Source organism: Vibrio sp. MarTm2, assembly GCF_027587055.1.
GTDB lineage: Bacteria > Pseudomonadota > Gammaproteobacteria > Enterobacterales > Vibrionaceae > Vibrio > Vibrio sinaloensis_D.
The window spans coordinates 1-57,671 of sequence record NZ_JAPPTK010000013.1 but is presented as its reverse complement, the minus strand read 5'-3'; the positions used below and the strand labels follow the sequence as shown (position 1 = coordinate 57,671).

The 57,671-nt window shown below is 46.3% G+C and carries 51 protein-coding genes, 6 tRNA genes and 1 riboswitch (1 of these 58 running past the window's edge); of the genes, 15 read left to right on the top strand and 42 right to left on the bottom strand.

The features are described from left to right. From OH458_RS18995 to OH458_RS18965, 7 genes are all read right to left on the bottom strand, one after another. On the bottom strand, window positions 1-1,525 hold the 5' portion of the coding sequence (locus tag OH458_RS18995) for an ABC transporter substrate-binding protein (protein WP_269979468.1). It extends 29 nt beyond the left edge of the window; only the first 1,525 of its 1,554 coding nucleotides appear in the window; its start codon is at window positions 1,523-1,525; its stop codon lies off the left edge, out of view. A gap of 90 nt (window positions 1,526-1,615) precedes the next feature. Further along, on the bottom strand, window positions 1,616-3,331 hold the full coding sequence (locus OH458_RS18990) for a dipeptide ABC transporter ATP-binding protein (RefSeq protein ID WP_269979467.1): 1,716 nt from the start codon (window positions 3,329-3,331) through the stop codon (window positions 1,616-1,618). Window positions 3,332-4,198: 867 nt separating this feature from the next. Next, window positions 4,199-4,275 (bottom strand) — tRNA-Pro (locus OH458_RS18985). A 53-nt stretch (window positions 4,276-4,328) separates the two neighbouring features. Beyond that, a tRNA-His gene (locus OH458_RS18980) sits at window positions 4,329-4,404 on the bottom strand. Between the two features lie 46 nt (window positions 4,405-4,450). Further along, window positions 4,451-4,527 (bottom strand) — tRNA-Pro (locus OH458_RS18975). Window positions 4,528-4,598: 71 nt separating this feature from the next. Then, window positions 4,599-4,674 (bottom strand) — tRNA-His (locus OH458_RS18970). 33 nt (window positions 4,675-4,707) lie between these two features. Continuing rightward, window positions 4,708-4,784, bottom strand: a tRNA-Arg gene (locus OH458_RS18965). Window positions 4,785-5,097: 313 nt separating this feature from the next. Between OH458_RS18965 and OH458_RS18960 the strand changes: the two genes are divergently transcribed. Further along, window positions 5,098-5,511 carry a c-type cytochrome gene (locus OH458_RS18960; protein ID WP_005474391.1) on the top strand — a complete coding sequence of 138 codons (414 nt, stop codon included), beginning with the start codon at window positions 5,098-5,100 and terminating at the stop codon, window positions 5,509-5,511. A gap of 69 nt (window positions 5,512-5,580) precedes the next feature. On the opposite strand, the gene rep is transcribed toward OH458_RS18960, so the two are convergent. Further along, window positions 5,581-7,599, bottom strand: coding sequence for a DNA helicase Rep (rep, locus tag OH458_RS18955; RefSeq protein ID WP_038139802.1), 2,019 nt, complete (start codon window positions 7,597-7,599; stop codon window positions 5,581-5,583). Window positions 7,600-7,798: 199 nt separating this feature from the next. Between rep and OH458_RS18950 the strand changes: the two genes are divergently transcribed. The 4 genes from OH458_RS18950 to ubiK all read left to right on the top strand — a co-directional run bounded on the left by OH458_RS18950 (window position 7,799) and on the right by ubiK (window position 13,037). Then, a complete protein-coding gene (locus OH458_RS18950; protein WP_269979466.1) occupies window positions 7,799-8,380 on the top strand; it encodes a TetR/AcrR family transcriptional regulator in 582 nt (193 codons plus the stop codon). 18 nt (window positions 8,381-8,398) lie between these two features. Further along, window positions 8,399-9,505, top strand: a complete 1,107-nt coding sequence (locus OH458_RS18945) for an efflux RND transporter periplasmic adaptor subunit (protein ID WP_005474359.1) — start codon at window positions 8,399-8,401, stop codon at window positions 9,503-9,505. Between the two features lie 11 nt (window positions 9,506-9,516). After that, the gene (locus tag OH458_RS18940; RefSeq protein WP_039481855.1) at window positions 9,517-12,651 is read left to right on the top strand and encodes a multidrug efflux RND transporter permease subunit; all 3,135 of its coding nucleotides are present in this window, start codon (window positions 9,517-9,519) and stop codon (window positions 12,649-12,651) included. 134 nt (window positions 12,652-12,785) lie between these two features. Continuing rightward, complete coding sequence (gene ubiK / locus OH458_RS18935; protein WP_038139805.1) at window positions 12,786-13,037, top strand: ubiquinone biosynthesis accessory factor UbiK; 252 nt, start codon at window positions 12,786-12,788, stop codon at window positions 13,035-13,037. Window positions 13,038-13,373: 336 nt separating this feature from the next. Here ubiK and ilvC read toward each other — a convergent pair whose 3' ends face one another. Beyond that, window positions 13,374-14,858 (bottom strand): ketol-acid reductoisomerase, encoded by a 1,485-nt coding sequence (ilvC, locus tag OH458_RS18930; RefSeq protein ID WP_269979465.1) that lies wholly within the window; start codon window positions 14,856-14,858, stop codon window positions 13,374-13,376. Window positions 14,859-15,002: 144 nt separating this feature from the next. Here ilvC and ilvY point away from each other — a divergent pair, with 144 nt between their 5' ends. Then, window positions 15,003-15,893, top strand: coding sequence for an HTH-type transcriptional activator IlvY (gene ilvY / locus OH458_RS18925; protein WP_269979464.1), 891 nt, complete (start codon window positions 15,003-15,005; stop codon window positions 15,891-15,893). A 91-nt stretch (window positions 15,894-15,984) separates the two neighbouring features. Here ilvY and hemN read toward each other — a convergent pair whose 3' ends face one another. The 4 genes from hemN to OH458_RS18905 form a co-directional block, all read right to left on the bottom strand. Continuing rightward, window positions 15,985-17,373 (bottom strand): oxygen-independent coproporphyrinogen III oxidase, encoded by a 1,389-nt coding sequence (gene hemN / locus OH458_RS18920; protein WP_269979463.1) that lies wholly within the window; start codon window positions 17,371-17,373, stop codon window positions 15,985-15,987. Between the two features lie 171 nt (window positions 17,374-17,544). Continuing rightward, window positions 17,545-18,033 carry a DUF2489 domain-containing protein gene (locus OH458_RS18915; RefSeq protein WP_005474481.1) on the bottom strand — a complete coding sequence of 163 codons (489 nt, stop codon included), beginning with the start codon at window positions 18,031-18,033 and terminating at the stop codon, window positions 17,545-17,547. A 7-nt stretch (window positions 18,034-18,040) separates the two neighbouring features. After that, window positions 18,041-18,583 (bottom strand): Der GTPase-activating protein YihI, encoded by a 543-nt coding sequence (gene yihI / locus OH458_RS18910; protein WP_269979462.1) that lies wholly within the window; start codon window positions 18,581-18,583, stop codon window positions 18,041-18,043. Beyond that, on the bottom strand, window positions 18,583-19,221 hold the full coding sequence (locus OH458_RS18905; RefSeq protein ID WP_269979461.1) for a class I SAM-dependent methyltransferase: 639 nt from the start codon (window positions 19,219-19,221) through the stop codon (window positions 18,583-18,585). Before OH458_RS18905 ends, yihI begins: the two co-directional genes overlap by 1 nt. Before the next feature lie 73 nt (window positions 19,222-19,294). Here OH458_RS18905 and OH458_RS18900 point away from each other — a divergent pair, with 73 nt between their 5' ends. Next, the gene (locus OH458_RS18900; protein WP_269979460.1) at window positions 19,295-19,507 is read left to right on the top strand and encodes a hypothetical protein; all 213 of its coding nucleotides are present in this window, start codon (window positions 19,295-19,297) and stop codon (window positions 19,505-19,507) included. A gap of 438 nt (window positions 19,508-19,945) precedes the next feature. Here the strand turns inward: OH458_RS18900 and OH458_RS18895 are convergent, their stop codons facing one another. Continuing rightward, window positions 19,946-20,563, bottom strand: coding sequence for a c-type cytochrome (locus OH458_RS18895; RefSeq protein WP_005474466.1), 618 nt, complete (start codon window positions 20,561-20,563; stop codon window positions 19,946-19,948). Between the two features lie 148 nt (window positions 20,564-20,711). Here OH458_RS18895 and yihA point away from each other — a divergent pair, with 148 nt between their 5' ends. Continuing rightward, window positions 20,712-21,377, top strand: a complete 666-nt coding sequence (yihA, locus tag OH458_RS18890) for a ribosome biogenesis GTP-binding protein YihA/YsxC (RefSeq protein ID WP_269979459.1) — start codon at window positions 20,712-20,714, stop codon at window positions 21,375-21,377. Between the two features lie 484 nt (window positions 21,378-21,861). Here yihA and OH458_RS22145 read toward each other — a convergent pair whose 3' ends face one another. The 4 genes from OH458_RS22145 to hemB all read right to left on the bottom strand — a co-directional run bounded on the left by OH458_RS22145 (window position 21,862) and on the right by hemB (window position 27,071). Next, entirely contained in the window at window positions 21,862-21,909 is a 48-nt protein-coding gene (locus OH458_RS22145) for a hypothetical protein (protein WP_438356636.1), read from the bottom strand. Window positions 21,910-22,102: 193 nt separating this feature from the next. Beyond that, on the bottom strand, window positions 22,103-24,898 hold the full coding sequence (gene polA / locus OH458_RS18885; protein ID WP_269979458.1) for a DNA polymerase I: 2,796 nt from the start codon (window positions 24,896-24,898) through the stop codon (window positions 22,103-22,105). 605 nt (window positions 24,899-25,503) lie between these two features. Further along, on the bottom strand, window positions 25,504-25,959 hold the full coding sequence (locus OH458_RS18880) for a GNAT family N-acetyltransferase (protein WP_038192489.1): 456 nt from the start codon (window positions 25,957-25,959) through the stop codon (window positions 25,504-25,506). Window positions 25,960-26,021: 62 nt separating this feature from the next. Next, window positions 26,022-27,071 carry a porphobilinogen synthase gene (gene hemB / locus OH458_RS18875; protein WP_269979457.1) on the bottom strand — a complete coding sequence of 350 codons (1,050 nt, stop codon included), beginning with the start codon at window positions 27,069-27,071 and terminating at the stop codon, window positions 26,022-26,024. A 147-nt stretch (window positions 27,072-27,218) separates the two neighbouring features. Between hemB and OH458_RS18870 the strand changes: the two genes are divergently transcribed. Then, entirely contained in the window at window positions 27,219-28,004 is a 786-nt protein-coding gene (locus tag OH458_RS18870) for a TatD family hydrolase (protein ID WP_269979456.1), read from the top strand. A 306-nt stretch (window positions 28,005-28,310) separates the two neighbouring features. Here OH458_RS18870 and tatC read toward each other — a convergent pair whose 3' ends face one another. From tatC to rmuC, 7 genes are all read right to left on the bottom strand, one after another. After that, on the bottom strand, window positions 28,311-29,063 hold the full coding sequence (gene tatC, locus OH458_RS18865) for a twin-arginine translocase subunit TatC (protein ID WP_269979455.1): 753 nt from the start codon (window positions 29,061-29,063) through the stop codon (window positions 28,311-28,313). A gap of 64 nt (window positions 29,064-29,127) precedes the next feature. Beyond that, entirely contained in the window at window positions 29,128-29,559 is a 432-nt protein-coding gene (gene tatB, locus OH458_RS18860; protein WP_038139819.1) for a Sec-independent protein translocase protein TatB, read from the bottom strand. A gap of 3 nt (window positions 29,560-29,562) precedes the next feature. Further along, window positions 29,563-29,817, bottom strand: coding sequence for a Sec-independent protein translocase subunit TatA (gene tatA / locus OH458_RS18855; RefSeq protein ID WP_005474461.1), 255 nt, complete (start codon window positions 29,815-29,817; stop codon window positions 29,563-29,565). Between the two features lie 48 nt (window positions 29,818-29,865). Beyond that, window positions 29,866-31,500, bottom strand: coding sequence for a ubiquinone biosynthesis regulatory protein kinase UbiB (ubiB, locus tag OH458_RS18850; RefSeq protein WP_005474418.1), 1,635 nt, complete (start codon window positions 31,498-31,500; stop codon window positions 29,866-29,868). Next, a complete protein-coding gene (locus tag OH458_RS18845; protein ID WP_269979454.1) occupies window positions 31,497-32,102 on the bottom strand; it encodes a ubiquinone biosynthesis accessory factor UbiJ in 606 nt (201 codons plus the stop codon). The genes ubiB and OH458_RS18845 overlap by 4 nt, the downstream gene beginning before the upstream one ends. An 11-nt stretch (window positions 32,103-32,113) precedes the next feature. Beyond that, window positions 32,114-32,896 (bottom strand): bifunctional demethylmenaquinone methyltransferase/2-methoxy-6-polyprenyl-1,4-benzoquinol methylase UbiE, encoded by a 783-nt coding sequence (gene ubiE / locus OH458_RS18840; RefSeq protein ID WP_005474404.1) that lies wholly within the window; start codon window positions 32,894-32,896, stop codon window positions 32,114-32,116. A 57-nt stretch (window positions 32,897-32,953) separates the two neighbouring features. Then, the gene (gene rmuC, locus OH458_RS18835; RefSeq protein WP_269979453.1) at window positions 32,954-34,504 is read right to left on the bottom strand and encodes a DNA recombination protein RmuC; all 1,551 of its coding nucleotides are present in this window, start codon (window positions 34,502-34,504) and stop codon (window positions 32,954-32,956) included. Between the two features lie 166 nt (window positions 34,505-34,670). On the opposite strand from rmuC, the gene OH458_RS18830 reads away from it, so the two are divergent. Continuing rightward, a complete protein-coding gene (locus tag OH458_RS18830; RefSeq protein ID WP_269979452.1) occupies window positions 34,671-35,588 on the top strand; it encodes a DMT family transporter in 918 nt (305 codons plus the stop codon). Here OH458_RS18830 and OH458_RS18825 read toward each other — a convergent pair whose 3' ends face one another. The 4 genes from OH458_RS18825 to ftnA form a co-directional block, all read right to left on the bottom strand. Continuing rightward, complete coding sequence (locus tag OH458_RS18825) at window positions 35,589-36,413, bottom strand: HDOD domain-containing protein (RefSeq protein WP_269979451.1); 825 nt, start codon at window positions 36,411-36,413, stop codon at window positions 35,589-35,591. Between the two features lie 85 nt (window positions 36,414-36,498). Continuing rightward, a complete protein-coding gene (locus OH458_RS18820) occupies window positions 36,499-37,692 on the bottom strand; it encodes an NAD(P)/FAD-dependent oxidoreductase (RefSeq protein WP_269979450.1) in 1,194 nt (397 codons plus the stop codon). Between the two features lie 111 nt (window positions 37,693-37,803). Then, window positions 37,804-38,127 (bottom strand): universal stress protein UspB, encoded by a 324-nt coding sequence (gene uspB, locus OH458_RS18815; protein WP_005474468.1) that lies wholly within the window; start codon window positions 38,125-38,127, stop codon window positions 37,804-37,806. Window positions 38,128-38,198: 71 nt separating this feature from the next. Next, window positions 38,199-38,726 carry a non-heme ferritin gene (gene ftnA / locus OH458_RS18810; protein WP_005474447.1) on the bottom strand — a complete coding sequence of 176 codons (528 nt, stop codon included), beginning with the start codon at window positions 38,724-38,726 and terminating at the stop codon, window positions 38,199-38,201. 154 nt (window positions 38,727-38,880) lie between these two features. Between ftnA and uspA the strand changes: the two genes are divergently transcribed. Both uspA and OH458_RS18800 read left to right on the top strand, forming a co-directional pair. Further along, window positions 38,881-39,306, top strand: a complete 426-nt coding sequence (gene uspA / locus OH458_RS18805; protein ID WP_005474439.1) for a universal stress protein UspA — start codon at window positions 38,881-38,883, stop codon at window positions 39,304-39,306. A 56-nt stretch (window positions 39,307-39,362) separates the two neighbouring features. Continuing rightward, window positions 39,363-40,241, top strand: coding sequence for a carboxylate/amino acid/amine transporter (locus OH458_RS18800; RefSeq protein ID WP_005474381.1), 879 nt, complete (start codon window positions 39,363-39,365; stop codon window positions 40,239-40,241). Between the two features lie 38 nt (window positions 40,242-40,279). Here the strand turns inward: OH458_RS18800 and OH458_RS18795 are convergent, their stop codons facing one another. From OH458_RS18795 to OH458_RS18785, 3 genes are all read right to left on the bottom strand, one after another. Next, window positions 40,280-40,834 (bottom strand): hypothetical protein, encoded by a 555-nt coding sequence (locus tag OH458_RS18795; RefSeq protein ID WP_269979449.1) that lies wholly within the window; start codon window positions 40,832-40,834, stop codon window positions 40,280-40,282. Window positions 40,835-40,934: 100 nt separating this feature from the next. After that, window positions 40,935-41,714 carry a class I SAM-dependent methyltransferase gene (locus tag OH458_RS18790; RefSeq protein WP_269979448.1) on the bottom strand — a complete coding sequence of 260 codons (780 nt, stop codon included), beginning with the start codon at window positions 41,712-41,714 and terminating at the stop codon, window positions 40,935-40,937. Window positions 41,715-41,764: 50 nt separating this feature from the next. After that, entirely contained in the window at window positions 41,765-44,908 is a 3,144-nt protein-coding gene (locus OH458_RS18785; protein WP_269979447.1) for an EAL domain-containing protein, read from the bottom strand. A gap of 92 nt (window positions 44,909-45,000) precedes the next feature. Here OH458_RS18785 and asnC point away from each other — a divergent pair, with 92 nt between their 5' ends. Beyond that, window positions 45,001-45,465, top strand: coding sequence for a transcriptional regulator AsnC (gene asnC / locus OH458_RS18780; protein WP_038139831.1), 465 nt, complete (start codon window positions 45,001-45,003; stop codon window positions 45,463-45,465). Between the two features lie 31 nt (window positions 45,466-45,496). Here the strand turns inward: asnC and tsrA are convergent, their stop codons facing one another. Then, window positions 45,497-45,781 (bottom strand): H-NS-like global regulator TsrA, encoded by a 285-nt coding sequence (gene tsrA, locus OH458_RS18775; RefSeq protein ID WP_005474424.1) that lies wholly within the window; start codon window positions 45,779-45,781, stop codon window positions 45,497-45,499. Between the two features lie 82 nt (window positions 45,782-45,863). Next, window positions 45,864-47,060 carry a multidrug effflux MFS transporter gene (locus OH458_RS18770; RefSeq protein WP_269979446.1) on the bottom strand — a complete coding sequence of 399 codons (1,197 nt, stop codon included), beginning with the start codon at window positions 47,058-47,060 and terminating at the stop codon, window positions 45,864-45,866. Between the two features lie 106 nt (window positions 47,061-47,166). Between OH458_RS18770 and OH458_RS18765 the strand changes: the two genes are divergently transcribed. Beyond that, the gene (locus OH458_RS18765) at window positions 47,167-48,108 is read left to right on the top strand and encodes a LysR family transcriptional regulator (protein WP_269979445.1); all 942 of its coding nucleotides are present in this window, start codon (window positions 47,167-47,169) and stop codon (window positions 48,106-48,108) included. An 86-nt stretch (window positions 48,109-48,194) separates the two neighbouring features. Beyond that, on the top strand, window positions 48,195-49,985 hold the full coding sequence (locus OH458_RS18760) for an aminopeptidase P family protein (RefSeq protein ID WP_269979444.1): 1,791 nt from the start codon (window positions 48,195-48,197) through the stop codon (window positions 49,983-49,985). Between the two features lie 114 nt (window positions 49,986-50,099). Here the strand turns inward: OH458_RS18760 and thiH are convergent, their stop codons facing one another. The 8 genes from thiH to OH458_RS18720 all read right to left on the bottom strand — a co-directional run bounded on the left by thiH (window position 50,100) and on the right by OH458_RS18720 (window position 57,616). Continuing rightward, window positions 50,100-51,212 (bottom strand): 2-iminoacetate synthase ThiH, encoded by a 1,113-nt coding sequence (gene thiH, locus OH458_RS18755; RefSeq protein WP_005447249.1) that lies wholly within the window; start codon window positions 51,210-51,212, stop codon window positions 50,100-50,102. 34 nt (window positions 51,213-51,246) lie between these two features. Next, window positions 51,247-52,014, bottom strand: a complete 768-nt coding sequence (locus OH458_RS18750) for a thiazole synthase (protein WP_009703039.1) — start codon at window positions 52,012-52,014, stop codon at window positions 51,247-51,249. A 5-nt stretch (window positions 52,015-52,019) separates the two neighbouring features. Next, window positions 52,020-52,274: a sulfur carrier protein ThiS gene (thiS, locus tag OH458_RS18745; RefSeq protein WP_269979443.1), complete on the bottom strand. Its 255-nt coding sequence runs from the start codon at window positions 52,272-52,274 to the stop codon at window positions 52,020-52,022. 38 nt (window positions 52,275-52,312) lie between these two features. Next, the gene (locus OH458_RS18740; protein WP_269979442.1) at window positions 52,313-53,086 is read right to left on the bottom strand and encodes a HesA/MoeB/ThiF family protein; all 774 of its coding nucleotides are present in this window, start codon (window positions 53,084-53,086) and stop codon (window positions 52,313-52,315) included. Then, entirely contained in the window at window positions 53,073-54,488 is a 1,416-nt protein-coding gene (locus tag OH458_RS18735) for a thiamine phosphate synthase (RefSeq protein WP_269979441.1), read from the bottom strand. The genes OH458_RS18740 and OH458_RS18735 overlap by 14 nt, the downstream gene beginning before the upstream one ends. Beyond that, on the bottom strand, window positions 54,488-56,428 hold the full coding sequence (gene thiC / locus OH458_RS18730; protein WP_269979440.1) for a phosphomethylpyrimidine synthase ThiC: 1,941 nt from the start codon (window positions 56,426-56,428) through the stop codon (window positions 54,488-54,490). Before thiC ends, OH458_RS18735 begins: the two co-directional genes overlap by 1 nt. A gap of 125 nt (window positions 56,429-56,553) precedes the next feature. After that, window positions 56,554-56,652: riboswitch (TPP riboswitch) on the bottom strand. 68 nt (window positions 56,653-56,720) lie between these two features. Then, a complete protein-coding gene (gene crcB, locus OH458_RS18725; RefSeq protein ID WP_269979439.1) occupies window positions 56,721-57,104 on the bottom strand; it encodes a fluoride efflux transporter CrcB in 384 nt (127 codons plus the stop codon). Window positions 57,105-57,539: 435 nt separating this feature from the next. Next, window positions 57,540-57,616: transfer RNA gene (locus OH458_RS18720), tRNA-Trp, on the bottom strand. Window positions 57,617-57,671: the final 55 nt, after the last annotated feature.

Here is a 57,671-nt window from a genome sequence, read left to right as displayed (position 1 = left end):
GGAAGTTCATACCGTTGATGATTGGACCAATCTCAACGTTACCTTTTGCTGCCCATGATGGATCTTGCCAATGTAGAGGAACAAACGCCGCTTCATTGTAAAGAATCTCTTCAACTTTCTTCAGTGCTGCACTGCGTTTCTCTAGGTCAGTCATCTTGTTGGTCTCTTCGATCAACTTGTCGACTTCTGCGTTTGAGTAGTGACCACAGTTATATTGGCCTTTACCCGTTTCTACATTACGCGTCATCGCTAGGAACTCAGTGAAGTTACCTGAATCTTCTGTATCTGGGTGCCAACCGATCATCAGCATATCGGCCGCACACTTGTCGAACTCAGGCCAGTATTGCGCTTTAGGCATGGTCTTCAAGTCAACCTTGATACCGATCTTAGATAGCATAGCCGCCGATGCTTGAGCGATTTTGTCATCGTTCACGTAACGGTTGTTTGGCGCCATCATCGTTAGCGTGAAGCCTTTCTCGTAACCTGCTTCTTTCATTAGCTGCTTCGCTTTCTTAAGATCGTAGCGTGGTTTCAGGTCTTCATTATGACCAACAAAGCCAACTGGGCTCTGCTGCGCTGCTGCTGTAGCTGCACCCTTCATGACTTTCTTAGTGATACCTTCATTGTTGATTGCGTAAGTAATCGCTTGACGAACACGCACGTCTTTCAATGCAGGATTGCTGTTTTGGTTCATTTGGAACGTAATGACACGCGTACCTGGCATAGTGTAAAGGTCTACACTGTCCGCTTTCTCAATACGCTTGTAGTCGTTTGGTGCAACAGGAGCGATCATGTCTACGTCACCAGAAAGCAGCGCTGCAACACGAGTCGCGTCTTCTTTGATTGGTACTAGAGTCAGCTTATCAACATTACCGCCAGACGCATTGTCCCAGTAATCATCAAAACGCTCGAACGTCACTTTCACGCCCTGTTCACGCTGAGTGATCACAAATGGACCTGTACCAGAAACGTTGGTTGATGCGAACGAGTTACCGTGCTTCACCAACTCCGCTTTGTCTTTGCCATCATCCGTTTTTCCTGAGTAGAACTTGCTATCCATTGGGAATAGGTAAGTCATGACGTTTTCGACCAGTGGGTAAACGCCATCGGTTTTGATCTCTACTTTGTAGTCACCCGCTTTGGTAATTGACTTAATTGGGCCAAAAATACCTTTAAAGTCTGGTGAGTTTTTCAAACGATCGAATGTCCAAACCACGTCGTCAGCCGTCAGCATGTTACCGGAATGGAACTTCACACCTTGGCGAATGTTGAAGTGCATGGTTTCGCCGTCAATACGCTCCCAAGACTCGGCCAAACGAGGTTCAAATTCCATTTTCTGGTTAAAGCGAATAAGTGGATCAAATACCATGTGAGACATTTGCAGTGTGCCACCAGATAGCTGCTCATGTGGATCCAGTGATACTGGGTCTGCATCATAAGCGACGGTAATATCTGCAGCGGCTGCACCAAAGCTAAGGCCAGCTGCCATTAAAGCCACTACCAGTTTGCTTTTCATGGTTTTCATTGCATAACTCCTTATGCGGGATTTCTATCCCTAGTTGTTGTGTGTGCTTCTGTTTTGTCCGCCTGTATTGAAAGGCGGAAGGGTCACGGCTTAAGCCGTTTTTACTTCTTCTCTTAAGCCAGTAAATTCTGGCATTAAAGAAATCAGTTGCTTGCTGTACTCATGCTGAGGCGAGTTGAACAATTGCTCCGTAGGGGCTACTTCCAGTAGTGTCCCCATTTGCATCACGCCAACACGGTCACACATCTGGCGGATGACAGGCAAGTCGTGACTAATGAACAGCATGGTGAGGTTCAACTCATCTTGTAGATCTTTCAACAGGTTGAGGATTTGCGCTTGTACTGAAACGTCCAAAGCTGACGTTGGCTCATCACAAATCAGCAAACGAGGGCGGGTCGCCAAAGCGCGAGCAATAGAGATACGCTGTCTTTGACCGCCAGAGAATTCGTGCGGATATTTCACTCCCGCCATCTGACCCAAGCCAACGTGATCAAGGAGATCATTAACGATCTGTCTGGTTTCCGCCTCACTGTTAGTCAGCTTATGGAAACGAATAGGCTCAGCGATGATATCGAAGATTTTCATGCGCGGGTTCATCGAGGTATACGGGTTTTGGAACACCATCTGCATCTGGCGGCGAAGTGGTCGACGCTCTTTCTCAGATTTTAACGACGTCAGATCGATCCCTTCAAACGTCACTTTACCCGAGTTCGGTTCGTACAGACCCGCTATCACTCGTGCAATGGTCGACTTACCAGAACCCGACTCTCCAACAAGACCAAACGTTTCACCTTCAAAGACTTCAAAACTAACATTGTTCGATGCCTGTACGTATTCACGGCGGCTCTCAAACAACGAGTCTTTGGTGACAAAGCGTAGGTTTACATTCTCGACAGTCAACAAAGAGCCGGTGTATTCACGGTGATCTTGGCTCTGCCCTAACCAGTGATTTTTGACATCGAGCGGCTCCATCTCGTGTGCTTCTTCGATGTAGCTAACCAATGGGAAGCGATCTAGCTTCATATCTGAACGCGGCACTGCTGAAATAAGACTGCGAGTATAAGAATGATCTGGGTTGCCGAGCACCTTCGCTGTTGGGCCAAATTCGACTAAATCACCACGGTACATAACCGCCACGCGATCCGTCACATTCGACACTACCCCCATATCGTGGGTTACCAACATACAACCCACATTGTTCTTGATACATAAGTCGCGAATCAGACTCAAAATCTGATCTTGGATGGAAACATCAAGTGCCGTGGTCGGTTCATCAGCGATGATAAGATCAGGCTCGCCAGCCAGTGCAATCGCAATAACCACACGCTGACGCATGCCGCCAGAAAATTGGTGAGGGTATTGTTTTAAACGGTTTTCAGGTTGTGGAATACCCACTTGCTGCATTAAAGAAAGCGCGCGCTTGTAAGCCTCTTCATCCGACACCTTCATATTGGCATGGATGGTTTCTTTCAGTTGTTGTTCGACAGTGAATAGAGGGTTTAGCGAAGTCATCGGGTCTTGGAAAATAAAGCCTATTTTTGAACCACGAACAGAGCGCATTTGTTCTGGTGAAAGACCTGAGATGAGCTTGCCGTCGAGATAGACATCACCACTTGCGATGCGGCCTGGAGGGCTGAGAAGGTCAATCACGGCATTACCCACGGTAGACTTACCCGCGCCAGATTCCCCAACAACACCCACAATTTCACCGCGCTCAATATTGAACGACAGTGACTTAACAGCCGCATGCACACCATGACGTGATGGGTACTCGATGCGAAGATTTTTTACTTCTAAAAGTGACATTAACCAGACCTCTACTGCTTCGGCAGCTTTCTGCCCTGTCTGAAAATTGAATCCATTCGAGTCAGGGAAATCGGTATGACATCCTGACAATTTATAAGGTCATCAATTTGGCAAAAAATTCACAGAAAAGCAACAAAGGTAGTATAAAAAGTTGAAATCGAACAAAAAACAAGCAGCATAACAAAATAAATATGCACAACAACAAAACGATTCGTTGATCGGACCTGATGAAAAAATGCCCCCAACCCTCTAAAATACTTACTCAGCGTTATTTTATAAGTTCTTTTTTCATCTCAATCTAAGTTAAAAAATGAATACTAATTCAAAGAAGCGCACCGAACTGCGATTAACAAAAATAAAACATAAAACTATAAACAAAGACAAAGTCAGTCAATAAGACCAAATGTAACGATTTGTTCCAAATTTAAACAAAGGTATAGCGAACTTATTTGGTGACAACCACTACCTCCAATAATGTACATCAACGCACGACCAGATCATCGTTAATGCTTAAGTATTAGAAAGTGGCGCGAGGGGAAAATCGATGCTTTTAGCATGGTCCGATAAGGAGGTTTCGTTAGACTTGAACGGACACAAAAAGCCCTAATCTTTCGTCGCGGCCAGCCAGCCTAGGGCTTCAAAAGTGGTCGGTGAAGAGACATACCTTGAAGATCAGATGAACCCTGCTCTGGGTTCGAATCGACTATATGACAAATAGCAAAAAGCCGTAGCATTTCTACTACGGCTTTTCAAATAGTGATCGGTGAAGAGACATTCCTTGAACATCAGACGAACCCCGCTTTGAGTTCGAATCGACTAAATTGCAAATAGCAAAAAGCCCTAGTCTTTCGACTAGGGCTTCAATAGTGGTCGGTGAAGAGGGATTCGAACCCCCGACCCTCTGGTCCCAAACCAGATGCGCTACCAAGCTGCGCTATTCACCGACTTGTGTTTTGTTCCAATTTATCGGAACAGGAAACCGAAGTTACCTAAATAATGGGGTGGCTAACGGGACTTGAACCCGCGACAACTGGAATCACAATCCAGGGCTCTACCAACTGAGCTATAGCCACCGCTAACTTTTTGAGTTTACCGCTAAATCAGCGTTAAACGAAATAGTGGTCGGTGAAGAGGGATTCGAACCCCCGACCCTCTGGTCCCAAACCAGATGCGCTACCAAGCTGCGCTATTCACCGACAATGTTTTATCTCAACGTATTGAGAAAGGGAGCTAAGCTACCAAATATACCTTTATAAGAAAAGGTAAATGGGGTGGCTAACGGGACTTGAACCCGCGACAACTGGAATCACAATCCAGGGCTCTACCAACTGAGCTATAGCCACCACTGATATTTCACCGATAAACCTTTAGGCGATTGGCACGCCCGAAAGGATTCGAACCTTCGACCTTTGGCTCCGGAGGCCAACGCTCTATCCAACTGAGCTACGGGCGCATGCCCCATCGGCGGAGTGGAATAATACGTATATCACACTAGGGCGTCTAGTACTTTTTCAACTTTTTTTATCGTTTGGCGCCTTTTTCAACAATTAAAGTGTGATAAACCCCTATTTCCCATTAGATAACTGATTACAAGGGGGTAACTTGCTGTTTATTGCAACAAGTTAACAGGATATAATCACCCATTATTTACATTGATTTAACAGCCAATGCTTTTCTTTCTACGAAAAGTTAAACACTGTTGGTCATAATCACACTCTAATAATGGGTAAGCACGAACTTACCTTCAGGAATGTAAAGTGAGTTTAATGGATATGTCTCGAAAAATCTTAACCGCTTTGGTCGCTGCAGTTACTTTTTCTAGCGCCTCTTTCGCAGCTAACGTAAGCCAAGAAGAATACGACGCAATTGCTGAGCGCATTGCACCTGTCGGTGATGTTTACCTTGCGGGTGCAGAACCTGTAAAAGCAGAACCAACTGGCCCAAGGGATGGTGCAACGGTCTACGGCACTTTCTGTATTGCGTGTCATGCGTCAGGCGTTAGCGGAGCACCTAAGACAGGCGACGCGGGTGATTGGGCACCGCGTATCGCACAGGGCCGCGATGTACTCAACAACCATGCTATCAACGGTTTCAATGCGATGCCGGCGAAGGGTTCATGTATGGATTGTTCAGATGACGAAATCATCGCTGCAATTGATCATATGATTAAAGGTCTTTAAGACTCAAACCTAATATAGAAGAAGGGCTTGGTATTTATACCAAGCCCTTTTTGTTTGTCTTACTTATCGCTAGCTTTTATTAAACATCGCTTTTAGGTTCGCAATGTGTGCCTGCCCTTTTGCCATTCGCTCTTCTTGAGTTTGTGGCTTCTTATTCACTTCCCACTCCACATCATCAAATGGTAATTCATCAAGAAAACGACTTTGGCTTGGCTTAATCAACTCCCCAAACTGGCGGCGTTCTTTACACATGGTAAAAGTTAGCTCACGCTGCGCACGCGTAATACCCACGTACATTAGACGACGTTCTTCTTCAACATTGTCTTCATCAATGCTGGTTTGGTGCGGCAAGATGCCCTCTTCTGAGCCAATTAAGTAGACGTAAGGAAACTCCAAACCTTTCGACGCATGCAGTGTCATTAACTGCACCGCATCGCTGTCTTCATCTTCTTCACCACGCTCCATCATGTCACGTAAGGTTAGGCGCTGAACGACTTCCTTAATGGTTTTCTCTTCTTGGTCATAGTTATCCCCTTCAAGGTCTGCAACTATCCAAGAATACAGGTCAGAAACGTTCTTCATGCGCATCTCTGCCGCTTTCGGACTCGCAGAGGTTTCATACAACCAGTCTTCGTAGTTAATATCTCGAACCAAAGAACGCACCGCTTCGACTGTGTCACCGCGCTCTGCTTGATCAGCTATCTTCACTAACCAAGCCGTAAAGCGGCGCAAGTTCTCTAACCCGCGCCCCGACAAAGTTTGTTCAAGCCCCATCTCGAAGCTCGCTTCGAATAAGCTCTTGCCGCGCATGTTGGCGTAGCTACCAAGCTTTTCTAATGTCACTGGGCCTATTTCTCGGCGTGGCGTGTTCACAATGCGCAAGAAAGCGTTGTCATCATCTGGGTTCACGAGCACGCGCAAGTAGGCCATGATGTCTTTGATTTCCGCTCGAGCGAAGAAGGAGGTTCCACCAGAGAGCTTGTACGGCACTCGGTTTTGCATCAATGATTTTTCAATCAAACGTGACTGATGGTTGCCACGATACAAAATCGCGTAATCTTTGTAGTCGGTTCGATTGAGGAACTTATGGGCAATCAATTCCCCCGTTACCCGCTCCGCTTCATGCTCTTCGTTTTTCGCCAACAGAACTTTGAGTTTTTCGCCGTCGGGGATTTCTGAGAACAGTGATTTTTCATACACGTGTGGGTTATTGGCGATCAAAATATTCGCCGCGCGCAAAATACGACTGGTTGAGCGATAGTTTTGCTCCAACTTGATGAGGCGTAAATTAGGGTAGTCTTGCCCCAACAGCACTAGGTTTTGCGGCTTTGCGCCTCGCCATGAATAGATAGATTGATCGTCATCGCCTACCACGGTCAGGCGGCCACGCTCGCCGACAATCAATTTCACCAAATCATATTGGCTGGTGTTGGTATCTTGATACTCATCCACCAGCAAATAGCGAATTCGATTTTGCCAACGCTGACGTACTTCTTCATTGGTTTTCAGCAGCAACACAGGCAGTGAAATTAAGTCATCAAAATCGAGCGCGTTGTACGCTTTCATCTGCTTTTGGTACATCTCGAAGCAGAAAGCAAACAGTTGCTGTTGCTCACCTTTAGCCTGCGCTTTTGCTTGGTCAGGCGTAAGCATGTCATTTTTCCAGTTGGAGATGCAGCTTAACAGTTGGCGCAGGAGATCTTTATCGCCATCCAATTGTTGTTCGGTCAGCTCTTTAAGCAACGCAAGCTGGTCTTGATCATCAAACAGCGAAAAGCCCGATTTTAGCCCGAGCGATTTGTACTCTCGCTTGATGATGTTGAGACCCAAGGTATGAAATGTCGATACCATTAAGCCTTTGGACTCGTTCTTACCCAGCGTTTGCCCTACTCGCTCTTTCATCTCGCGAGCCGCTTTGTTGGTAAAGGTAACCGCCGCAATATTTCTCGCCTTGTAACCACACTGCTGAACCAAGTAGGCAATCTTATTGGTAATCACACGTGTTTTACCTGAACCAGCGCCAGCCAGCACAAGGCATGGTCCTGATACATATTTGACGGCTTCGTCTTGTCTTGGATTCAGCTTCATAAGTGTCTCAAAGGTGAAAAATGTGGCGCATATAATAATGGTGCCATTGAACGATTGCTATGGTTAATCGTAAACCAAACTTAGACACCCTATTTTCTTAATTAAAATAAATTAATCTGATTAATTAAAATACTTTATTGCACAACCGTACAGTTTTGAGGCTATAATGAATGAACGTTCATTCATTGTGGTGTAGATCATGTCTAATAACACCCAGGTAGATAAACGCGAACAAATCCTTCACGCGGCGGAAAAGCTGATTGCAGTGTCTGGTTTTCAAGGGCTCTCAATGCAAAAGCTCGCCAATGAGGCAGGCGTGGCTGCGGGTACAATCTACCGTTATTTCTCAGATAAGGAGCACCTCCTTGATGAAGTACGTTTAATGGTTTCAAAACGCATTGCTGACGCAGTACAAGCTGGAGTCAGTGATGACATGCCTTTAAAAGAGCGCTACCGCAAAATGTGGATCAATATTTGGAATTTAGCCGCTTCAAATATTGATACCATCAGCAATCGCGCTCAATATGAGTCTTTACCCTGTGCACATAAGCACACAACAAGAAAACTCGAACGCGAGATGTTTTCTCAAGTCGAGCGGATGTTTGTTGAAGGTAAAGAGCAAGGGGTCTTTAAACCACTCGATAACGAAATTTTGTCAGGGCTGAGTTTTGAAGCCAGTGTTGCACTGGCTCGAAAGCATGCTTTGGGATTTTACCAACTGAACGACGACGCGTTAGATGCCGCGATCGAAGCCAGTTGGGATGCAATCATTAATCACTAACTTGGAGTTCTAGTAAGAATGAAAAAGTGGACTTTCTTCATGTTGATTATCGCAATACTGCTGTTTGGCAGTGTGATAGGTGTCAACCTCTATAAGCAGCAGATGGTTGCTGACTACATGGCAAATCGCCCTGAGCCTGAGTTCCCTGTTACAGTAACAGACGTTCAGCCTGTTGATTGGGTTCCTGTCATTGAAGCGATCGGTTTCATCGAACCTAACCAAGGGGTTACGGTTGCCAACGAAACAAGCGGAGTCATCGACAAGATTTCGTTTGACTCCGGTACTCAGGTGGAAGAAGGCCAACCTTTGGTGCTGCTGGACTCTGAAGTTGAAAAAGCAAACTTGAAGAGTGCTCAAGCGAAACTGCCTGCTGCAGAAGCGAAATACAAGCGCTATCAAGGCCTGTACAAGAAAGGTTCTATCTCTAAAGAAGCGTATGACGAAGCGGAAGCTAACTACTTCTCACTTCAAGCTGATATTGAGAGCCTAAAAGCGGCGATCGATCGCCGTGAAATCAAAGCGCCGTTTGCAGGCGTGGTTGGTATCCGTAATGTGTATCTCGGTCAGTACCTTCAATCGGGTACCGACATCGTTCGCCTAGAAGATACCAGCGTGATGCGCCTACGTTTCACTGTTCCTCAAACCGATATCTCTCGCATCAGCCTAGAGCAAGAGGTGGATATCTTCGTCGACGCTTACCCAGAAATTGCCTTTAAAGGATCAATTTCAGCGATTGAGCCTGCCGTTGATATCCAAAGCGGTCTGATCCAAGTTCAAGCAGATATTCCAAACAGCGACGGTAAACTTCGCAGCGGTATGTTCGCTCGTGCCAACATCATCCTACCTAAATTGGAAAATCAGGTCACGCTGCCACAAACGGCTATCACGTTCACGCTGTACGGTGACAATGTCTACATTGTCTCTGAGAAAGACGGCGAAAAACGGGTAACACAACAAGTAGTGAAAGTGGGCGAACGAACTCAAGATATCGCACACATTCTAGAGGGCGTTAAGCCAGGTGACGTTGTTGTTACTTCAGGCCAGGTTCGTCTAAGCAACCACGCAAAAGTTCGTGTAGTAGAAAGCGATGCAACTACTCCACCAGCTGAAACACCAATGCTGTAATTGGAGGCTTCATGCGCTTTACTGATGTTTTTATTAAACGTCCAGTTTTAGCGGTATCGATCAGCTTTTTGATTGCACTGCTTGGCTTACAAGCAGTCTTCAAGATGCAGGTTCGTGAATACCCTGAAATGACGAATACCGTTGTGACGGTCTCAACCAGTTACTACGGTGCCAGTGCAGATCTTATCCAAGGTTTTATTACTCAGCCTTTGGAGCAAGCGGTCGCACAGGCTGACAACATAGATTACATGACTTCACAGTCGGTACTGGGCAAATCGACCATTACCGTCAACATGAAGTTAAATACCGATCCGAACGCTGCCTTGTCAGACATTCTGGCAAAGACAAACTCTGTTCGCTCGCAACTTCCTAAGGAAGCTGAAGACCCAACAGTGACCATGTCTACTGGCTCGACAACGGCGGTACTTTACATTGGTTTCACCAGTGATGAGCTCTCTTCAAGCCAAATCACTGACTACCTAGAGCGTGTAATTAACCCTCAACTGTTCACGGTAAACGGTGTTTCTAAAGTAGACCTTTACGGCGGCATGAAATACGCCCTGCGCATCTGGTTAGATCCAGCCAAAATGGCGGCTTTGGGTCTTACCGCGACAGATGTCATGGGTGTTCTTAATGCCAATAACTACCAGTCAGCGACAGGTCAGGCAATTGGTGAGTTCGTCCTTTACAACGGCAGTGCAGACACACAAGTATCGAACGTTGATGAGCTATCAAACCTGGTCGTAAGTACCGATGACGGTGACGTTACTCGCCTGAGCGATATTGCCAAAGTGTCGCTTGAGAAGAGTCACGATGTGTACCGCGCCAGTGCGAATGGCCAAGAGGCTGTTGTAGCGGCAATTAACGCCGCGCCAAGTGCGAACCCTATCAACATCGCAGCGGATGTACTTGAGTTATTGCCTCAACTTGAGCGCAACCTACCAAGTACCATCAAGATGAACGTGATGTACGACTCAACGATCGCGATCAACGAGTCTATCAACGAAGTTGTCAAAACGATTGTTGAAGCCGCACTTATCGTACTCGTGGTAATTACCCTGTTCCTCGGATCGTTCCGTGCAGTAATCATCCCTATTGTCACTATCCCACTCTCTTTGATTGGTGTTGCGATGGTGATGCAAGCAATGGGCTTCTCATGGAACTTGATGACACTACTGGCGATGGTTCTCGCTATCGGTCTGGTAGTAGACGATGCGATCGTTGTTCTTGAGAACGTAGACCGTCACATCAAATTGGGTGAATCCCCATTCCGAGCAGCCATCATTGGTACGCGTGAAATTGCGGTACCAGTTATCGCGATGACCTTAACGCTGGGTGCCGTTTATGCACCAATCGCACTAATGGGTGGTATTACTGGCTCGCTCTTTAAAGAGTTTGCCCTAACCCTAGCGGGCTCGGTATTTGTTTCTGGTATCGTGGCACTGACGTTATCACCAATGATGTGTTCAAAAATGCTGAAGGCCAATGAACAGCCAAGCAAGTTCGAACAAAAAGTGCATCATGTTCTTGATGGCATGACCAATCGCTATGAAGGCATGCTTAAAGCGGTCATGATGCATCGTCCGGTTATGCTCGCGTTTGCTGTTATCGTATTTGCAAGCTTGCCAGTGCTGTTTAAGTTCATTCCAAGTGAACTGGCACCATCGGAAGATAAAGGCGTGGTGATGCTGATGGGTACGGCCCCATCAAATGCCAACCTAGACTTTATGCAAAACACCATGAATGACGTAAACCAAATTCTGTCTGATCAGCCAGAAGTGGCGTTTGCACAGGTGTTTACTGGTGTGCCTAGCTCAAACCAAGCGTTTGGTATTGCCTCTATGGTGCCGTGGAGTGAACGTGAAGCGAGCCAATCTGAAGTCGCAAACCGCGTGGGAGCGTTAGTTGGTAATGTACCTGGTATGGCAGTCACCGCCTTCCAGATGCCAGAGCTACCAGGCGCAGGTTCAGGCCTACCGATTCAGTTTGTTATCACTACGCCAAATGCATTTGAGAGCCTATTCTCAATCGCAACGGATGTGTTAACAGAAGTGCAATCGAGCCCAATGTTTGTCTATTCGACGCTTGATTTAAACTACGATTCGGCAACGATGAAAATCAACATCGATAAAGACAAAGCGGGTGCGTACGGTGTCACCATGCAAGACATTGGTATCACCCTAAGTACCATGATGGCGGATGGCTACGTAAACCGTATCGACCTCAATGGCCGCTCATACGAAGTTATTCCTCAGGTCGAGCGTAAATGGCGTCTCAACCCTGAATCGATGAACAACTACTATGTACGCAGCGCGAATGGGAAAGCCGTACCATTGGGTAGCCTGATCACTATCGATGTTGTCGCTGAGCCACGCTCACTGCCTCACTTCAACCAGCTCAACTCAGCGACGGTTGGTGCGGTACCATCACCAGGCACAGCAATGGGTGATGCTATCGACTGGTTCGAAGGGATTGCCGTAGACAAGTTGCCTAGCGGCTACAACCATGACTATATGGGTGAAGCCCGTCAGTATGTAACCGAAGGTAGCGCGTTGTATGCCACATTTGGTTTGGCACTGGCGATCATATTCTTGGTTCTGGCGATTCAATTTGAATCTTTGAAAGACCCGATCGTCATCATGGTATCGGTACCGCTTGCGGTATGTGGAGCCTTGATAGCCATGGCATGGGGCGCTTTCTTCGGCACAATGACAATGAACATCTACTCGCAGGTTGGTCTGATTACCCTAGTTGGTCTGATTACCAAGCACGGTATCTTGATCTGTGAAGTCGCAAAAGAAGAGCAGCTGCACAACAAACTAGGCAGAATGGAAGCGGTAATGGAAGCGGCGAAAGTACGTCTGCGTCCTATCCTAATGACCACGGCGGCGATGATCGCTGGTCTAATTCCACTGATGTATGCAAGTGGTGCAGGTGCGGCTCAGCGCTTCAGTATCGGTATTGTTATCGTTGCAGGTCTTGCGATTGGTACTCTGTTTACACTGTTCGTACTGCCAGTAATCTACAGCTACCTAGCCGAGAAACACAAACCTCTACCGGTGTTTGTTGAAGACAAAGATCTAGAGAAGCTAGCACGCATCGATGAAGCGAAAGCTGCGCAGCGTGAACTGGCAGATAACCACTAAGTGGTGGTTGAAATACTCCTAAAAGGTCACTTCGGTGACCTTTTTTATTGCTGGTCTCTTTTTTACCATTGAACTAGCGACTTTCTTGTAACGTTTAAATAGAATGTAGACAAAGATATAGGAGTTTTAGTCACATGTTTGACCCAAAGAAACTAGAGCAGATTGCTAAACAGATTCATGAGTCGATGCCAACGCCAGTTAAAGAGCTTGGTGCGGACGTCGACCAAAAAGTTCGCCAAGTCATCCAAGGCCAATTAAACAAACTCGATGTTGTCAGCCGCGAAGAGTTCGATGTGCAAACTCAAGTCTTGCTACGCACTCGTCAAAAACTGACGGAAATGGAAAAGAAACTGGCTGACCTAGAAGAAAAACTGGCTGACAAGTAACTGCTTCATGTATTGATGTTCAAAGCTCACCCTTCATGGTGAGCTTTTTTTATTCCCAACACATCGACCAAAATAGAAAAACAAAAAGGCTTGGTCAACGGAGACCAAGCCTTTTAATTAGATGTTGTGTTTTATTTTGTATTTATCACCCCAGTCTGCCTGGAGTTCTTACTGCTTTGCTTTGGTGCAATTACGCAGATTGTATATTCGAAGCTAAGAGCTTAAGTCCCTTGAACGAATTACGAAGAATTAAGGTTTCATTTCTAGGAGAAGGCGCGGAGTTTACGATAGTAAATGAGCACCTTCGACACCGAAATGGAACCTTAAGGCAAGTAATTAGCCACCTACCGCGATGTTCTTCATATCCGTCATGTAACCACGTAGCTCTTCACCGATGTACTCAACTGGGTGGTTACGGATAGTATCGTTTACTGCGATTAGCGTTGCGTTATCAACTTGGTTAGACGTTTCGCCTAGACCTTTACCGATTACGTCTGTACCTACTGAAGGCATAAACTTCTCACGTAGTAGCGGCGTTGCTACGTTAGCGAATAGGTAGTTACCGTATTCTGCTGTGTCTGAGATTACGACGTTCATTTCGTATAGACGCTTACGTGCTACTGTGTTTGCGATTAGTGGTAGCTCGTGTAGTGATTCGTAGTACGCTGACTCATCGATGATGCCTGATGCAGTCATGGCTTCGAATGCTAGTTCAACACCAGCGCGAACCATTGCAACCATCAAAATACCGTTGTCGAAGTACTCTTGCTCAGAGATTTCTACGTCGCCTGCTGGGTAGTTTTCGAATGCTGTTTCGCCAGTCTCTGCACGCCAGCCTAGTAGGTTTGCGTCGTCGTTTGCCCAGTCAGCCATCATAGTGCTTGAGAACTCACCAGTGATGATGTCATCCATGTGCTTGTTGTAAAGCGGACGCATTAGCTCTTTTAGCTCTTCAGAAAGCTCAAATGCTCTGATTTTCGCAGGGTTAGATAGACGGTCCATCATGTGCGTGATGCCACCAAACTTCAGTGCTTCAGTGATCGTTTCCCAACCGTATTGTAGAAGCTTACCTGCGTAGCTTGGGTCGATACCTTCAGCAACCATCTTCTCGTAAGAAACGATAGAACCTGCTTGTAGCATGCCACATAGAATAGTTTGCTCACCCATTAGGTCAGATTTAACTTCTGCAACGAATGAAGACTCTAGACAGCCCGCGCGGTGACCACCTGTACCTGCCGCCCATGCTTTGGCGATATCCCAACCTTCACCTTTTGGATCGTTCTCTGGGTGAACAGCGATTAGCGTTGGAACGCCGAAGCCACGCTTGTACTCTTCACGTACTTCTGTACCAGGACACTTAGGTGCAACCATGACAACCGTTAGGTCTTTACGGATTTGCATGCCTTCTTCAACCACGTTGAAGCCGTGTGAGTAACCCAGTGCTGCGCCTTCTTTCATTAGCGGCATTACCGTTTCTACAACGTTAGTGTGCTGCTTGTCTGGCGTTAGGTTGATCACTAGGTCTGCTTCAGGGATAAGATTCTCGTAGCTACCAACTTCAAAACCGTTCTCTTTAGCGTTTTTGTAAGATTGACGCTGCTCGTCAATCGCTGCCTGACGTAGTGCGTAGGCTACGTTTAGGCCAGAATCACGCATGTTTAGACCTTGGTTTAAGCCTTGAGCACCACAACCAACAATAACGACTTTCTTACCTTTTAGGTAATCCGCTTCAGTGGCGAATTCGCTGCGGTCCATGAAACGACAACGACCTAATTGGTCTAGTTGCTCGCGTAGGTTTAAAGTATTGAAATAGTTAGCCATCTGGGCGCTCCTTAAAGAATTTTTCCATTGAGGTCGGTCGTTTTCTTACCGAATGCATTCATACTAATTCAGGAACTTTGTTGCTTAAAGTGATATATTCACAATTAGTAATTGCAATAAATGCAACAAGGATGTAACCAATTTATGAACATTAAATGTCTGCAGCTGTTCATTCATCTGTGTGATAGTAAGAGTTTTGCGAAAACCGCTTCAGCGATGCATATCAGCCCATCAGCGCTCAGTAGACAAATACAAAAACTCGAAAGCGACACTAATCAAATCTTGTTTGTGCGCGACAACCGCAGTGTTGAACTTACTCCGGCCGCCAAGAAGTTGCTGCCCGTGGCACTCAACATTGTTAGCGAATGGCAGAATTACAATGCTCAGTTGAATGGCCATGAAGAGGAATTAAAAGGTGAGATCCGCTTGTTTTGCTCGGTGACCGCCAGTTATAGCCACCTTCCAGAGCTCCTGTCTGAGTTTAGACTCCAGCACCCTTTCATTGAATTCAAACTGTCGACTGGCGACCCTGCTCAAGCCATAGAGAAAGTTCTGACAGACGAAGCGGATATCGCAATCTCAGCAAAACCTGAACAACTCCCAGCACGAATCGAGTTCGAAACCATCAGTGAAATTCCACTTTCGGTTATCGCCCCAGTTGGTGTGAGCAATTTCGCCCAAGAACTGCAAAAAGAGAGCCCAGATTGGTCAGTGATCCCTTTCATTGTTCCTGAGTCAGGCACGGCTAGAGAGCGCGCCAACACTTGGTTTAAAGCAATGAAGATCAAACCCAACATTTACGCTCAAGTCTCAGGACATGAAGCAATCGCGAGTATGGTGGCGTTGGGCTGTGGCGTGGGCATTGCTCCCGATGTAGTGATTAACAACAGTCCCGTCAAAGAGAAGATTCAGCGGCTAAAAGTCGCCTCCATTAAACCATTTAGGTTAGGCGTATGTTGTAAGCGCTCGCAGTTGGACAACCCACTCGTCAAGGCGCTGTGGGATATGGCGCAGAATACGTATATCGCCCCCTAACTTTGCATCAGATACAACAAAGCCACCGTTTTTCCAGATATAGAAAACACGCTGGCTTCAAACTGTTGTATTTTTCAAATACGAAGAAAAATTAGATAACGCGAGAAAACTGCTGCTGACGCGCCTTCGCTCTTAAATACTTATCGAAACACATACAGATGTTACGAATCAGCAAACGGCCACGCAATGTCACGCGAATTTCTTTACCATCGACTTCAACCAACTCATCGTTAATAAATGTCTGAAGTAACTCTAAGTCTTCTTTAAAGTAGTTGTTAAATGTCACGTCAAACTCCGACTCTATCGCCGTTTTGTCGAGTTTAAAGTTACAAATGAGCTGTTTAATCACCTCACGACGCAGTAAGTCATCACCGTCCAGTGCAACCCCTTTCCATAATGCATGGCGCTGGTCACTCACTTGCGCGTAGTACTTTTTCAGCTCTTTTTGGTTCTGGGCGTAAGCATCACCAATCATTGAAATCGCAGAGACACCGAACCCAACAAGATCGGCTTCACCTTGAGTCGTGTAACCTTGGAAATTGCGATGAAGCACCCCTTCACGCTGAGCCACTGCTAGCTCATCATCCGGCTGAGCAAAGTGATCCATGCCGATAAACTGGTAGCCAGCGTCGGTGAGGGTGGCGATAGTATCTTGCAGAATCGCCATCTTCTCTTCGGCGACCGGCAGGTCTTCATCTTTGATCTTACGCTGCGCCGCAAACAGTTGGGGCATGTGAGCGTAGTTAAACACGGACAATCGACCCGGCTGCATCTCTAGCACTTGTTTTAGCGTCTCGGCAAAGGAGTCCTTGGTTTGCTTTGGCAGTCCGTAGATTAAATCGAGATTGGTTGAACGAAAGCCCAGCTCTTTCGCGCGGGCAACCATAGCAAAAATGAACGCTTCATCTTGTTCACGGTTGACCAGTTTTTGTACTTCTTTATTGAAGTCCTGCACACCGATGCTCAAGCGGTTGAACCCTTCACCGCGCAGGTGATCAAGCATGTCCAACTCGATTTCACGTGGGTCTACCTCAATGCTGATTTCAGCATCGCCTTCGAAGCAGAACTCTCCACGAAGAATGGCCATCAGACGACTAATTTGCGCTTTGGTCAAGAAAGTTGGCGTGCCACCACCAAAGTGCAGTTGAGTAACTTTACGCTCTTGAAGCAAAGCCGCTCGAGTGCGGATCTCAAGCTCCAACACGTCAAGATACTCATCCGCTTTGTGGGCATGGCGCGTAATCACTTTATTACAGCCGCAGTAGTAGCAAAGCTTGTGACAAAACGGAATGTGAATGTACAGCGAAAGAGGACGCTCTGGGTACTGTGTACAAGCCATGTCGTAATCCGAAACCGTAAAGGCTTCATGAAACTCGAGTGCTGTTGGGTAAGAGGTATAGCGAGGACCAGAGTAGTTGTACTTATCCAGTATGGCTTGATCCCAGACAATTTGTTGGCTTGCGACGACAGGCTGCGACATGTTGGTTTTTCCGTTTGGGCTGTAATGCTTAACTTATAATTAGCAGGCTATTTTGCCACACCTCAGTGAAACTGGCGGAAAGGCTGGCTGCTTTTTGAGTAGCAATACTCAGAATTGATAACTCGATCACTACCTATTAAGTGTAAGCGATCGAGTGATAGTTGCATCGACCTAGATCATTTGGATGTTGATCTGGTTGTTGAGAGGTTGAACCTTTTTCTGCAGTCGCTTGAGCTCTTCAATGATCGCATCTTGTAGACGCGTTTCGGCTTTATGGCGTTCAAGGTTTTGTTTCATGCGCTCTTTCTTAACCAAGTTCTGGCGTTCTTCACCACGAGCCATATCTTTTACGATATGGAACAGTTCAGATGTCGCTGGATACTCGGCGTCAAAATCAACTCTATCGTCACCTTGAACGTAATCCATAATGTTGTACAGGCGAATACTGATTTCCGACAAATCACATTGGCCTTGAATACCCGCCAAACAAAGCACGTGAACACTTTCAAAAATGTTCGCATTTCGCTTTTCAATGGCTAGCTTTTGGTGCTGCAGTTGCAACTCCTTTTGCTTCTTAAGCTGGAGCAGAAGGTAACCTGCATATGAGGCTAAGCCGAGGATAATCGCTCCACCTGCAATGGCTAATAAGGTTACATTCATCGCTTACTTATCCTTTAAATTGGTCTAGATCCAAGTCTTCAAACTGTGAAAGTAGGTCGTCATCAGACCCTAGTTCACAACTCGACGTTTGCTCGGTGTGCTCTTCTTGCTCTGACTCATCTTCATCGTAGATGCCAAGTTGCTTCATCAGAACTTCAATGCGCGCCAATTTCTCATCTACGTACTTCTGTAGACCTGAACCTAGGCTTTCACCTTCTTCAATGCGGTCTAGCAACACATTAAGCTGCGTATCGTTTTCTAGCATTGCAAGCTCTTGCTCTGCGCTTAAACGACGATCCGCTTTGCTTTGTTTCTTCTGCGGCTCAACCACAAGTGGAATTTTCTTTTTGCTGCCTAAACGCGGATCACGCTTCTGCCCTGCTGTCTGTTGCTTATTTGCTTTAGCTTCAGAGTTACGGCCACCTGTTTTTAGGCCTTTGCGCTTTTTATCTTTTTTACGCAGACGTCCTTCAACATCTGATTGAGTGCGATTACGAACGACAACAACGTCGCCATTACCGCCAGATCTTACTTTTTTACTACGGCTCATTACTGGGCTTTCCTCAGTAAAATTACATCATTACCAATAAATTCAAGCTCGAGCTGATCCCGCTCTGCCAAATATTGAAACGTTTTACGACTGAAAAACACCACATGGGTCAGATCGTTTTTGTAATGCCAAGAGGCAAATGCTTCAACATCAATGACCATTTTGGTCATAAGACCAATCCAGCCACCAGGCTTAACCAAATTTAACCATTGCTGCCACACCAAGTTCGGCGTATAGAGGTGCTCGATCACTTCAGTAGCAGTCATAAAATCATACGACTCTGCTAGCACCGATTTATCTGGGTGATAGTAAATATCGTAAAGACTCATGGTGTGTCCTTGCTCTTCCAACATTAAAGATAATGTTGGACCAGGGCCACAGCCAAAATCGATCCCGTGAGAGTTAGGTTCAATACGCTCTAATATGGGGCCTGCAACCCGAGATAAAAAGCGTCGGTAGCCTTCATCTTGTGGGTTGTTTTCATGCATATCATAGTGCGCTTTTTCTTGTTCTTCATCCAAACGCTGGTCTGGATTAACGAACACCAGTTCACATTGCAAGCACTGAAGATATTCTCGGCGCTTATCTTGAAAATAGCGCTTAGTCTCTGGGCTTTGGCAAAGGGGGCAATTATGCATAGCGTCTGCGTTGACTCATCCTCAAACGGGATGCGAAACATACCAGAAACTGGCGTTAGAGTGGAGCACTATTGTGCAAATAATCATCGATTCATTGAAATTAAGAGATAAAAAAAGCGATAGGGTTAACTATCGCTTTCTAAATGCCTTTACGGCCAAACTGTGTGGTACTGATTTCAGTACACCAATATTCCGTTTGTTTTTGGTGCTTTCCCTGCCAAAAATGTTGTTTGCCACCATCCTGGTGAGTTTTGGCTTTCCTTTTACTTCCTGCTATCTGGGTTAGTCCTTAACCTGATCCGTTTCACTGTCTTAAACCATTAGACAAATTGACCATCCCTATCCAGTAGGCTTCCTACCTACCCTGCATCCTGCTGATCACCCAAGCAATCCTAGCTTGCGTCCTTGGAGACCTCCTGGTCTGAAATCCTTACTCAGCTCCCTGCCGATAAGTACACTCTACCGCTTTCCTCTCACTGCGCAATTAGCTGGGAGAAATAAATCGAGATAATTTTTAACCCCTTTCATTACCCCATAATTTTCAATTACTTATTTTTAATAGGTGGATATTAATGGACGCAAGTATGGCAAATATCTCACACAGCACTGAGAAACAAGCAGTGACAAGGCGCAAACTAAGAAGTGAACTCTGTCACACGAAAAAGCCCAGAGACAATCTCTGGGCTTTTTCAATACAACTTTGCGCTCGAACAAATGATAGGGCTTAGTGCAGGCCGCCAACGTATTTAGAAAGAGTATCGATATCTTCGTCCGTCAGCTTCTTCGCAATATCACGCATCATGGCGTTCATATCGTTGTTGCGAGAGCCATCACGGAACTTCTCTAACTGAGCTTTAATGTAGTCAGCATGCTGGCCAGAAATCTTAGGGAAACCAGAAAGCTCTGTGCCGTTACCACGAGGGCCGTGACAAGCAATACACGCTGTTAGACCACGCTCAGCATCACCCGCGGTGTAAAGTGCTTTACCCGCATCGACAACATTTTCTGGTGTTGTGTTGTGTGAGATCGGAAGCGACGCATAATAAGCCGCTAGGTCTTTCATATCTTGCTCTGATAGCGGCATTGCCATACCACTCATCACAGGATCCATACGACCTTGCTTTCCATTGCTAGTCATACCCAACTTGAATTCTTTCAGCTGCTTTTCAATATATTTAGCATGCTGACCTGCAAGTTTAGGGTACATAGCGAGTTGACTGTTGCCATCAGCACCATGGCAGGCAACACAGGTTTGGGATTTTGCTTTACCAGCTTCAATACTGCCTTGGGCCCATACAGAGCAGCTGGCTAAAAGACTCAAGATTAGCGCTAATTTCTTCATGACATTCCATTATAATTATCAAGCTTCCAGTACCACTTGCTGTTGCCAGTCGTGATACAATAGGCGACCTTATGCCGAGCACGGTTATTTTACACAATTTCACAAAAAAGTAATCAATCGACTACACAAAGTCGAGATGGAGTTAACAGTGAGCGTAAAAATTCATTATCAAAACACGCATTTCATCACGAGTGCGCCGGATATCCGCGCCTTGCCAGCAGATGAAGGTATCGAAGTTGCGTTTGCAGGTCGCTCCAATGCGGGCAAATCCAGCTCCCTAAACCGATTGACCAATCAGCGTAGCCTGGCAAAAACCAGTAAAACACCTGGCCGTACACAATTAATTAACCTTTTTAAGGTGACCGACGGCTGCCACATCGTCGACTTACCGGGTTACGGCTTTGCTCAAGTGCCATTAGAAATGAAGAAAAAATGGCAAAAGTCACTGGGTGAATATCTGCAAAAACGCCAAAGCTTGAAAGGTCTCGTGGTGTTGATGGATATCCGTCACCCGATGAAAGACCTCGACCAACAGCTTATCTTCTGGGCAGTAGACAGCGGCATTCCTGTACAAGTTCTACTGACCAAAGCAGATAAGCTCAAGAGCGGCGCACGCAAAGCACAAGTGTTGAAGATTAAGAAAGATGCCGTTGGGTTTGGTGGTGACGTAAGCGTTGCAGCGTTTTCTTCACTCAAAGGGATTGGTGTTGACACACTACGAAACAAACTTGATGAGTGGTTTGCGCCGGCACTGGCGGATGCAATCACAGGTGACATCATCGACGAAGAGAATCAGGATAATCAAGACGACTAGCCTGACAAAATATCACTTGAAGCCCTGCCCCTTGGCGGGGCTTTTTGTTATGGGCATAAAAAACCCCGCCTTTTGGGCGGGGCAACGGGAGAGAATATAGATAGGTAATAATTATTGTGTGCTGATATTCGTCGATACCTGTCGACAATGCAATTCTGGTTTGACTGAGAATTTCAAAGCAACTCCGCCCCCATAAGAAAACAAGTTATTGTTTTATAATAACTTAGATAGCCTACAGCGAAATCTGGCACATCAAACCGCCGTTAGTTTCCTAACAAAAATAACCAAAGTGTGATTGGTATTTATTTACAAACGTTGTGAAAGTTACAGACAGAGGGGTCTGAGCTGAGTGGCGTTTGGAGGACATAAACTGAATGGATATGGGCGTTTTTAATGCGGGTTGTGACGTTTTACTCGCATGAACTGACTTTTTCTTTGCCACAATAAAAAACGCCCCAGTCAAAAGCTGACTGGGGCGGCTGAATCAGCCTAATCCAATAACGTGAAACAAAAGGTCTGAAAGATAGAACATCTTACCTCTGTACCCTACGCCGATTAATGTACAACATTTGGTCAGAAATGAAAACAATTTTTGTAAGTTTTTTTCATGAAAATTTTGTTAAATAACATTTAGGCCAAACTCACTCCTACTTATTTATTGGTAAAAAAAAGCCAGCGTTTGTGCGCTGGCTCATGTTATTTACCCAATTTAGCCTATTTTGTGTCTAGTGTGCCTGATCCCAGTTGTCACCATGACCCGCTTCAGCCACTAACGGTACATCGAGTGCCACTGCAGACTCCATCAATTGTTGTACTTTACTTTCAATTTCGGTCAAAGCTGACTCCTGAACTTCAAATACCAATTCATCGTGTACTTGCATCAGTAGTTTAACGCGACCATCACCTTCTGCTTGAATCCACTCATCGACAAGCAGCATCGCTTTTTTGATGATATCAGCAGCAGTGCCTTGCATCGGTGCGTTGATCGCGGCACGTTCTGCTGCTTTTCGGCGCATCCCATTGCGAGACTTGATTTCAGGAAGGTGTAAACGGCGACCAAATATCGTTTCTACGTAACCTTGCTCGGCTGCGGCACTACGAGTGTCTTCCATGTACTGCATGACACCAGGGTAGCGTTCAAAGTAGGTGTTCATGTAGTCCTGAGCTTCACCGCGGGGAATCCCTAACTGTTTTGCGAGACCAAACGCACTCATACCGTAGATAAGACCAAAGTTGACTGCTTTCGCTCGGCGACGCTGCTCTGAGCTGACTTGGTCGATGGTTGTTCCCATAATTTCTGCCGCCGTCGCAGCGTGGATATCTTTGCCTTGTTGGAACGCATCCAACAGCGCTTTGTCACCCGACAGGTGCGCCATAATACGCAGTTCAATCTGTGAATAGTCGACCGCCATGATCTTGTAACCATGTGGTGCAATAAATGCTTGACGGATACGACGACCTTCATCATTTCGAATTGGAATATTCTGCAAGTTTGGATCAGTCGAAGATAAACGCCCTGTCGCTGTCACTGCTTGATGATAAGAGGTGTGCACTCGACCCGTCTCTGGGTTAATCATCTTCGGCAACTTATCGGTGTAAGTCGATTTCAGTTTGGCTAAACCACGATATTCAAGGATCAGTTTTGGTAATGGGTAGTCCAACGCCAACTCTTGCAGTACTTCTTCATTGGTTGAAGGCGTACCCGATGGTGTCTTCTTAATAACAGGCAGACCCATTTTCTCGAACAACAGTGCTTGCAGTTGCTTAGGTGAATTCATGTTGAATTCTTGCTCGGCAATTTCATACGCTTTCTGCTCGAGTTCATCTAGGCGTTGTGCAATCTCTTGCGACTGAGCCGCGAGCTTCATATCATCGATCAAAACGCCAGTGCGCTCAATGCGTGATAGCACTGGGACAAGCGGCACTTCTATCTCTTCATAAATCGCTTTCAACTGCTCATCTTTTTCGATATTTGCCATGAGGCGGTTGTGCAAGCGTAATGTTACGTCCGCATCTTCCGCCGCATACGGTGAGGCTTGATCAAGTTCAATTTGGTTGAACGTGAGCTGTTTCTTGCCTTTACCCGCGATTTGTTCAAACGAGATGCAGCAGTGCTGAAGGAAGCGCAGGGCTAAGCTGTCCATGTCATGCTTACCACCGACACTATTGTAAACGTAGGAAGCGAGCATGGTGTCATGCTTGATGCCCTTCATTTCAATGTCATAACGTGCCAACACGCTTGCGTCATACTTTAAGTTTTGACCAACTTTCGCTTGGGTATCATCTTCCAAGATAGGTTTCAGCTGTGCCAATACCCAATCACGATCAAGTTGCTGTGGCGCATCTAGGTAGTCATGAGCGACTGGTACATAAGCGGCGACACCTTCTTCTGTTGCAAACGACAGACCAACCAGATTAGCAACCATATAGTCTAGGCTGTCTGTCTCGGTATCAAATGCAAAGACATCGGCAGCTTTTAACTTCTCAAGCCAAGAGTTAAATGTGGCTTCATCTAAGATGGTTTCGTATTGGCTGCGATCAATGGTAACAGCAGAAGTATCCATCTCAACAGTACTAGTACTCTTTGCTGAAGAAACGGCTGCACCAGACTTTTCATCGGCTTCTACAACGCCCGAACCACCATCAAGCAGCTCGTTCAGCCATGACTTAAACACAAGCTGGCCGTAAAGCTTAATCAGCTCATCTTTATTCGGCTCATTTTTTAGCAAAGATTCTGGCGTTTCTTCTAGTTCCACATCCAGTTTGATGGTTGCCAACTCATAAGACAGCATGGCGTTGTCTTTGTTATCAACCAGTTTTTTCGCCATCGTCTTTGAACCACGGAAACCAAGTGGTGCGATATCATCAAGGTTCTCATACAGTTTTTCGAGACTACCAATACCTTGAAGGAGCGCTTTCGCGGTTTTATCACCCACCCCCGGAACGCCAGGAATGTTATCGACCTTATCCCCCATCAACGCGAGGTAGTCGATGATCAATTCTGGTGGAATGCCAAATTTTTCTACCACTCCGTCACGATCCATCACAACGTTGGTCATGGTGTTGATCAAGGTAACGTTGTCATCCACGAGCTGTGCCATGTCCTTATCACCCGTACTGATCAAAACAGGCATACCTGCTTGCGACGCCTGATACGCTAACGTACCGATCACGTCGTCGGCTTCTACACCTGGCACACAGATAAGTGGCAAGCCCATTGCGCGAATCACATTGTGCAGCGGCTCAATTTGGCAGCGAAGATCATCTGGCATTGGTGGTCGATTGGCTTTGTACTCTGGATACATATCATCGCGGAAGGTTTTGCCTTTCGCATCAAAGACCACTGCCATTCGATCTGAAGAGAATTGACGCATCATGCTACGCAGCATATTCACTACACCATAAACGGCGTTTGTCGGAATATCTCCGTTGCTCATGGTTTCCGGGTAAGCATGAAACGCACGATATAAGTAGGAAGAACCATCGATCAGAATCAATGGGTTATCAGGAATATTAGCCATAGTCTTTACGTATCCAAAGAAAATGCAGAAAGATCTGCCTAGGATGCCATGACTGTCGCGGTGAATCCATTTTAACTCTCTAGAGCCCATTCACACATTTGTCGATTCTTTTACCAATGGGATGACTTGCTTGTGGATAACTCTGTTTATATTATTTATCCACAAGATATAAAAAACGCTTTCATCCCATGAAATTCAAAACTAAGTGTTTGTAATTTAAAGATGTATTATTCGATCGATCATCTAGAGATCGATCGAATTACGATCCTTAACTGTGGAAAAGGCTGCTGGTGTCCTTTTGTTCACTCTGAATGACAGGCATAAAAAAAGCGACATCGTATGATGTCGCCTAGCAAAAAGGGGTCAAAGCGAAATTAGGTGAATAAAGTGCTTTGCCATAAAGCTATAAATTACACTGGAAGCAATGTGAGCAATGTCGTGTCAAAAAGAACTCGTGCAAGTTCGATTAAGTTCAGTGTCATCACCGTCTCCAATTTGAATCTGGTAACTCAACGTCCTTGTGAACTTCTCTCATTCCCTAAGACGAGATAAATAATAACCATTCTCATTTGAGTCGTCAACACCTAAATGAGAAAAAATCTCATTTAATTTTTATGACTGGTTCTGAGTACTTTTACAAAGTGAATACGACTCTCTAGCAGTGGCTCTCTTGCTTCATAGTTTTCTATCAAGTAACCATTTTTGATCAACAACCGCAGCATTGAAGGAAACTGATTACGAGACTTTACCTTAAGGTATTGATAGCCCTGCTCTGCCACCCAGTCTTCCTGTATTTCAAGTAGCCGCTGTGCGACTCCCTTATTTCGAGCAAGTGATGAGACGCCACCAAACCAACTGTAGAATGTTTGGCTGTCCAATTGATAGCCAATCTTAAATCCGAGTAACTGCTCACCCTCTTCGGCCACTTGGACTAAAAACCGCGGCTTATCACGAAGTCGCGCAGATAAACTTTCAACGGTTTCTTTGTGTACAAACTCGGTGATCTGTTCCACCACTTGTACGCACTCTTCCAACGTGCCCTCACGATATATAATGGTCACGATGCCCCTCCAAAACTAAAAAAGGCTGACAATTGCCAGCCTTTGAAATCAATGATCGGTGTTTATTCTTGCTCGTTTTTCAAAAACGTTGCGGCTTGTGCATTCTCTTCAGCTAGCCACTCAGCGACGTCTTTGGCAAAGTAGGTTAAGATCCCGTCTGCACCCGCTCGCTTAAAGCAAAGCAGAGATTCCATCACGGTATCGCGCTCTTTTAACCAGCCATTAGCAAACGCGGCTTTATGCATCGCGTACTCACCGGATACTTGATAAGCAAACGTCGGCACTTGCAACTCTGATTTGACGCGGCGAACCACATCTAGGTATGGCATGCCCGGCTTGACCATGACCATATCCGCGCCTTCATTGATATCCATCGCCACTTCGTGGATCGCTTCGTCGCAGTTCGCAGGATCCATTTGGTAGTTCTTCTTGTTACCACCTTTTAGGTTACTAGCACTGCCGACCGCATCACGGAACGGGCCGTAGTAACAAGAGGCATACTTCGCAGAGTAAGCCATGATTTGGGTATTGATATGGCCTGCGTTCTCGAGTGCTTCACGGATTGCACCAATACGACCGTCCATCATATCTGAAGGCGCAACCACATCGGCCCCTGCTTCAGCGTGAGATAGCGCTTGTTTAACTAATACCTTAGTCGTTTCATCATTTAGAACGTAGCCATCTTCATCAATGATGCCGTCTTGGCCGTGTGTGGTAAACGGATCCAGCGCGATATCTGTAATCACTCCAATTTCAGGCACATGCTCTTTCAGCGAACGAACTGCACGTTGAACCAAGCCCTCAGGGTTGTATGCTTCCGCCGCACAAAGGCTCTTCGCATCTTGGTTTACCACAGGAAACAGAGCAATTGCAGGCACACCCAGCTGAGCAAGGTATTGTGCTTCTTCCAACATTAGGTCGATAGACAAACGCTCTACACCCGGCATTGACTCCACAGTTTCACGTCGATCTTTGCCCATCAAAATAAACATAGGGTAAATCAGATCACTCACCGATAATTGGTTTTCCGCCATAAGGCGACGGCTAAAGTCATGCTTACGCATACGGCGCATACGACGGCCAGGGAACTGACCTTGAATAGAAACTGACACTCTGTTCTCCTTGTATGGTGAAAGTGCTTGATTCGCATCATATCACTCCAAACTTGAGACGCCAGAGCGAGTCGAGAAAAATGCAGAAAATGACCAAAAGCTCACACTGCCGTATACTGACCCCTCGAAATAGCAAAGAGAATCACCATGATCGATACCCATGCCCATATCTACGCCAGTGAATTTGACCACGATCGCGATGACGTTGTACGCCGCGCACTTGAGCAAGGGGTTGAGAAAATTCTACTGCCCAACATCGACTTAGAGTCCATCGAACCGATGCTGAAAACCGAAGCCGCTTACCCAAAGGTGTGTCGCTCAATGATGGGGCTTCACCCTTGCTATGTTGATGGCAACGTTAAGCAAACCTTGGACGTCATTCACTCGTGGTTTGATAAACACAATTTTATTGCTGTGGGTGAGATCGGTATCGATTTGTATTGGGACAAAACCTATAAAGCTGAGCAAGAGATGGCATTTATTACTCAGCTAAACTGGGCAAAAGAGAAGAAGCTCCCAGTCGTCATCCACACTCGCGACTCGATTGAGGAAACACTTACCCTGCTGCGTAAAGAGCAAGACGGCTCACTTTCTGGCGTCTTTCACTGCTTTGGTGGGAGCGTTGAGGAGGCGAAAGCGATCAATGATCTCGGGTTTCACTTAGGTCTTGGTGGCGTATCCACATTTAAAAATGGTGGAATGGACAAGGTAATTCCACATCTAGACATGAACTACGTGATTTTGGAAACAGATTGTCCTTATTTAGCTCCAGTTCCACATCGTGGAAAACGAAATGAACCCGCTTATGTTTCATTGGTTGCACAAAGAATCGCCGATCTACGTAGTTGCTCTATCAATGAAGTTACAACAGTTACCAACAAAAATGTTAAGCAACTGTTTTTATTGTGCAAATCAACAATTAGAATCCGTTAAACTTCTCATGATAGTGAGATATAAGTCACACTTTAACCTTTAAAAGTAAATGCGACTGGTTTAGTATTGCGTCTCAAATATTAGAAGGCGTCTTGTATGTGCAACCACAGTAGTTACTTACAAAGACAGCACCGTACATTTTGGCAAAAGTTGCTAGGCATTAAAGAAATCTACCTATGCTCCCAATGTGGGCATATCATCAAGGTTAAGTAGTTCCTTGCGATAGTATGAGATGTATCGTTACTGTCAGAAAACAAAAAAGCTTGCCATTCGGCAAGCTTTTTTTGTTTCAGATGACAGCTAGTTTTATACGTCCTGCTGCTCTTCTTCCGTTTCATCTTTACGTACATAAAAACGGGCGAAAAACAGTCCGACCTCAAACAACAAGCACATAGGTATTGCTAGCAGTGTCTGGGAGATCATATCCGGTGGTGTCAGCATCATACCGACAATAAACGCCCCGACAATAATGTACGGACGCTTCTCACTCAGACTTTTCGGGTTTGTCGCCCCTGTCCAACAAAGCAGGATAATAGCAACCGGTACTTCAAAAGCGATACCAAAAGCTAAAAACAGCGCCAATACAAAGTCGAGATAACTCGAAATATCAGTCGCAAATTCCACGCCGCCGAGAGAAATTGCAGTAAAGAAGCCAAATACCAGCGGGAATACCACGAAGTAGGCAAAGGCAACCCCACAATAAAACAGCAACGAGCTTGAGAACATCAATGGCATGATCAATCGACGCTCATGCTTGTATAAACCCGGAGCGACAAACGCCCAGACTTGATACAAGATAAAGGGCACGGCGACGAAAATTGATGCGATTAAGGTCAGCTTTAGGGGAGTAAAGAAGGGAGATGCGACATCCGTGGCAATCATGGTTGCCCCTTCAGGTAGACGCTCTACCAAAGGTGCGGAGACAAATTCATAGATATCATTCGCGAAATAAATCAGCCCAATGAACACCACCAGCACCGCTAATATCGCACGGAGCAGACGATTACGGAGTTCCAATAAATGGCTGATCAAAGGCTGTGCCTGCTCTACAGAAGACATGGAGACCTCATACTATAAACGATCGAAAAGGAGCTACTGGTTAGTAGCTCCTCCTAATGCGAGACTATTCGGCTTTCTTATCTGCCTGTGGTGAGTCTGGAGTGGTTAAGCTCTCGACTGCACCTGCTGAGTCATTGGCACTTTGAACAGAGTCTTGTTTCTCGTTCAAAGTCTCAGCAGCTTTCTCTGCTGAGTCGCTTTTGCTCGCATATGGGCGTTGCACATCTTGAGCAGCTTGCTTCAACTCTTCAACTGAAGATTTGAGCTCTGGAGAGAGATCTTCCATCCCCATTTGCTCAGCTTTGCGCAGATTTTCTTGCAGCTCTTGAACTTTCAATTCATGAGAAAGTTCATCCTTCACGCTGTTTGCCATGTTTTTCGCTGCGCCAATAAATTTGGACACGCTGCGGATCGCATGAGGCAAACGCTCAGGCCCTAGAACCACAAGCCCGACGACAGATATTAATACCAGTTCCCAAAAACCGATATCAAACACGTGTTACGCCTGCTCTTTGTCTTTCTTAGTTTCAGCAGTCGCTTCTGTTTTCTGCTGTTCTACGCTCTTTTGCTGATCGACAGCTTTTGGCTCAAAGTCAGCGTCTTTCTTTGCTGTCTCATCTTCGCTCATTGCTTTCTTGAAGCCTTTCACTGCACTACCTAGATCGCCACCAATACCACGTAGCTTCTTAGTACCGAATAGTAGAACGACGATGACAGCAATAATCAGAAGTTGCCAAATACTAATACCACCCATTCTTTTTACCTCGGGTCTATAAACAAATTTATTTCAAGAGTTTAACGTCTATTGACGGTAAGCTCGCCAACTAAGCAACCAAAATGTGACACCACCTAGGGCGCTGAACATAGAAAGTTGCTCATAGGTGCTGTTGACCAATATTGCCGAGCATACGACTAATGTGGCACCAACACCAAATAAAAATTTACCTGTTGCCTGCTGACGTTTGCTTGAACGGTAGCCTTGGTAGAGCTGATCCATTCGCTGGTTCATCATTTTACCTTGGCGCAAACTGTCATACAGCAACTCCGGTAGCTCCGGAAGTTTTTCCGCCCAGAACGGCGCGCGATCTTTCACCGCGTTGATCACCGCTTGCGGGCCGACTTGATTCATCATCCACTCTTCAAGAAATGGCTTAGCGGTTTCCCATAAATCAAGCTGTGGGTATAGCTGACGCCCTAACCCTTCGACATAGAGCAAGGTCTTTTGCAGCAGAACCAATTGCGGCTGCACTTCCATATTGAAGCGACGCGCCGTATTAAATAGGTTCAGCAGCACGTGACCAAACGAAATTTCACAGAGCGGCTTGGCAAAGATCGGTTCACAAACAATTCGAATCGCGAACTCAAACTCATCGACATTGGTTTCACGTGGAACCCATCCGGATTCAACGTGCAACTCGGCCACACGGCGGTAATCACGGTTAAAGAACGCCAAGAAGTTTTCTGCTAGGTAGCGTTTATCTTCACTGTTCAGTGTCCCAACGATGCCGCAATCTAGGCCAATCCAACGCGGGTTTTCAGGATGCTGCGGTTCAACAAAGACATTACCTGGGTGCATGTCAGCGTGAAAGAAGCTATCGCGAAAGACCTGCGTAAAGAAAACACTCACGCCACGTTCCGCCAACAATTTCATATTGGTGCCGTTTGCGTGTAAACCTTCTATGTCGGAAACCTGAATGCCGTATATTCGCTCAGAAACCATGACAGTTTTATTACTGAAGTCAGTAAAAACTTCTGGAACATACAATTCTTCACTACCAGCAAAATTTCGGCGCAGCTGAATCGCATTAGCCGCCTCACGACGTAAATCTAATTCATCAAGCAGCGTCTTTTCGTACTCGCGCACCACTTCAACAGGTTTTAAACGACGTGCTTCAGGAAGCGCCTTGGCGACTATACGCGCCATGCGGTACATCAGTTTTAGATCTGCATCAATGACTGGGCGAATATCGGGCCGGATGACTTTTAGTACCACTTCTTGGTTAGTCGATTTGAGCTTCGCAGTGTGCACTTGAGCGATCGACGCTGAGGCAAGCGGCTCGATATCAAAATCATCAAACCAAGTCTCAAGTGGACCTCCGAGTGCGAGCTCAATCTGCTCTTTCGCCAATTGGCCATCAAACGGAGACACCTGGTCTTGGAGCAATGCGAGCGGGTCGGCAATATGAGGAGGAAAGAGATCGCGACGCGTCGACATCATCTGACCAAACTTGATCCATACCGGACCAAGCTCTTGCAAAGCTAAACGCAGGCGCTCACCAAGGTCTTTTTCTGGATGCTGATTCTTAATCCAGAACAGACTTTTGCGTGCCAGCAGTGGAGCCTTCATTAATTGATGGTCTGGCAAGAGTTCGTCCAAACCATACTCTAGTTGAACCTTGATAATTCGGTATAAGCGCTTTAACTCTGCTGGGGTCATGCGCGCTCCAACAGCTGATTCAAACGAGCTTCAACTTTTGCCGCTTGGCTTTTCACATCATCCACTTGATCGCAAAAGTGGGCAACTTCCAAAGGCGCGGGCGCGATACGCCACTCTTCGGTAAGAACCTGCCCTAAGTGACGCTGATGTTTAGCGGCTTGGCTCGTCACGATCTGACCAAAACCACTGACACCTTTCACTACGGTGTGCGCCACGACATCGCCCGTTACTCGTGACAGCCACTCTTCGATGTCTGGCTTGCAATCTGTCATCAATTGAGCAAATTTTTGCGCCAGTTGGATGTCACCTTCCAGTACTAACTTGTCTTGCTTGATGAGCTTGGTGATGTTGGATTGATCACGCAGTTCAGGAAGCACCGCTAGATTTAAGGAAAGGTAGCAGTCAGGCTCACCTTCATAGTTGGCCAAGACATCAATTTGCTGACTAAAAACAAAGGTCAATGTCTTGTTAATTTCTTTGAGATGAACTTGAATCACTTGACCTTTAAGTCGGCCAAGACGACGACCCAATTCTGGGTCATCGTTAATGAGAGTATTCAGTGAAGTTTCTATCACTGCCGTAATGAGAGGTTCAAATGGCATAGTGCGTGACCTTAGAACTTGTAGCCGCGATGAAGCGCAACGATACCACCCGTCAAGTTGTAGTAGCTGGTGTTATCGAAACCAGCGTCATTCATCATGCCTTTAAGCGTTTCTTGATCTGGGTGCATACGGATCGACTCAGCAAGGTAACGGTAACTTTCTGAATCGTTGGCCACCAACTCTCCCATTTTAGGTAGCAAGTGGAATGAGTACGCATCGTATACTTTTGATAGCGGCTCTAAGACGGGTTTAGAAAACTCAAGCACCAATAGACGACCACCAGGCTTAAGAACGCGATACATCGAACGAAGCGCTTTGTCTTTGTCGGTCACGTTACGTAAACAAAAGCTAATAGTGATCGCATCAAAATAGTCATCTGGGAACGGCAGCTCTTCCGCATTCGCTTGTACGTAGTGCACGTTACCAACAACACCAATGTCGCGCAGTTTATCGCGGCCAACATTGAGCATAGAGTTGTTGATATCCGCCAAAATAACATGGCCTTTCTCACCGACAATGCGTGAAAACTTAGCCGTCAAATCACCGGTACCGCCACCAAGGTCAAGGACGCGGTGGCCTGGTCGCACACCACTACAATCGATGGTAAAGCGCTTCCAAAGACGATGAATACCACCCGACATCAAATCATTCATGATGTCGTATTTAGCTGCAACAGAGTGAAAAACTTCTGCTACTTTTTCAACTTTTTGTTCTTTTGCCACGGTGGTGAAACCAAAGTGGGTAGTTTCACTCGATTCTAACGCTGGGTTTGATTGCACGCTTGTATCCGTCATGATGATTCCTCTTCGAGCAATGCTGATTATTAATTACGACCTGAGCACTGCGGGCGATTAGTTTACTTTATCCTCATCCGGATGTCTTTGTACGATAGAATCATTTTCATTCAATGCACGATTTTCTGTGAGCCCTTCATATTGAGCCATTTGAGTGAGCGCGCTAGAGATCGGTTTTTTGACCTCCACCCCTAACTGTTTGAAGCTCTCCGCTTGGCGAATGACGTTTCCGCGCCCGCTAGCCAATTTGTTCATCGCACCTTGGTAGTTCTGGTTGGCTCGATCAAGCGCGCCGCCCAAGCTCTCCATATCATCAACAAACAATCGCAGTTTGTCGTACAGTTTGCTGGCACGCTCAGCAATCACTTGCGCGTTTTGATTTTGTCGCTCATTGCGCCACAAGTTATCAATGGTTCGAAGCGCCACCAGCAAAGTGGTCGGGCTGACCAAAATAATGTTGTGCTCCATTGCCTCTTTAACCAAGCTTGGATCCGCTTGAATGGCGATTTGAAAAGCGGGCTCTACGGGGATAAACATCAGCACGTAGTCGAGACTCTGAATGCCTTTCAACTGGTGATAATCCTTGTTCGATAATCCCTTGATATGCGCTCTCAATGCAAGTAAGTGGTCACTTAGGGCTTTGTCTCGCTGAGCATCGGTTTCTGCATTAAAGTAGCGCTCGTAAGCCACGAGCGCCATTTTAGAGTCGACAACCACCTGCTTATCTTGTGGTAAGTGAACAATCACATCCGGCTGGTAACGTTTACCCGCTTCATTTTGCAAGCTAACCTGAGTTTGATATTCATGCCCTTCTCGCAAGCCTGATTCGGCAAGCACACGCGCCAGCACGACCTCTCCCCAGTTGCCTTGCTGTTTGTTGTCCCCTTTCAGAGCCTGAGTGAGATTCACAGCCTCTCGGGTCATTTGTTCGTTCAAACGTTGCAGGTTTTTCAGCTCATGAACCAGGGTATGACGCTCTTTGGCTTCGACCGTAAAGCTGTCGTTGACTTGGCGTTTAAAGCCTTCCAACTGCTCTTTCAATGGTGAGAGCAAGCCTTCTAAACTTTGGCGATTTTGTTGGTCGACTTTGGCGGTTTTTTCTTCAAACAGTTGGTTGGCAAGGTGTTCAAACTGTTGCTTCAGGCGTACTTCGGCTTGCTCGAGTAATTGCAGTTTCTCTTGATTGGCTTTGTTTTCTTGTTCATGTCGGGCTTGTTGTTCGCGAAGCTGAGCATCAAGTTGTGACTTCTGCTCTCTTGCGATGTTTAGGTCGTCAGCGTATTGCTGACGTTCTTGTTTCACAGCGTCAAAGTAACGCAGCTTTTCCATCACCGCCATCAACTTACCGTGTGCTTGTTTCAGCTCATAAGCGGCTTTGTCTCTTTCGCTGTCTAGTTCGTCCAACTCTTGCTGGCATTGTTCGAGCTCTCGCTGCAATTGTTGGATCTGGCTGTTGGCAAGTTGTTGATTGGATTCTAGTTGCTGCTCAGTGAGTTGTTGCTGAAACTGCATTTTTTGTTTTACCCACCAACCGACAACAAAACCACCGACAACGGCGCTGGTGATGGATGACATCAATAAAGTTTGATTCTCTAGAATCCATTGCATAGTAAAGGCTTAACTCGTGTTTATCGTCTTCACTCAATGGTATTTTAGCACTGGATAAATGTCCAGTTTGTCGGCCAGTTATCGAACAGCTAGACTAGGCGCTTCATACCCTCAGCCATACCAACAACCAGCGCAATATCACCGCTGGTTTGATGAAAGGAACATCATGAACGAGCGCCGCGCTTTAGGATTAGGTTTATCCGCTGTACTACTCTGGTCAACGGTAGCGACTGCTTTTAAGCTCACGTTAGCCGAATTCACCCCGATTCAGATGTTAACCGTGGCGAGTATTGTCTCGGCACTGGCGTTGATGATTATCTGCGCGGCCACCGGTAAGCTAAAGCAATTACCCAGCACGTTTCTATCTAATCCTTGGTACTACCTGCTACTTGGTGTCATCAACCCGCTGGCTTACTACATCATATTGTTCAAAGCCTACGATCTTCTGCCTGCCTCACAAGCGCAAGCCATCAACTACAGCTGGGCGATCACCTTAACCTTGATGGCTGCGGTTTTTTTAGGGCAAAAGATTCGCAAACAGGATTGGGTCGCTTGTACGTTCAGTTATCTGGGCGTGATCGTTATCGCGACCAAAGGGGATGTGCTAGGTCTTAATTTTGACAGCCCATTAGGTGTTGGACTGGCGTTGCTATCCACCCTGCTTTGGGCTGGTTATTGGATCTTAAACGCAAAGAACAAAGCCGATCCGGTTGTTGGTGTGTTACTTGGCTTTTTGGTCGCCATTCCTTTCGCTATTGGCTTAACCCTTTACGAAGGCGCAAGTTTTAGTCACATTACCAACAAAGGTTGGCTCGCGGTTACGTACGTCGGCTTGTTTGAAATGGGGGTGACGTTTGTCCTTTGGCTAAGTGCTCTAAAGGCCACGCAAAATACGGCGCGTATCAGTAACCTCATTTTTGCATCGCCCTTCATTTCGTTAATGCTGTTGGCTTCCATTATTGGTGAGGAGATTCACCCAGCAACGCTACTTGGATTAGTGCTGATTATCACAGGCTTGGTGATCCAGCAGATCAAAATCGGCAAAAAAGATCGCGCTCAAACTGACCACTCTAACGCACAATAGCTAGAAAAGTTGATACGCCAGTTCACTGCCCTGACCGCGAACGGCATCAATACTCGACGCAAGCGTTGGAGAGACATGCAGTGCTATCGCAGCTTTACTCGTTGTCAGGTAGTGCTGCTTCTCTTGCTCATCAAGCATGTTGTCCCAACGTTGGTGAATGTCTCGCGCTAAGTAGAGTAAACATGCCAAACGTTTCGACTCTACCGCCTTCGCAGGGTGGTTCACATTCGCGATGGCATCCACCAGCTCATTGGGGAATTGCCAGCTTTCTGCAAGCACGGCACCCAGTTGCTGCGCGTCCGTACCTAATACTTCACGTTGAACCTGCGCGGCGTTTTCCCCATTCCACACTCTTTGCTGGATATCGACAGCTTTTTCCGGCTCCAAAGCATGAATCATCAGCTCGCCAATGTTGTGCAATATCCCTGTGGTAAACGCTTCGTTCGGGTCCAATTTGATGTCTTTGGCGATGGTGCTGGCAATTGTCGCGATTTCAAACGTACCAGCCCAATAGTCTTTGATATTGAGGGTTTCGAGCTTAGGAAAGGTTGTCGCGAGAATCGAGGAAGAGATGAGGTTACGAATGGCGCCAATCCCAATTCGAACAATGGCGTCATTAATGTTGGCGATGCCTTTCACGCCGCCAAACTGTGCGGAGTTCGCCATCCTCAACACACGAGCCAACAACACCTGATCCATCGACATTTTGCGCGCTAACTCGCCAAAGTCGATCGTCTCTCGATTGACCATTTCGAGTAACTCTTGCAGGACGCTTTCAATTCTGGGTAGTTCGTTAATACGGGAAATTAACGCTTCTTGACTCATAGGATTCACTCCTTTGACCACACTGCTATCTCACTAACTAAGTGTAGTACTAAAGAGTGAATTCTCAGTAATTATTCGTGTGACTTTACACCCACTGGCCAGCTACGAAGCCTGAACTCCAACACCACTGGAAGTTATAGCCTCCCAACCAACCAGTTACGTCCATCACCTCACCGATAAAGTACAGCCCTTTAACTTGCTTACACTCCATGGTCTTTGAAGAGATATGATCGGTATTCACACCACCTAACGTCACCTCGGCGGTGCGGTAACCTTCAGTACCATTCGGCACAATCTGCCAATGCTGTAAGGTTTGGCTGATCGCTTTAAGCTGATTCACGCCAAACTGCTTGAGTGGCTTATCTTCTAGTACTTTACGTTCTATCAGTACCTCAACCAGTCGCTTCGGCAAGACTTTAGCCAACGTATTCTTCAAACTTTGATTCGGATGTTTTTCCAAGTTTTGACTGAGTAAGTCATCCATATCAACGTCAGGCACCAGGTTGATGGTCACCGTCTCACCCGGCTTCCAGTATGAAGATATCTGCAAAACGGAAGGACCTGATAAACCACGGTGAGTAAACAACAGAGCCTCTTTAAAGACGGTGTTGTTTTCTGCTGTCAATTCGACCGGAATCGCGATGCCGGACAGTTCAGCAAAGTCTTCTTTGTCTTCTTTGTGCAAGGTAAACGGTACCAAGCCGGCCGTTGTTGGGACGATCGACAATCCAAACTGCTCGGCAATCTTATAGCCAAATGGGGTCGCACCTAGCTTGGGCATCGATAAACCACCCGTAGCGACAACCAGTGACTGACACTCTATCACGCTGGTGTTGGCGTGCAGCTCAAAGCCTGACTCTGTCTGTTCGATATGGTGAATATCTTGCTGGTAGCGCTGCTCTACCGATGGTAACTGACACTCCGCAAGCAGCATCTTCACGATGTCTTTTGAGTTGTAATCGCCCACGCAAAATAGCTGACCATGATCGCGCTCTTCAAACTCGATGCCGTGTTTATAAATCATCGAGATAAAGTCCCAGTTGGTGTATTGAGCCAACGCGGATTTTACGAAGTGTGGGTTTTGACAAAGGTAGTGTTTAGCCGTGACATCGTAGTTAGTGAAATTACAACGACCGCCACCCGCAATTAGGATTTTGCGACCGGGCTTTTTGGCGTGGTCGAGCAGCAGCACACTGCGCCCTCGTTTACCTGCTTCTGCAGCGCACATTAAACCGGCTGCACCCGCACCAATAATGACCACATCAAACTTTTCCGCCATGATACCCACTCAATCAAAGACCAATAAAAAAGGATGTGCACGATGCACATCCTTAGCAATTTAGGTCCGCTATTCTAGCGGTATTCGTGTTGCTTGCCAAATCATCAACGCTTAGAGAATGAACGCCGCAAGTAACGTAACACCTAGCAGGGAAGTCGACAAAATAAACAGCTCTCTGACCCGCTCACATTTACCCGTGAATACCTCATCATGATGATGATGATACTCTTTACTTTTTAGGTAGTGATAGAGGCGCACTTGCTTGGTGACATTACCATGCGTGGTGAAGAAACCGTTGCCATCAACTTGCTGATATAACAGCGGATGGGCTTCACGCATGATGTAAATAAGAGAACGGAGCGCAGTAAGGTATCTGGCTAAATTGACGAGAGTCACCAACATTAGCGTGAATAGAATTGTGTCTGCATTGATCATCTTTTCCTCCCTACATCTTCTCAGAATGCCCAGAAGAAAAAGACGACCTTTACAACGTCTTTCGCTGAAAGTTATTCAGCAGAGGCATCCATGATAGAAGATGAGCCTTCTTTAGCTAGAGCGGCTAGATCTTTGTCGATAAAGAATAGCGCTTTACCATCTTCACCAACGAGTTCTAGCTTATCTAAAATCCCTTTAAATAACTTCTCTTCCTCGTGCTGCTCAGCAACGTACCACTGTAAGAAGTTGAAAGTTGAGTAGTCTTGAGACGTAAATGCCACGTGAGCGAGCTTGTTAATCTTCTGAGTGATCATTTGCTCATGCTCGAACGTTTCACGAAATACTTCGCCAAGGCTTGAGAACTCATGCTTAGGCGCATCAATCGCACCTAAGATTGGCATCGCGCCTGTCTCACTTACATACGTAAATAGACGTTGCATGTGCTCCATCTCTTCTACGGCATGTGCGCGTAAAAATTCAGCCGCGCCTTCAAAACCTTTGTCTTCGCACCAAGCACTCATTTGTAAGTATAGATTGGATGAGAAAAATTCGAGATTAATTTGCTCATTCAATTGTTCAACCATTGCTTGTGAAAGCATCTGCTTCTCCTACTAAGTCTATGAACTGTAAATGACTATAACATGTTTGTTACTTTAACACTTTGACGTATGAATGTGGATCTGAGATCACTACAACAAAATTTATTGGTTGGGGGTGCTAATCTTTAAACAGACACCTAAAGGAGATAGCACTATGAGTTATCAACATATTTTGGTTGCCGTCGACCTCTCTGAAGACAGCAAACTTTTGATTGAAAAAGCCGTTTCTCTTGCCAAACCACTTGAAGCTGCCGTGTCGTTTGTGCATATCGATGTCAACTACGCTGAGCTCTACACTGGGCTGATTGATATCAACCTAGCCGAAACCCAGCATCAAGCAGTACAAGCGTCTCAAGCACAACTTCAAGAGTTTGCCGATCACGCCAATTACCCCATCAAACATACGCTAGTGGGCAGTGGTGATTTGGGTAATGAACTGTGTGAAACCATTCAAGAGTTCAATATTGATCTGGTGGTTTGTGGTCATCACCAAGATTTTTGGAGTAAGTTGCTTTCCTCTACCCGACAATTAATCAATTGCTCTCCTGTCGATATGTTGGTCGTGCCACTTAAAGACTGATCGAGAGGAAAATTTCCGCTAGACTGCAGAGCATTTATTGATAATGAGTATTAGTTATGGGTTATCTCTCTGCCGTCACCCTTTTATGGGCTTTTTCGTTTAGCTTGATCGGCGTTTACCTCGCCGGTCAAGTTGACTCTTGGTTCTCGGTCTTTATCCGTGTCGCACTCGCCAGCCTAGTGTTCTTACCTTTCCTACGTTTTAAAGGTATCGACCGTGGGCTGATTGCGAAACTGATGACCGTTGGTGGTTTTCAGCTTGGCTTGATGTACTGCTTCTACTACCAATCTTTCTTACTGCTTTCCGTTCCAGAAGTCCTTTTGTTTACCGTCTTCACACCAATCTATGTCACCTTGATTTATGATCTTTTAAAAGGACGATTTTCACCATGGTATTTAGTGACTGCGATAATTGCCGTGGCGGGCGCAGCTTTCATTAAGTTTGCTGGAATCAATGAAAACTTCGTGCTGGGCTTCTTAGTGGTTCAAGGGGCGAACCTGTGCTTCGCCATTGGCCAAGTGGGCTACAAATACATTATGGAGAAAAGCCCTGTTGACCTGCCACAACATACGGTGTTTGGCTATTTCTACCTTGGTGCGCTCTGCGTCGCAACGATCGCCTTTGCCTTGATGGGCAACCTAGATAAGCTTCCAACCACTCAAACACAGTGGGGAATCTTGATCTACTTGGGCTTGATCGCGTCAGGCTTGGGGTACTTTGCGTGGAACAAAGGCGCCACCATGGTTAACGCAGGGGCACTAGCAGTCATGAACAATGCCCTGGTTCCTGCAGGCTTAATCGTGAATATTCTGATCTGGAATCGAGATGTCGACCTAGTTCGACTCACCATTGGCGGCGCGATCATCATGTTATCGTTGTGGGTCAACGAAACCTGGGTCAAAAGAAAGGTTGAACAAAGCTATCAATCGGCATAAACAAAAACGCTCTCCTAATCGAGAGCGTTTTTTTATTGTTAATGCACCGCAGCGTCGATCTGTGCTGCAACAAGTTCTGGAATAATCAAAGGTGTTTGGCGCTCAACTTGAGCTTCAAGTTTATGCTGCTTCTTAAGCAATTTGCGTTGCTTCTTCGCCAGCTTGAGGAGCTTCTTCTGCTGCTTATACTGTTTTTTAAGCGCCTTCTTCGCCTCTTTAATTGATGTGTTACTCGAGATATCGACCACCGGTTCTGTGGTCAGTGACGGCTTGTGAGTCGCCTTTGTTGAAGCTTTTTGCTTAACTTTGTCAATCACACGTCTAACGGCCTGTGCTTTCTTGGCATCAACGACATCTGCGCGATCTTTTGTTGGCAACGCTTCAGCAAGCAAGCCACAAGCTCTTTGTTGCTCTATCGGCTTATCTTGGCACTTTTGAGGAGGAATCGCAGCAGGCTTACACAGCGAGCTTTGTGAAGAAGACGAACGCGCACACGAGCGGCAGACAAACTTAGGTTCAATCACCAAACGATGGATGTCCCCTAGGTTTTCAGCGATCTGCTTGCGATTCATCTTACAAAGACGTTTAGCCATGCTACTACTCCAGCTAAGAATACGAATAATTCTTAGTAAGATATACCTACATGACGGTTAATTAGCAAGCACTAAATGAAGATTTAATCGGCTTTGGGCACTAAGTCATTGATGCTTTGACATAAACATCAAAACGATTTTTTTTCGTTTCAATCGCCATCGCTGGGCGCTGTTCATCAAGCCAGTTTGCGTAGTCAGGTCGCTTCACCACCACTCGCTTCGTTGCCAGTTCAAGTGCAGGTGCTAACAGACCATCCGCATCCAAGTCTGCGCCGACTAAAGACTGAAATACTCGCATCTCTTTCTTCACTAACGCACTTTTCTTTTTGTTTTCAGGGTGAGGGTACATTGGATCCAAGTAGACGACATCGGGTCTAACAAAGGACTCGTCATTCACAAGGTCTTGCAACGCAGTGTGGCTAGAGGCATGGAGCAAAGACATCCGCTCACTCACCCAGGTACCGATTTCTGGATCTTGCTGAGCACGAGTCAGTCCATCATCAAGCAAAGCAGCAACCACAGGGTGACGCTCAACCATTTGTACCTTGCACCCTAGCGAAGCCAATACAAAAGCATCGCGCCCAAGCCCCGCCGTGCCGTCCAATACATGCGGAGTCGCCCCTTTGTTGAGCCCTGCCGCCTTCGCAATAGCTTGCCCCTTGCCGCCACCGAATTTGCGTCGATGACCTACCGCACCGCCAATCAAGTCAACGTAAATGGCACCTAGCTTAGGCTCGTCGACTTTACGCAGCTCAAGGCGCTCAGCTGTAAGCACTAAAGCAAACTGGCTTTGCGGGTTGTGCTCTAATCCCCAACGCTGAGCGATGCGCTCAAGCTGTTCATTCTGGTCTGGAGATTGACAAATAAGTTGTAACTGCACATTAGGCTCCGATTCAAGGGGCAATAAAACTGGCGCAAGTGTAATGGATTTTAAGATTGGGGACTAACCCTATTCTCATCGATCAACTCCTCCACCAGCGTCGGTAGGGGTTTAGGTTTACCGATAATGTAACCCTGCGCGTAATCCACGCCAAGCTCCATCAATTGGTCAATGATGCGCGTGTTCTCGACAAACTCAGCCACGGTTCGCTTACCCATTTGTTTTGCCAAATCATTGATTGAACGCACCATCAAGTGGTCCATCTCATTGACATCGATATCGCGAACAAAGATGCCGTCTATTTTCACAATATCGACAGGCAGTTTTTTCAGGTAACCAAACGAGGAGAGTCCTGAGCCAAAGTCATCCAAAGCGATCAAACACCCTAATGCCTTTAACTGGCTGAAGAATTCAATGGCTTGCTTCATGTTGCTCATGGCCGCCGTTTCGGTAATTTCTAAGCAGACCTTATTACACGGCACCGCGCTCTCTTGGAGCTTATTGAGCAAAAACTGGATGAACTCTCGATTGCCCATTGAATGACCAGACAGGTTTATCGCAACCTGACTGAGATTTTCCAATGCAGCAGGGTTCGCGCTAAACCAATCCAAGGTTTGGCTTACTACTTCTCGGTCGATCAAATGCGCAATGTTGTAGCGCTCAGATGCAGGCATAAAGATACCCGGCGAGATGTAATCGCCATTCACATCACGAATCCTAACCAAGATTTCAAAGTGCATGCCTTTGTCATCGTTGTCTAAGGCAATAATGCGCTGGGCGAACAGCTCAATGCGTTGGTTAGCAAGAGCATCATGTACTAAGTTCACGCTCTCCATTTCTTGCTCACGGCGACGCAGCTCTTGATCATCCAGGCAGTATAAGCTGTAGCGATTACGCCCTTCCTCTTTCGCGACATGACACGCGGTATCCGCTTGTGCATGGACCATTTGCGGTGAAGAGGCAGTATGGTCAATCAATCGAATACCGATAGAACAGTTGAGGCTTAATCGGATGTCTTGCCAGACGAAAGGTTGCTCACCCAGATTATCGATGATCATTTTCGCCAGTTTCTTCGCGTCTAACTCAGTACAATCTTTGAGAAGAATCGCGAACTCATCGCCCCCCATCCGCGCTAACACGGTGTTGTAAGGTAAGACTTCTTCCAGCGTTCGCGCACAGAATTTGATCGCTTCGTCCCCTGCTTCATGACCTGCGGTGTCGTTTAATACCTTAAGCTGGTCAAGATCGAGATACAGCATTGCGTGAGTGCGCGTATAGCTTTCCACTTCTTTAAGTGCTTTGGTGAGCTCTTTTTCGAAAAAGTTGCGACTAAATGTGCCGGTTAAAAGGTCATGTCTGGCTTGATACGCCAATTGATCGGACAGTTTGCGCGTCTCGGTGATGTCCTCTCCGACAATGAGTAAATGCCCCGACTCGACCAAAGGACGGATATTTTCGCGAATCCACAACACTTGTCCGTCAGCATGGCGATACTCAATCTCACGTCGCCAGACCCCTTTCATAACCTGCTTAGGTTGCAGCAGTACCTGACGCGGAATAAGCGCATCCTCATGCAGATAAAACTCTCTCAAGCGATGACCTAAAATTTGGTCTGGCGTGTAACCAAGCAACTGTTCAGCAAATTGGTTCACTTGTTGGATACGGTTTTGGTCATCGAGCGTCACCATCATCACCGGCTGTTGGTCGTAATAGTGACTCAAGTTCGCCTCACGTTGATACAAGCGCTCTTCGGTAATTTTCCGAGTGGTGATGTCTTTGGCTTCAAGTAAGTAGCGCGCGGACTCTACGCCTGACGGGATCGGTTTGAGAGAGACTTCAAGAACTAACGCGCCCAACTCTTCATGCCAGATTTCTGCCTCAAATTGGGTTACCGTCTCGGCTTGCTTATCATCTAAGAAGCGTTTGAACTGGGCAACAGCGTCTTCTTGCCAGTAACGATGTTGCCAAATGGGCAAGTCTTGGCTGAAATCCTGACTGTAAAGCAACTCTTGCAACTTACGATTGCTCGATGTCACGCCCCCCTTTGAATCGAGCACACCAATAAAGTGGTAACTTTGGTCAAACACCATTTCAGTCAGCATTTGGCTTTCCGTCGCCAACTGTTCACTGCGCTTTAATCGGCTCAGGTAGTACACCAACACCAAAATGATGATAAGCAACACTGAAACCAGAGTGGCTGCTAGATTAAGTTCACTTTGGTAGCGATCGGCAAACGATTGAGGTTTATTGAAAAACATCGACGCCGCCACGTCTTCTGCCCCGAGTCCCCATTTCTTTACAGCAACGTAATCTAACTTGATCTCTGGCGTACCAACTCGAACCTTAGGCAATTCTCCGCGCTCAATAATTTCTCTGAGCATTTCCCCTGTTTGCAACCCATGGACCAAACCGCTTTGTATGACACCGCCGACCGCACCATAACCTAGCCCGAGATCATGAACCATATAAACGGGTGCAGCTGAACGTAGATTCAGTTCTTTCCAAAGTTGCTTGTCAGAAATCACGTGGCCATTTTTGTCACGGTAGTAGACCCAAAACAATGCGGCACTCTTTGCGTTTAGATCGCTAAGCGTATCGAGTAATTGATCGTAACTTTCTGGGACCAGCTGAGTAATTTTGTTGCGGTAATTAGGGTAAGTATCAATGAACTTTCCCACTTGTTGTCTCACCGCCTCTCCTGTTATGGAATGATCGCTAATCACATAAATCGACTCGACATTAGGTTGCAGACGCTCAATTAGCGAAATGTTGCTGTAGAGGTCAATGTCTTCAATCAGCCCCGTTGCGGTTAAATTACTATGCAGACGAGGGTCATAGTTGTTAATTCCGCCAAAGACTACTGGCGTACTACCCAGCTGTTCCCCCAAACGATTCATAAGGTTGAGCGCATTGTTATCGCTTACCACAACCGCTTGAAACTGTTCTTGGCCAAATTTGGTGATATACAGATCAAGCAGTAAGTCGAGGTACTCTTCGCTTTGGTTACGTTTGGTATCGAGGTAGACGACTCGGGTGGAAATCCCTGAATCTTTTAGAGCATTCTCCAGACCTTCTTGAAAACTGTCGGTCCAGAAAAATCCTTGATGGTATGAGTGAACGACCAGTACGTCAGTGTCTTTCGCATAAATCGAAGAAGATAGAAATACCGCTAGAAGAATCAGACTAAAGCGCACTAAAATAGCTCTCAGATGGGAAATAACTCTTTTAATAGTATCACTCTTGTTGATATTTTGAACTAAGAGCCCGACCTTATTGGGAGAGAAATGTGCACGCACACAATGTAAAACTCGACGACCTCGATCGCGCGATTTTAAAGACACTCATGGAAGACGCGCGAACGCCTTATGCCGAAATGGCCAAACAGTTTAATGTTAGCCCCGCCACTGTTCATGTACGAATAGAGAAAATGAAGTCAGCTGACATCATTCAAGGTACAGAAGTCATTGTCGACACCAAAAAGCTTGGCTACGACGTTTGCTGCTTTATCGGCATTAACTTGAATGCCGCGCGAGACTACCACTCGGCACTCGAAAAACTCAATGCACTAGAAGAAGTCGTGGAAGCCTACTACACCACTGGAGCTTACAATATCTTTGTAAAGTTGATGTGTCGTTCTATTGAAGAGCTGCAATACGTGCTCATCGACAAGCTCCAAGCCATTGATGAAGTGCAATCAACAGAGACGCTGATTTCACTGCAAAACCCCATCAACCGAAATGTGAATCCATAAAAAATGGCCCCTACGTTTAGGGGCCATTTTTTTAACGGGATTCTAAATACTGTTTAAGCTCTTCCGCTGAAATACCTTGCTCTGCTATCGACTTAGCAAGCAGTTCCACTTGCTCATCTTTGCGCGACTCGATTACTTGCTGGAACTGATAAACAATATCACGAAGCATATGCAGTGGAACTTGTTTCGCCGCACTTCGAATGCGCTCTCCACTCTGATTACCTAGCTCGTTGAGTAATTTACCAAACATGATTTTTTCTGGAGAATCTTCTAGTTGCTCCAAAACACGAGCCATTTCGTAGGTTGTCATCGACATCGTCGTTTTAAGTCCACAGTATTAGTTAGCAAAGGAGCTCAAATATACAACGTTTTGGTAACGCATCAAAGCAAATCACAACTTATTGCGCAGCAGCCACGTGCCAGTGTTTGCCACTCTTGCTCATCAAGATGAGTAAGCCCGGCAGCAAGATAAGCATCTGAATGGCTATCATAAGTTGTGGTTCCAAGCCCAACCTTTGAACGGTGCCCACCACCAAACCAGATCCGCTCATCTGGAATAAACCAAGCAGAGCGGCAGCCGTGCCCGCTTTATCACCAAATGGTGCAAGCGCTTTGCCAGCCGCTGCGCCAAGAATCCAAGCAAAGCCGATTGAAGACATAAAGATGGGTAACATAAACGCAAACGCGGTTGCTTGCTCAGCTAGAACCAACATAACGATGCCTGCGATGGCAAGCGTCACGATACCGACTACCAACGTTTTATGAGTACCAAACTTCTCCATAAATTTTGGTGCCGTCATACACGCAACAATATTAATAGCCGCATTAATCCCAAACCATAGGGTGAACTCATTCATACTCAACCCTAGGTTCTCCATCAGTACTACAGGCGCCGAAGTCACGTACGCCAAGATGACCGCCATGGCGCACATGCACAATGAAGCGTGAAAGATAAACGAAGGCGTTTTCAACACCGCCCAATAGCGACTCGGTTTAAACACCGCTTCTGCGCTTGGTGCTGGGTTGGTCTCTTTAAGCTTAATGATCATGGCAACCAAGGCTATCAATGCAAAGCCCGCCATAAAGCTAAAGTTTGAGCGCCAACCAAACTGTTGCGTTAACCAACTGCCCAATATTGGCGCCAGTGCCGGAATAAAACAGATTGCACCATTGAGATAACTGATCATCTTGCCGCTTTTTTCCGGTCCAAACATATCGCGAACTGTTGCAAAGGCTGCTACCGATGTCGCACACGCACCTAAGCCTTGTAGCAATCGAGCCGTTAGCATCCACTCAATGTTTTGAGCGCTCCACGCCAATAAAGCACTCATTGCGTAAATACTAATGCCTACCAATGCAACAGTTCGACGTCCATATTTGTCCGCGAGTGGTCCAGCAAACAGTTGGCCTACACCCATCGCAAACAAAAACCAAGTGATTGTGTCTTGAGCAAGTGCATGTTCCACGTGAAACGATGACGATATTAGTGGCAAAGCCGGAAGATAAATATCAATCGCCAGTGGGCTAAACAACACCAACAGCGTTAAGAGAGTAAGCTGTATTTTTGAGTGCTGCAGTTGGTTACTTGAATGCACTTTAATCTCCACAAGAACTAATGTAATTGGTGGGATTCTAAGCTACGATAAGATATGAATTCCAATGACAAATAATCATTGGTGATATTCCTAAGGAGAATTTCTTGTGAGTTTGGAGAAGCTAGTTCGACTCGACCTTAATCTTCTAATCTGCCTAAAAGTGTTGATTGAGGAGCTCAATGTCACGCGAGCAGCGCACAGGCTTTGCCTCAGCCAATCCGCGGTCAGTAAAAGCCTAGCTAAACTACGAACCCAGTTCGATGATCCCTTGTTTGTGCGCAATGCTCATGGGCTAACACCAACACCAAAAGCACTTTTCTTAAAACCGAAGTTGGAATCACTCATTCACCAACTTGAACAAATCACTCAACCGGAAGAGTTCGCCCCCGAGACAAGTTCTTATCGCTTCCAAATTGCTGCTGTGGAAAGTGTCTACCCATTGATACTTCCTCATTTCTTACCTGCGATCTTTAGCCAAGCACCTGGCGTTACTATCAGCACACACGCTTGGTCCGATACCACATTCAAAATGCTCCAGCGAGGTGAACTCGATCTTGGCATTACTGGCAAAGACATCGACATCAATGACGCCAAACTGACCATGTACCCACCAAATGATATTTGCGAAGCAGAAATCTATCGTGATAGCCAAATGTGCCTGATGCGCAACGATCACCCAGTCTTGCAGCAACCATGGAATCTGGATAGCTATCTCGCACACCGACATGTCCAAGTAAGATGTGATGGCAATGAGCGTTGGTTACTCGACTATAGGTTGGCAGACATAGGTAAAGAGCGTGATATCGCGATTATGGTGCCTGATTTCAACAGTGCCGCAAGCCTTTGTTCTTACACAGACTTCATATTCACCGCGCCCAGCCACTTCGTTAAACTCGCCTCCGAGCAACTCAACCTGACGGTGCGCCCGTTGCCCATAGAATTTCCACCCATGGCCTATACGCTTTTTTGGCACAGAGATAGAGAAAACGACCTTGCATTGACGTGGTTGCGACAGATCATCAAAGAAAAGACCGAATCTCTTAGATAATTTGCAGCCTTTTGGTAAAAGGAGTAGCTTATTGCCATCGTCCCGAGATGTGAAATGGACGCCTAAGAAATTTGAAGGAATAACCCATGCTCAGCACTACTGAACAGCGTGTGTCAGCTATTCGCCAATGGCTAGCACAACATAATATTGATGCCCTACTTGTCCCTCATGAAGACGAGTACTTGGGCGAATACGTACCAGCACACAACGAGCGTTTACACTGGCTAACTGGTTTTACCGGTTCTGCTGGTGCTGCGGTAATCACCAAAGACAAAGCCGCTATCTTTGTTGATGGTCGCTACACGGTACAAGTCACTAAGCAGGTTCCTGCTGATCTATTCGAATACCGTCACCTGATTGAAGAGCCTGCACTAGACTGGATTAAAGACCATCTTGCAAATGGCGCATCTGTGGCAATCGACCCTCGCATGCACAACTCTGCTTGGCTAGACATGGCACAAGCAAAACTTGCAGGTCCACTTGAGCTTAAGATTCTCGACAGCAATCCAATTGATGAGCTGTGGCACGACCGCCCAGCTCCTGTGGTTTCTGATGTTCGCCTAATGGCAACAGAAGCGGTTGGTCAATCAAGTGAAAGCAAGCGCCAAGAAATCGCAGAGCTAGTGAAAAAAGCCGGCGCAGACAGCGCATTGATCACAGCACTTGATTCTATCTGTTGGTTGCTCAACGTTCGTGGTCTAGATGTATCACGTCTGCCCGTTCTGCTTTCTCACGCGATTCTGCATTCAGATTCAAGCGTGGAATACTTCCTAGATCCAGCTCGCCTACCTGCTGACTTTGACGCTCACGTTGGTGCTGGCGTAAAAGTTCATCCCCCAGAAGCATTACAAGCACGACTAGAAACTCTAACTGGCAAGAATGTACTGGTTGACCCTGCGACAAGTAACGCATGGTTTAAGTTGGTTCTACAAAATGCTGGTGCATCAGTGGTAAGTAAAGCTGACCCATGCCTAATGCCAAAAGCGGCGAAGAACGCAGTTGAAATCGCAGGCATGAAAGCATGTCATATCCGTGATGGCGTGGCGATGAGCAAGTTTCTATCTTGGTTAGATGCTGAAGTCGTTGCGGGTAACCTGCATGATGAAGCGACGCTGGCAGACAAACTGGAAGCGTTCCGTAGCGAAGACCCAACACTAATGGATTTAAGCTTTGATACCATATCCGCCGCCGGTAGCAACGCCGCCATGTGTCACTACAACCACGAAAACCAACCTGAACCTGGCAAGCTAGAACTGAACACGCTTTACCTAGTGGATTCAGGCGGTCAATACCTAGATGGCACAACAGACATCACGCGTACAATTGCGATCGGTCAGCCTTCACAAGAGATGATTAAACAATTCACTCTCGCACTAAAAGGTCACATCGGTGTTGCTCGTGCACGTTTCCCGAAAGGCACTCGTGGTTACCAAATCGATACACTAGCTCGTCAGCACCTGTGGGCGGAAGGCTACGATTACGACCACGGTACTGGTCACGGTGTTGGTCACTTCCTAAGTGTTCATGAAGGTCCGGCGAGCATTTCGAAGAAGCAAATCGACGTGCCTCTAACAGAAGGTATGGTGCTATCTAACGAGCCAGGCTACTACCGTGCAGATGCGTTTGGTATCCGTATTGAAAACCTAGAGCTTGTTGTTGAAACCCCAACTAACGGTGACTTCCCTGTTCTGTCATTTGAGTCGCTAACACGCTGCCCAATCGACAAACGCAATATCAACGTTGATATGCTAACTCGTCCAGAACTTGCTTGGCTCAATGACTACCATCAGAAAGTATGGGATGAGATCAGCCCGCTAGTTGAAGGTGATGTGAAAGATTGGCTTCGTCACGCAACGCTACCAGTAGCACACAGCTAGAAGCTAGAAGCTAGAAGCTAGAAAAAGTAGAGGGTTGATGTTTTGCATCAACCCTCTTTTCTTTGCCTATGTTTCACGTGAAACATAACGATGACCAGTGGCTTTCTTTGCTACTTAACCAGAATACGCCGAGTGCCAATCTCGCCATACTGGGTCAAAGCCTTTGGCTCGAATCATATCTTCCACAGAACCCGCACTTCGCTCATCACTGATCTCAAACTGCTCGAGTTCAACATCATCCATCGCATACCCACCCGGCTGAGTTTTCGAAGCAGCAGACATACTGGTGATGCCTAACGGCAATGCGTTGTCTCTGAACTTCGGTGACTCACGAGTCGATAATGACAACTCCACTTCTGGATTCAACAAGCGATAAGCGCAAATCAACTGCACAAGCTGTTTATCCGTCATGACTGATTTTGGTTGGAGCGCGCCCTCACAAGGACGTAAACGTGGGAAAGAAATTGAGTAACGAGTCTGCCAATACGTGCGCTCAAGATAGTCCAAGTGCGCTGCCACATAAAAGCAGTCGGTACGCCACTCTTCCAACCCTATCAATGCGCCAATACCAATCTTATCAATGCCTGCCTTTGCAAGACGATCGGGTGTATCCAATCGGTATTCGAAATCCATCTTATTGCCACGCAAATGGTGCTCGGCGTAAGTCGAAGGATGATACGTTTCTTGATAGACCATCACCGCATCCAGGCCCAATGTCTTGAGCTCAGCGTATTCGTCTTGATCTAGCGGCTGCACTTCCATCGCCAAATAGTTAAAACGTTGTTTAATCATCGGCACCATTTCGCGGAAGTATTTCATGCCCACTTTGGTTTCGTGTTCGCCAGTCACCAGCAATACGCTATCGAACTTCATGCGTTTAATGGCTTCAACTTCTGCAGCCACCTCGTCCCTATTCAAGGTACGACGCTTGATTCTGTTCTCCATGGAGAAGCCACAATAAGTACAAGCATTGGCACACAAGTTAGAAAGGTACAATGGAATATAAAGCGACATGGTATTACCAAAACGCTTGCGAGTTGCCGAGTATGACAGCTGCGCCATTTGCTCTAAGTATGCTTCAGCCGCTGGTGAAATTAGCGCTTTAAAGTCTTCCAAATCACGCTTGGGTTTATTCAATGCCCGCTCGACATCTTGTGCCGTTTTCGCGTAGATCGACATCGAAATGTCATCCCAATTAAGCTGCTTAAATTGTTCAACGAAGCTCATGTTTTCCTCGCTTAATAGCTAAACCAATCTAGGACTAAAGCTCATCTAGGAATGACGTCAGTGGACTCGACGCAACCGCATGAGAAACCTTACCAGCAAGTCCGGCTTCATAAGCCATACGCCCCGACTCTACCGCCAACTTAAATGCCCTCGCCATCGCAACGGGATCGCTCGAAGCTGCAATCGCGGTATTAACGAGAACGGCATCCGCGCCCATTTCCATCGCACGCGCGGCATGTGAAGGAGCACCGATACCCGCATCGACAACCACAGGAACATTAGCTTGGTCGATAATGATCTCTAGGAAATCGTGAGAAACTATCCCTTTGTTGGAACCGATCGGTGCACCTAATGGCATGACCGCAGCACAGCCCACTTCCTCCAATCGTTTACATAGAACCGGGTCAGCATGACAATAAGGAAGCACAATGAAGCCTTCACGAACCAGTTGTTCAGCGGCCGCAAGCGTCTCAATTGGATCGGGCATCAAGTACTTCGGGTCTGGGTGAATTTCCAGTTTTAGCCAGTTTGTACCTAACGCTTCTCTTGCCAATTGTGCTGCAAACACAGCATCTTTAGCATTCTTTGCACCCGAGGTGTTCGGCAATAAGTTCACGCCCGCTTGTACTAGCGGTAGCAAAATATCGTCTTGTTGGTCGTTCACATCCACACGCTTCAACGCCATAGTTGCAAGTTGAGAACCCGACACTTGAATCGCTTCTGCCATTAATCGGCTGTTGGCAAACTTCCCTGTTCCCGTGAACAGTCTTGATTCGAATTGTTTATCACCAATTTTAAGCATCGACTTTAACCCCCTGCGATCGCTTGAAACAAAGAGATGCTATCTCCCTGTGAAAGAACTGTGCTAGCCCACTCACTGCGCGGCACAACATTGTTGTTAATGGCAAAAACACAGCCCATTTCGGGCAGCGCAAATTGACTAATGATTTGCTGTAGATTCGACTCACCGGCAACTTGATGTGGCTGGTCATTGATGACAATGGTGATCACATCTAAGTCAGCAGCGATCATTTGTGTTGTTTGTTGTTCTGATAACGTCATTGCTTCCAACTCTCTTAATTCTGCCCACTACTCGTAAGCTAAATCCGAGCACACACTTGGCACTGTTTGTCTTTGCTTATCGCCATGGTTTGCCATTGCAGTTTCAACCCATCAAACAGATGCAACTTGGCAGTCTCGACATGAAACTTTCCCGTCGCCAGTTTTTGAATTGCCGCTATCGCTTGGTAGTTACCAAGTGTGCCCACCACCGGACCGACGACACCGCTCTCACTGCATTTTTGACTTTGTGGTAGTTCGTCGAACGGATACAAACAGCGGTAACAGGCTTTACTCTGCGCTTCTTGTTCACTTGGTATTTGGTAATCAAAGACAGCGAATTGTCCTTGCCAACCAATTGCCGCCGCTGAGATAAGTGGCGTATTTTGATCGAAACAAACTTGGTTGATGAGCTGGCGCGTTGGCATGTTATCGGTGCAGTCGAGCACCACATCCGCTAGCATCACCTCAAGCTGTAACTGTGCTTTGTCTAATCGCTTATTGAGAGCTCGAATTTGAACCATAGAATTAAGTTCAGTGAGTTGCTTTACAGTCGCTTTTGTTTTCGCAACTTGGAGGTCTTGTTCACGATAAATGATCTGACGCTGTAGGTTACTGCTATCAACTTCATCGTCATCGACCACAACCAATTTACCAACACCCGCTGATGCCAAGTACAAACTCGCTGCGCTCCCTAACCCACCACAACCGATGATCAGCACATGCGATTTGCTCAAACGCTCTTGCCCAATTTCGGCAATTTCAGGCAGAGCGAGTTGGCGCTTATAGCGAAGGAACTGCTTATCCGTGAGCATGCTCGCCTCTCTTGGTATCCGCCAATTCATTATTCTGAACAGTTAACGTTAGCTGTCTTTCCTTCATCAGTTGTGCGAAGAACTCGATGACGGACTGAGGTGATTCTGCCAAGGTAATAGCACGCACTACTGCCAAGCTAGAGACGCCCGTTTGCCAAACTTGGTCAGCATTAGATTGGTCAATGCCACCAATTGCGGCCGTCGGAAAGCCAAGCACATAGTCACTACCTGTTTTGTCTTTTGCAGGACGGAAAGCCAGATCTTTGTTTCCATAAGGAATGCTATCAATCAGCTTTTGATACAGTGCTAAGCGCACCAAACCTTGTGGTTTCGATGGCATCTGTTTTGTGGTGGTTGGGAAAATATGCCCTAGCGCGATGTAACTAGGATGAATTTGTACGATGCGCAGTAGCTCATAATAACCATGAGTAGAAAGACCAAGACGAATACCGGCTTTAGTTAGCTGAGCCAAATTCGATTCTTCTATGTCTTCTTGTCCTAGGTGAACGCCATAAGCGCCATGCTTGATTGCCAACTGCCAATAGTCATTGATGAACACTTGTGCTTGATACTGACGACCTAGCTCAATTGCTCGAATGATCTGTCGTTCTAAATCGGCTTGTTGTGGGTTCTTGATTCGCAGTTGAATAGTGTTGATGCCTAGTGGCAATAGACGTTCAATCCAAGCAACATCATCAACGACTGGATAGAGCCCTAAACTTTGCTTAGTCAGAGTTGGAAAGCTAACGCTCTCGCCTTGTGCAGACCAACCAACTTGAATACCTAGTCGGTTATCTTCCAGTACAGGTGTGGGGAAATCATCAAATTGGTCAGCCCACTGAGTAGATCTTCCCTCGTCAAGATTGTCATTCAACAGTGTTTCACGTGAAACATTCGCTTGTTGAGTTAACATTCCTCGAGCAAGTGTTAACGCATCTTCGATAGGAAAATCGAGTACTGTCAGCGTTACTATCCAAGCAAGGTGATATTTGGGAGCGAACATTGCGTTGAATTTGGACTTAACGGAAAGCGCTCTCACTTCGTTGTTAATTGGGTGACGCCAGATATCAAGCTGAAGCACTTTCTCCTTTTCATCGGATACTTGCGTATCAGCAATGCCAATATAAATCGCTTTCGACGGTTGCTTAGCACACGCTTCTACCGATAAAGCAGAGCGGTAATAGAGCACAAATGAACTCTCATGCTCAGAGTCATAACCATCAATAAGATCTGTCGTTATACGTTTGGTCTGTTGGTCGCGAACAAGCTGAATAGATTGAGTTGGGCTCACACCCAACTCAATGTCTTCGATGCTAAAACCCTGTTCTTTCGCCAACAACAAACATTGCTGAACTAAACCAGTCAGTTCAATCAATGATGACGGAATAAGGATTTTGCTCATTAGTCACTTACCTCGGCATGTGCTGCTGGGTGGTATAGCTCAGAACCTGACTCTCTAAATTCTTGCGATTTCTGACGCATCCCCTCAAGAGGATCATCCAGCATTTTGATCGAGATAGCTTGGTCCGCAGCGACTTGCTCAGTGTCTTTCGCATACTCTCGTACCTCTTGCGAGATTTTCATCGAGCAAAACTTTGGTCCACACATCGAACAGAAGTGAGCAACTTTTCCAGACTCTTGAGGCAAGGTTTCATCATGGAAAGCGCGCGCGGTATCTGGGTCGAGCGACAAGTTAAATTGGTCTTCCCAGCGGAACTCGAAGCGAGCTTTAGAAAGCGCGTTATCACGAACTTGTGCACCAGGGTGTCCCTTCGCTAAATCAGCGGCGTGCGCAGCAAGCTTGTAAGTGATCATGCCTACCTTCACGTCTTCTTTGTTTGGTAAGCCAAGATGCTCTTTAGGAGTTACGTAGCAAAGCATTGCACAGCCATACCAACCAATCATGGCAGCGCCGATGCCTGAAGTAATGTGGTCGTAACCAGGAGCGACGTCTGTCGTCAATGGACCAAGGGTATAAAAAGGAGCCTCATGACAGTGCTCTAACTGCTCTTCCATGTTCTCTTTGATCATATGCATTGGAACATGACCAGGGCCTTCAATAATCACCTGTACGTCGTATTCCCACGCAACCTTGGTCAATTCGCCAAGAGTACGAAGCTCTGCAAATTGCGCTTCGTCGTTAGCATCGGCAACCGAGCCAGGACGCAGACCATCACCCAGAGAAAGAGCCACATCATACTTAGCACAGATTTCACAGATCTCCCGGAAGTGGGTATATAAGAAGCTTTCTTGGTGATGCGCTAAACACCATTTCGCGATGATAGAACCACCACGAGAAACGATGCCAGTAACGCGTTTTGCTGTCATTGGCACATAGCGAAGTAGTAAACCGGCATGAATAGTAAAGTAGTCAACGCCCTGCTCTGCTTGCTCAATCAGAGTATCGCGCATCACTTCCCAGTTAAGGTTTTCCGCAACACCATTCACTTTCTCAAGCGCTTGGTACATAGGTACGGTACCGATCGGAACCGGACTGTTACGTAGAATCCACTCACGAGTTTCGTGAATATTACGTCCAGTAGAGAGATCCATAACGGTATCTCCACCCCAGCGCGTCGCCCACACGAGCTTCTCGACTTCCTCCTCAATCGAAGACGTCACCGATGAGTTACCGATGTTGGCGTTCACTTTAACCAAAAAGTTACGGCCAATGATCATTGGTTCGGATTCTGGGTGGTTGATATTAGAAGGGATAATTGCGCGACCTTCGGCGACTTCTTTACGCACAAACTCGGCGGTAATGTCCTTTGGTAGGTTCGCCCCAAAGCTTTGACCTGGATGCTGCTGATTCAGCACTTCATCACGGTATTGAGCTCGCCCCATATTTTCACGCAAAGCGATATATTCCATTTCTGGAGTGATAATACCTTTGCGAGCATAGTGCAATTGAGTCACGAACTGCCCATCTTTGGCACGTCGAATACGTGGTAGATTACCGTAACGAAGGTCGTCTAGCGTTTCATCTTCTAGGCGCTCTTTGGTGTATACCGAGCTTACTTCATCAAGTAGTTCAGTATCGGCACGCTCTTCAATCCACCCTTCTCTCAGCTTAGGTAAGCCATTGTAGAGGTCTATGGTGTGTTCTGGATCTGTGTATACACCCGAAGTATCGTAAACGCGTACTGGTTCATTAGGCTCGAAAATAGGCGCTTCTTTTGTACCTCCAATAAGGCTATCAGCGAGTGATATTTCGCGCATTGGCACACGAATATCAGGACGTGAACCTTCTACGTAGACTTTACTTGAATTTGGGTACGGTTGTACCGAGAGTGTATCAATGAACTGTTTTGCTTCCAGTCTCGCTTGCTTGCGACTCGACATAGCATTTTTCCTTGCTTTGTAATTAGTTTGGATAAAAATGCTTGGCGGAAAGATGCGACAAGAGGTTTCAAGACACCATGAAATATGTTGCTTGAATATAGATAGATCACTGATGGGAAAATATAGTGATCTCTTCTCCTGTTCCCTTCGCAGATTCTAATCTGATCAGGTTCAACGGATCCCGAACTAACGGTCTCAGCCTTATGGCACTCCGACAAGTGAAAACAGTATATAAAATCGGCTTGGTTAAACCAAGCCGACCTGTATAAAAATAACGAGAAGAGCCGTATTGCTAACTCTTAATAAGTAGCTGGAATCCTATCCACGCTGCAGAGATACTCAGAACAACATTAAGCAGCACATTAAGTCCCATCTTAAAAAAAGCACCTTGCTGCATCAAAAGGACATTATCCATAGAGAATGTTGAAAACGTTGTTAATGCACCAAGGAAACCAAGGCCAATGATTTGACGCCAAGGCTCAGTTGCAATCAGCTCATTTTCGAAAGCTGCAATGAGAAAGCCCATAATGAAAGAGCCAACCACATTAACCGTTAGCGTACCGTAAGGAAAACCTCGCCCCAGCAATACGACACACAGCTCAGAAATTAGGTAACGAGAACACGCACCAAATGCACCACCTAGTGCAATAAACCCAAGAATAGACAGTTGTCCCATGACACCCCCATATTTAACTGCTCACTATTGTAGCTTTTACTCGCTATTTATCGATCAGAAAATGGCTAACTTATCTCAATCAAAGTTTGAAATCTCAAAAGTTACATGTGTCACTTTTTGTTAGCATACCAATAGTACACACATACAACTTTATCGTATTAGCCTAAGGATGGAGGGAAAACTTCAATGAGTTTCCTCAGTGCAAAGATGAGCTATTTGTGGACAGAGCTTAGTCTTTGAAATGTACGAGCAAGTATAGTTACTCTGTTAATTTGATTAGCTCACACAAATAACCGCTCCGTAGCTTTGAATATGGGTGAAACAGAAGAGACTGACAAAATGAAGGCTTAATCAGGCTAGCGACTCAAGATAAATAACATTGCTTAAAATGCAAAAAGTAAAAAGGCTCCAGTCTTTCGACTAGAGCCTTAAATATGGCAGGGGTGGAGAGATTCGAACTCCCAACACGCGGATTTGGAATCCGCTGCTCTGCCAATTGGAGCTACACCCCTGTAGAATCTTTTCAAATTGTAGATTCGAAAAAACCTCGCATTAAGCGAGGTTTCG

What these genes read in the sequence shown, in the direction of transcription:
- OH458_RS18990 (WP_269979467.1), bottom strand. Translation starts at nt 3,331, where the DNA reads ATGTCACTTTTAGAAGTAAAAAATCTTCGCATCGAGTACCCATCACGT.
- OH458_RS18960 (WP_005474391.1), top strand. Translation starts at nt 5,098, where the DNA reads ATGGATATGTCTCGAAAAATCTTAACCGCTTTGGTCGCTGCAGTTACT.
- rep (WP_038139802.1), bottom strand. Translation starts at nt 7,599, where the DNA reads ATGAAGCTGAATCCAAGACAAGACGAAGCCGTCAAATATGTATCAGGA.
- OH458_RS18950 (WP_269979466.1), top strand. Translation starts at nt 7,799, where the DNA reads ATGTCTAATAACACCCAGGTAGATAAACGCGAACAAATCCTTCACGCG.
- OH458_RS18945 (WP_005474359.1), top strand. Translation starts at nt 8,399, where the DNA reads ATGAAAAAGTGGACTTTCTTCATGTTGATTATCGCAATACTGCTGTTT.
- OH458_RS18940 (WP_039481855.1), top strand. Translation starts at nt 9,517, where the DNA reads ATGCGCTTTACTGATGTTTTTATTAAACGTCCAGTTTTAGCGGTATCG.
- ubiK (WP_038139805.1), top strand. Translation starts at nt 12,786, where the DNA reads ATGTTTGACCCAAAGAAACTAGAGCAGATTGCTAAACAGATTCATGAG.
- ilvC (WP_269979465.1), bottom strand. Translation starts at nt 14,858, where the DNA reads ATGGCTAACTATTTCAATACTTTAAACCTACGCGAGCAACTAGACCAA.
- ilvY (WP_269979464.1), top strand. Translation starts at nt 15,003, where the DNA reads ATGAACATTAAATGTCTGCAGCTGTTCATTCATCTGTGTGATAGTAAG.
- hemN (WP_269979463.1), bottom strand. Translation starts at nt 17,373, where the DNA reads ATGTCGCAGCCTGTCGTCGCAAGCCAACAAATTGTCTGGGATCAAGCC.
- OH458_RS18915 (WP_005474481.1), bottom strand. Translation starts at nt 18,033, where the DNA reads ATGAATGTAACCTTATTAGCCATTGCAGGTGGAGCGATTATCCTCGGC.
- yihI (WP_269979462.1), bottom strand. Translation starts at nt 18,583, where the DNA reads ATGAGCCGTAGTAAAAAAGTAAGATCTGGCGGTAATGGCGACGTTGTT.
- OH458_RS18905 (WP_269979461.1), bottom strand. Translation starts at nt 19,221, where the DNA reads ATGCATAATTGCCCCCTTTGCCAAAGCCCAGAGACTAAGCGCTATTTT.
- OH458_RS18895 (WP_005474466.1), bottom strand. Translation starts at nt 20,563, where the DNA reads ATGAAGAAATTAGCGCTAATCTTGAGTCTTTTAGCCAGCTGCTCTGTA.
- polA (WP_269979458.1), bottom strand. Translation starts at nt 24,898, where the DNA reads ATGGCTAATATTCCTGATAACCCATTGATTCTGATCGATGGTTCTTCC.
- OH458_RS18870 (WP_269979456.1), top strand. Translation starts at nt 27,219, where the DNA reads ATGATCGATACCCATGCCCATATCTACGCCAGTGAATTTGACCACGAT.
- tatC (WP_269979455.1), bottom strand. Translation starts at nt 29,063, where the DNA reads ATGTCTTCTGTAGAGCAGGCACAGCCTTTGATCAGCCATTTATTGGAA.
- tatA (WP_005474461.1), bottom strand. Translation starts at nt 29,817, where the DNA reads ATGGGTGGTATTAGTATTTGGCAACTTCTGATTATTGCTGTCATCGTC.
- ubiB (WP_005474418.1), bottom strand. Translation starts at nt 31,500, where the DNA reads ATGACCCCAGCAGAGTTAAAGCGCTTATACCGAATTATCAAGGTTCAA.
- OH458_RS18845 (WP_269979454.1), bottom strand. Translation starts at nt 32,102, where the DNA reads ATGCCATTTGAACCTCTCATTACGGCAGTGATAGAAACTTCACTGAAT.
- ubiE (WP_005474404.1), bottom strand. Translation starts at nt 32,896, where the DNA reads ATGACGGATACAAGCGTGCAATCAAACCCAGCGTTAGAATCGAGTGAA.
- rmuC (WP_269979453.1), bottom strand. Translation starts at nt 34,504, where the DNA reads ATGCAATGGATTCTAGAGAATCAAACTTTATTGATGTCATCCATCACC.
- OH458_RS18830 (WP_269979452.1), top strand. Translation starts at nt 34,671, where the DNA reads ATGAACGAGCGCCGCGCTTTAGGATTAGGTTTATCCGCTGTACTACTC.
- OH458_RS18825 (WP_269979451.1), bottom strand. Translation starts at nt 36,413, where the DNA reads ATGAGTCAAGAAGCGTTAATTTCCCGTATTAACGAACTACCCAGAATT.
- OH458_RS18820 (WP_269979450.1), bottom strand. Translation starts at nt 37,692, where the DNA reads ATGGCGGAAAAGTTTGATGTGGTCATTATTGGTGCGGGTGCAGCCGGT.
- uspB (WP_005474468.1), bottom strand. Translation starts at nt 38,127, where the DNA reads ATGATCAATGCAGACACAATTCTATTCACGCTAATGTTGGTGACTCTC.
- ftnA (WP_005474447.1), bottom strand. Translation starts at nt 38,726, where the DNA reads ATGCTTTCACAAGCAATGGTTGAACAATTGAATGAGCAAATTAATCTC.
- uspA (WP_005474439.1), top strand. Translation starts at nt 38,881, where the DNA reads ATGAGTTATCAACATATTTTGGTTGCCGTCGACCTCTCTGAAGACAGC.
- OH458_RS18800 (WP_005474381.1), top strand. Translation starts at nt 39,363, where the DNA reads ATGGGTTATCTCTCTGCCGTCACCCTTTTATGGGCTTTTTCGTTTAGC.
- OH458_RS18795 (WP_269979449.1), bottom strand. Translation starts at nt 40,834, where the DNA reads ATGGCTAAACGTCTTTGTAAGATGAATCGCAAGCAGATCGCTGAAAAC.
- tsrA (WP_005474424.1), bottom strand. Translation starts at nt 45,781, where the DNA reads ATGTCGATGACAACCTACGAAATGGCTCGTGTTTTGGAGCAACTAGAA.
- OH458_RS18760 (WP_269979444.1), top strand. Translation starts at nt 48,195, where the DNA reads ATGCTCAGCACTACTGAACAGCGTGTGTCAGCTATTCGCCAATGGCTA.
- thiH (WP_005447249.1), bottom strand. Translation starts at nt 51,212, where the DNA reads ATGAGCTTCGTTGAACAATTTAAGCAGCTTAATTGGGATGACATTTCG.
- OH458_RS18750 (WP_009703039.1), bottom strand. Translation starts at nt 52,014, where the DNA reads ATGCTTAAAATTGGTGATAAACAATTCGAATCAAGACTGTTCACGGGA.
- thiS (WP_269979443.1), bottom strand. Translation starts at nt 52,274, where the DNA reads ATGACGTTATCAGAACAACAAACAACACAAATGATCGCTGCTGACTTA.
- OH458_RS18740 (WP_269979442.1), bottom strand. Translation starts at nt 53,086, where the DNA reads ATGCTCACGGATAAGCAGTTCCTTCGCTATAAGCGCCAACTCGCTCTG.
- OH458_RS18735 (WP_269979441.1), bottom strand. Translation starts at nt 54,488, where the DNA reads ATGAGCAAAATCCTTATTCCGTCATCATTGATTGAACTGACTGGTTTA.
- thiC (WP_269979440.1), bottom strand. Translation starts at nt 56,428, where the DNA reads ATGTCGAGTCGCAAGCAAGCGAGACTGGAAGCAAAACAGTTCATTGAT.
- crcB (WP_269979439.1), bottom strand. Translation starts at nt 57,104, where the DNA reads ATGGGACAACTGTCTATTCTTGGGTTTATTGCACTAGGTGGTGCATTT.